Below are 57,671 nucleotides of genomic sequence, written 5' to 3' on the forward strand. Positions count from 1 at the left end.
ACCCAGTAGTGCCAAGCGGGGCTTAGTGGCACACCGGCAGCGGGGTCGGCCCCTTCGGGGTACACCACCAGCACGGGCTGCTTTTCCTTGACCCCAATCAGCCCGCCCTTATCGAAGTAGTTAATAACCTGCACCGCCACTTCGTTGCGACCGGGGCGCAGCGCGGCGGCGGGCACCAGGTAGCGCCGCTTCTTGCTGATGCCTTCGTCGGTGCCGACCAGCTGGCCATTCACGTAAGTGACGTCCGCGTCGCGGATGCGGCCCAGGCTCAGCGTGAGGTCTTTGCCGGCCCAGGCCGCTGGCAGGTCGAAGGTGGTGCGAAACCACAAGGCTCCGTCCAGCCCTTCAAGGCCGGCACTTTCCCAGCCGTTCGGCGTAGGTAGGGCCAGCGGCTTCCATTCTTTAATGGCCATTGCCTGAGCTACGCTCACGGCGCGCACCTTTTGCAGCCAGATGGCTTTTTCGGCCTCGTAGGTTTCCTCGTGGTCCTTGAGGCCCATGAAGTGCTGCTCGGCTAGCTGCTCGGCTTCGGCCTGCTTGCCTTCGGCCAGCAACTGGCGGAGCTGGGGCAGGTACTGAGCGGCGCCGGAGCGGTTGTAGTTGCGCGGGCGCCCGGTCCAGAGGGTAGCTTCGTTGAACTGAATCCGCTCCTGGGTTACTCCGCCGAATACCATGGCGCCCAGCCGCCCGTTGCCGATGGGCAGCGCGTCGGTCCACTTCGCGGCGGGCTGCTGGTAGCGCAGCTGCAAGTCCGGCTGCTGGGCCGCGCCGGGCCCAGTGGCCAGCCAACTCCACAGGACTAGGAAAAAGGCGAAGCGCGGGTATGGCATGGCGGCTCTGGTTTCGGGACCGGGTTAGTTGACAGCCACTCGCTCTTTCACGGTGTCGTCTTGGCTTACCGGGGCTTTCACGGCTTTGAAGTGATTGTTCTGTAGCACGATGTTGCGCGTTTTGGCGCCCGTGAGCTTGAGGAAGGTTTCGGTGCCGGCCACTGGGAAGGAATTCGACACAAAGGCGTCTACCACATTGGTCAGCTCTACCAGAGGCGTGGCCGCCAGCGGCATGGCGCTGCGCAGGCCGTCGAGGCGCAGCTGCTGCACGTTTTCGGCGCGCACGGCCGGGCCCGCGGCCGGGTTTATCTGCACGTTGAGGAAGGCAATGTTGCGTGCCTCGCGCACCGTAAAGCCTTGTTTGGCGTCGAGGTTCATGTTGCTGAACGTGACGTTTTCGATGGGCATTTCCGGCAGGCCATTGAGCAGGCCGGCTTGGTTGCCCTCGGCGGTGATGTTGCTGAAGTGAATGTTGCGGAAGCGCGGCGTGCGCTCGCTCACGGGCTCAGCGGGCACGTTGGCGTACTGCATGTCCAGCACTATCATCTGGTCCCGGATGTTCTTCATTACCACGTTGTCTACCCGAATGTCTTCTACCACGCCACCCCGGCCCCGGGCCGTTTTGATGCGGATGCCGCGGTCGGTGCCGTCGAAGATGCAATTCGAGATGGTTATTTTCTTCACCCCGCCCGACATCTCGCTGCCGATGACCACGCCACCGTGACCCGAGAGCATGGTGCAGTTGGTAATGGTGTAGTTTTCGGCCGGCACATTCATCTTGCGGCCCGCCTGGTCCTTGCCCGACTTGATGGTGATGCAGTCGTCGCCCACGCTGATGTGGCAGTTGGAAATGTGCACGTTGCGGCACGACTCCGGGTTGATGCCGTCCGTATTTGGCGAAGGTGGGTTGGTGATGGTCACCCCCGTAATGGTCACGTTCTCGCAGAATTCCGGATTCACGGTCCAGAAAGGCGAGTTGCGGATGGTAATGCCTTCAATCAGCACATTTTTGCAGTGCATGGGCTGAATGAACGGCGGGCGCAGAAAGGCGCGCTCAATCACGCCGGGCAGGTCCGGTTTTAGGATGTTGGCGTTCAGGCGCTGAAACTCCTTTTGCCACTTCGAGTCCTGGCTTTTGCGTGACTGCCCTTCGGCGTAGTCCCACCACTTCTTGCCCTGCCCATCGATGATGCCCCGGCCCCGAATGGTGATGTTCTCGGCCTTGTACGCGTAGAACAGCGGGGAAAAGCTGGTCACGTCGATGCCCTCGTAGCGCGAAGGCACCATGGGCAGGTAGTCGTCAAAATTATCGCTGAAGTAAAGGATGGCCCCCGCTCCTATCTCAATGGTGATGTTGCTTTTGAGATGAATGGGGCCAGTGCGGTAGCGCCCTGCCGGGAAATACACCGTGCCGCCACCCGCCTTCGAGGCCGCCGCAATGGCCTTGGCAATGGCCGCCGTAGCCAGCTTCGTGCTGTCGTTGCGGGCGCCGTACTTGAGTACGTTGTAGTAGTCCTGCGCCTGGGCGGCTGGGGCGCAAAGTAAAAACAGAAGAAAGACGAGAAGATTATATTTCATACCAATTAGGTTCCTAAAAAGAACGTCATGCAGAGCGCAGCGAAGCATCTTACCCGCTTCGTTGGGTTGCATGAATTACTTGCGCAGTAGGGATGCTTCGCTGCGCTCTGCATGACCGACTACAATGGCCAAATAATCAACCGGGCAGCTTGGCCGTCAGCCGTTTCAACTCATTGGCGCGGCCTATTTCCTTGCCATCAGCCAGAATTCTCAGTCCTTGGCCCTTGCCGTATTTGGTGCCGGTTTTGTCCCAAATCACGGAAATCATGCGGCCGTGATAGCGCACCTGGTCAAGGCAGAAGTAATCCCACTGCCCGGCGGGCACCAGCGGAAACACCTCCACTACGTTGTCAGCACGCGGCTTCAGGCCAACCAAGCCAGTTATTATCAAATCGGCGAAGCCGGAGTGGTTGTAGTAGCTGCTGCGCGGATTGTCGCCCTTTAACCACTCGCCGTTCTTTTCGTCCTGGTACTCGCCCAAGTAGGGCACGCCGTTTTTCTGGTGCGAGAGGGCATACTTACGCAGTTCGGAGTAGTACACCTGCGGGCTCATGCCGTCGTGGTGCTTGTACTGAGTAAGCAGGTTGGCCAGGCCTTTCAGGGTTTGGGTGGTGGCGTAGGGCCACACCGCGCCGTCCCACTCGCAGCCGTGGCCCGAGCCATGGGTTCGGAAGCCGGGCGCGCGCCGCTCGGCCGTGGTGATGCCCCACGGCGCCTGAAAGCCGGCTGGGTCGGTGAGTTGCTCCCACTGCTTGGCGTATTTCGGTTTGTCGGCCGGCAATGAGAAGTACCACGGGATGTAACCCAACTCCTCGCGTGCTTCGCAGAGCCCACCCTTCTCGTACTGCACCTTAAAAAAGGAGGCCTTGTCGTCCCACAAAGTGCGCTGCACGTCGGCCCGCAGTTGCTTGGCTTTCCGGGAGAACTTGCGCTCCAGCGTGTCGTTTTTCGTCAGCCGGGCCATGGCCGCCATCGCAGTAGCGTTGCCGTACATGTAGCTGTTGATGGTGGGCCGCACGTTCTTCACTTTGCGCCCGCCGCTGATGGATTCCTCCATGGCGTCGCGCACGTCGTACTGCCAGAACATGCCGCTGGGCAGCATTCTTTCGGCTTCCCACTGGCGGTAGTCGGCGCTGAGCACGGGCAGCAGCTCCTGCACCAGGGCTTGGTTCTGGTTCACCAGGTACATGCCGTACACGGCGTCCTGCAGCCAGCTACTAAAGGCGTGCAGCTTCTTGGTTTTTTTGGCATCGGCGTACAGCCAGAAGCGCGTGTACTGCTCGGTGAACTGAGGGTCGTGCAGCCAGCGGCCCTCGTTGAGGTGGTGACCCAAAGCGCTGCTGATGGTGTTGTGCAGCCCGGCGTGCTTCATCGGCGTAATGAATTCCGTGAACACGAAGCCGTCAGGCGTCTGCTTAAGGTGTTTGCGGTAGGTCCACCAGCGGTAGTAGTACGTTTCCTGCAGCGCCGAATCGGGGCACTCGAACCGCGGTACCTGTTGGGTAAGCCAGTCGGCCGCCTGGGCATTGGGCACGAAGTTGATGACGTCCTCCTGGTCCAGGGCGTTAAAGCGGGCCACGCTGGCGCGCAGGTGCTCGGCCGTCAGCACCGGCGCGGGCGCTTGCTGCGCGGCCACCCCAACCGGGACGGTCCAGCCCAGCAGGCTCAGAAAGAATAAAAACGGTTTGGTTCGCAGCTGCATGGGTGGCTTGGGGCTTTGGGCCGTCTATTCGAATAACCAATCGATTTCTTTGGCCTGCTCGCCCCCGCCCCCCAGGCCCGCGTTGTAGGTGCGCAACGGCTGGCTGGCATCCATAAAACCGAGGACGAGGCAGGCGCCTCGGCCTAGGTTCAGGGTGTGCGTACCGGCCTTGAAAGAGTAAACATGCACATTCACGGCCGGCTGGCCGGCGACCAGGGCCGCATTGGCAATTCTGATGTCGGCCTGGCCGTAGTCGTTGGCGCTGGCGTCAGTTTCGAGCTGCGGCGCGGGCAGGTAGCCGGGTTTTTTCTGCGTAAAGTAACCCACCAGCAGCTTCACCGGCTTGGCCGTTTTGAAGCTCACCTCAGTGCCCTGGCTGGCTTGCTGTGCCTTGTTCAGCCGCAGGCCCTTCAACCCCAACAGTTCCGGTGCCAAGGCGGTAATCTGTGCGCTGGTGTCAGCGAAGGCTAATTGACCGGGAGCCAACTTGTAGTTGCTGCCCGCCTTGCTCAGCACGGTGACATTGGCGTTGCTGGCCGCAACCAGCTTCTTAGCTGCCGGCGCGGTTTTCACGGCCTTGAGCGAGTCGATGTTGTGGCGCAGGTTCACCAGCTCCTTTTGATAGACTGGCAGCATCTCCACCCAAGTTTTGTAGGTGCCGTCCACGCCGCGCATGGGGATTTTACGCTGCGCTGTCTGCATGCTGTTGGCGTACAAGTACGTGTCCTGGGTCAGGCCCACCAGCTTTTGCCAGTGGCTTAGGCTGCGCTCCAGGTAAGGCACAGCCTGCTCCAGGTCGGCCACGTTGTGCGAGTACTTGTAGCGTAGCACGCGCAAGGCGGCCTGCACCTTTTCGGCGTAGAAGTTTGCCAGGGCGTCCTGGCAATACATGTCATTTTTCACGCGGCCAAATTCAGCTTGGTTCCTGGTCACGGCGGGCGCGGCACGCTCGATGGCGGCAATGGCGGCCTGGCCGTGGGCCACCACTTCGGTGGCCACTTGCGGCGGCGTTTCGCCCACGTGCGGATGCCCCTTGGCCTCCTTTTCGGCGTACTCAATTATCATTTCGCCCTCCGGTGCTTCCGACTCATAGAGTAGCGTGAAGAGGCCGTAGCGCTTGGGGTTGATGAGTTGGCCCATGAGCATGCCCAGCGTCAGGGTCTGGCGGTTGCCGTCGGTGATGCCGTAGCGGCGCAGCAGCTTGGGTTCAATTTCGCCGGCCTGCTCGTAGGCTTCCATTATCTGCTTGCCGGCGGTGGCGTCGCAGCCGAACATCGTACCCAATTCCAGGCCCCAGTAGTTCTGCTCGGCCGGGCGCGGGCGGTCGGCGCGCCAAGCGTAGCGCGACCACGCCTTATACCAGAGCCAGTCGCGGTCAATCTGTAGCAGGCGCTCGGGGGCTTTGTCGGCGGTGTAGGGCCAGTCCCAGTACGAAGCCTGCGGGTAGAGGTGCAGGCCGTTGGCGCCATACGTGCTATGCATGGCCTGCACGCTTTTCTGAATAAAATCGGCCGAACCGTAGCGGAACGGCTCCAGGTTGGCCAGGATGTGCACGTTCTCGATGTGCACCGAGTTCATGCTGCTCAGCTGCCGGTGCAGCTCAGCCCAGGAGCCGCGCGGCGTGTAGGTAGTGAGCGCCTCGCCGTTGAATTTGGCTTCGGTGTAGAGGTTTTTATAGTACGGCAGCGCGGCGGTTATCACGCGGGGCGCGTCGGTGTCGTGGGCCCGCAGCACGATGGGCGGCAAGTCGGTTTGGCCGGAGGCTTTGAGGCCGTCAAGCACACCCGGGATGATGGTCTTCGTGAACCAGTCCACGTCGTCCTGGCCAGCGCCTTCCATGGCTTCGCCCAAGGCTACCATCAGGCCCACGTTGGGGTATTTCTCCACGAAAGCGGCGATGGACTTGCGCGTGTAATCGGCAATGAGCGGCACAATGGGCCGGGCGCGGTCCTGGGTTTTAATGTTGTGGTGCTCGGCGAAGGGCTTCGAGACAATGATGTTATAGAACATCTGAATCACCCAGATGCCGCGCTTGTCGGCCTCCGCCGTCAGGAAGCGGTACATCTCCTCGTTCTTTTTGAAGGTGGCGTCGTCCACTTCAACGGCGTAGGGGTAGTCCTTCAGCCGTACCAGCGAGGCAAACGGGTGCCCGTTCCAGAGGTAGAGCGAGTTCATGCGGTTGTCGGCCAGCATGTCGAGGTAGCGCACCCACAGCTCCTTATCGTAGAGCCACGGAAACACTTCGGGCGTGTACGGGTACTCGTACACGGTTCGGCCCGGCAGATAATACGGCTTCTGAATGCCGATGCAGGCACCGCGCAGAACCATTTCGGGCTGGTCGGTCAAGCTCAGGCTTTCGCTGAGCTTGCCTTGGGTGCGTACTTGCTCAGCTAGTTCCAAGCAGCCATAGAGCGCGCCAGAGTTGTCGGTGCCGGCAATAACGAGGGCACTTTTCTCGCCTGATGCGATAGAAAAACCTTCTTTGCCGGGCGTTTTGCCCGCACTCAGGTGGTACGTAGTGGCGGCTTGCCGCAGGAGTTCGTCGGTGGCCCGGCCCACTACAATCAGGCCCTGGCCCTTGGGCAGCTTACCCTGCTCCTGCACCTTCACCTGGTAGCCGGCGGCCCGCAGGGCGGTGGCCAGCCGGGCGGCGCCGTAGTGCAAGCGGGCGTGGGCGCCCTTGGGCAGCAAAATGGTGCGGTTGGGCCTGGCGGGCACCGGCGCGGCGCGGGCATCGGTGGGCGCCAGCAGCCAGCAGCTTAAGCAGAAATAGCTGGTTGCAAGAAGCTTCCACAGATTTCGAGGCATCGGCACGGCGTGTTAAAGGTGGTCGGTATGCAGCAGCGGCAGCTATCGGGCCGCGGGGAGCTTGGACGTTATCAAAATTACTGGGCTGCCGGGCCGACACTGTATACCATCTTCTCCGCCTGTTGTAGCATGTTGCCATCGCAAAACGGCCGGTTTTGCCAAGCCCACCTCCGGGAGAAGGCGGCCACCCGCTGGGCGCACTGGCCCCGGCGCACGGGGACTATGGTGGTGCTTTGCCGCTGGGGCAGCGGCACCATGCCTAGCAGCAGAAACCGTTACGCTCATAAATAAGGAAACTTCCCAGGCTGTTGGCGGGCCCGGCCAGACTAGTGGCTGGTGCATACGCCTACTTAACAGGAGTCGGGCACCCTAGCTAATTTGCCGGTTCCAGGCCTTCGGCAGCACGCCGTCAAGTGGTATGATAACATCCTACATAGGGTCGAGAAAATGATATAGGTGCCCGGCGCTTTCGCCTTGTTATTTCGCTTCGGTCAAACTCCTTCAATCCACCTATGAAAAAATCGGTTGCTTCCCTCTGCGCTTTAGGCCTCTTTTTCTCGTCGCAACACGAAGCGCGGGCCCAGTACCCTTCTATTCCGGCGGATGTGGCGAAGGCCAGCGCGGACATGATGGCCGCGGCAAGTCGCCAGTCGGACATTGCCTGGAACAAGGCCTACCCCATCATTCAGAAGGAGCAGCGCGAAGGCAAGCCCTACATTCCGTGGGCGGCCCGCCCCATTGACTTGCCACAGGCCAGCATCCCCGCGTTTCCGGGCGCCGAAGGCGGCGGGGCCTACACCTTCGGGGGGCGCGGCGGCAAGGTGTACGTGGTGACGAGCCTGGCCGACAGCGGCCCCGGCTCTTTGCGCGAAGCCTGCGAGCAGGGCGGCGCCCGCACCGTGGTGTTCAACGTGGCCGGCATCATTCAACTCAAAAGCCCGCTCATCATCCGGGCGCCTTACATCACCATTGCGGGCCAGAGCGCGCCCGGCGACGGCATCTGTGTGGCCGGCGAGTCGGTCTGGATTAACACCCACGACGTGGTGGTGCGGTACATGCGCTTCCGCCGCGGCGAAACCAACGTGGGCCGGCGCGACGACGCTATCGGCGGCAACCCCATTGGCAACATCATGATTGACCACGTGTCGGCCTCCTGGGGCCTCGACGAGAACATGTCGATGTACCGCCACATGTACAACGACAGCACCGGCATTGCCGAGCAGAAGCTGGGAACGGTGAACATCACCATTCAGAACTCCATCTTCTCCGAGGCGCTTGACACCTGGAACCACGCCTTCGGCAGCACGCTCGGCGGCGAGAACTGCACGTTCATGCGCAACCTGTGGGCCGACAACGCCGGCCGCAACCCCTCCATAGGCTGGAACGGGGTATTTAACTTCGTCAACAACGTGATGTTCAACTGGGTGCATCGCTCCACCGACGGCGGCGACTACCGCGCCCTCTACAACATCATCAATAATTACTACAAGCCCGGCCCCTCCACGCCGAAGGATTCCAACATTGGCCACCGCATTTTGAAACCCGAGTCGGGCCGCAGTAAGCTCAAGTACCAGGTGTACGGCCGCGCCTACGTAGCCGGCAACATCGTGGAGGGCCACCCCAACGTGACCAAGGACAACTGGGACGGTGGCGTGCAGGTAGAAGAGCTGCCCAACGCCGGCAAGTACATGGCCGACATGAAGGTAAACAAGCCCCTGCCTATGGCGGAAATCACCATCATTCCCGCCGAGAAAGCCTTTTCCTACGTGCTGGAAAACGCCGGCGCCACTCTGCCCCGGCGCGACGCCGTGGACGCCCGCGTCATCGAGCAGGTGCGCACCGGCAAAATCACCTACAAAGAAGGCATCAAGCTGCCCGACACCCAGTTCAAGCACCGCCGCCTACCGGTTGACTCCTACAAGAACGGCATCATCACGGACCCCGTCCAGGTGGGCGGCTACCCCACCTACGCCGGCAAGCCCTACGCCGACGCCGACAAGGACGGCATGCCCGACGACTACGAAAAGAAGAAAGGCCTCGACCCCAAAAACCCAGCTGACGCTGCCCAGGTCAAAAGCAAAGACGGCTACACCAATATCGAAAACTACCTCAACAGCTTGGTAGCAGTGAAAAACGTCAAGCCCTAACCTTATCTCCAGCCACTGTCATTGCGGAGTGCAGTGAAGCATCTTTACCTCATTATTAGCTCAAATCCTTTGCGCGGTAAAGATGCTTCACTGCGCTCCGCATGACGTTCTTTTAGGCTGCTGCTCGAAAACAAACTCCCCGTGTCCCACCCCACCCGCTCCTTCTACTTCCTGCTGCTGGCCGGCCTGATTTCGGCTGGGCCGGCCGTTGGGCAGGGCAAACCCAAGCCCATCCCCAAGCCAGCGCCCGTGGCCGTGGGCCCAGAGGGCAAGCTGGTGTACACTCCGGACTCTTTAGGCAACCGCATCCCGGACTTTTCCTATTGCGGTTACCGGGCTGGCGAGCAGGCCATTCCCATGGCCGAAATCAGGGTGGTGGTACCGGTGCGCGCTGGCGACGCCACGGCCCGCGTGCAGGCCGCCCTCGACTACGTGGCCGCACGCCCCCTGGGTAAGGACGGCTTGCGCGGCGCCGTGCTGCTGGAAAAAGGAACCTATGAAATCGCCGGCCGGCTGATAATCCGCGCCTCGGGCGTGGTGCTGCGCGGCAGTGGTATGGGCGAGGGGGGCACCACCATCCTCGGCAGCGGCACTAGCCGCGAGCACCTTATCACCATTGCTGGCCGACCCGACCGCAAGCTGGAAACGGCGCTGGCCATCTCGGACCGGTACGTGCCCGTGAATGCCCGCACCGTGCACGTGGCCAATGCAGCAACCTTCAAAGTAGGAGACCGAGTGCTGGTGCAGCGCCCTTCCACGGCGGCCTGGATTGAAAAACTAGGTATGCAAACCTTCGGCGGCGGCCTCTCCTCCCTCGGCTGGAAACCCGGCCAGCACAACCTGGCCTGGGACCGGCAGGTGGTAGCCGTCGATGCCGCAGGCATCACCCTTGACGCCCCCCTCACCACCGCCCTCGACCAAACCTACGGCGGCGGCACCGTGGCCCGCTACACCTGGCCGGGGCTGATAACCCAGGCGGGCATCGAGAACCTGCGCCTGGAGTCAACCGTCGACCTGGCCAACCCCAAGGACGAAGACCACCGCTGGATGGCCGTGGTGCTGGACGACGTGCAGGACGCCTGGGTGCGCCAGGTGGCGTTCCGGCGCTTTGCCGGCTCGGCGGTGCTGGCGCACGAAACCGCCCGCCGCGTCACGGTGGAAGACTGCATATCCACTGAGCCGGTATCGGAAATAGGCGGTGAGCGGCGCAACACGTTCTACACGCTGGGCCAGCAGACGCTGTTTCAGCGCCTATATGCCGAGAACGGCTACCACGATTTTGCCCTGGGCTACTGCGCCGCTGGCCCCAATGCCTTCGTGCAGTGTGAAGCAGAAGAGGCCCTGAGCTTCAGCGGCGGTATCGATAGCTGGGCTTCGGGCGTGCTGTTTGACATCGTCAAAGAATATGGCCAAGCCCTGCGCTTCGGCAACCGCGAACAGGACGGGCAGGGCGCCGGCTGGGCCGTGGCCAACAGCGTGCTCTGGCAGTGCACAGCCGCCCGTGTGGACTGCTACCAGCCACCCACGGCCCAGAACTGGGCATTTGGCACTTGGGCGCAGTTCGGCGGCAATGGCTACTGGGACATGTCGAACGAGTCCATTCAGCCCCGCAGCCTGTACTACGCTCAACTGAAAGACCGGCTTGGCGATGCCGTAGCCAGCCGCGCTATTTTGCTGCCGGTGAGTACTGAGGCTTCGAGCAGCCCCAAAGTAGCCGTGGCCATGGAGCTGACCCGCCTCTCGGCCACCCCGGCCCCTACCCTGCTGGCGTTCATTCAGGCTGCGCCCACTCGCCAGCCCTTGGCCACGCAGCATTCCGCGCCCAGCATCGACAAGCTGAAAGTGAAAACGCCTGCGGCCCCCGCCTACGCTGCTCCATTGCGGGTGACGCAGGGCGTGGTCGTGCGCGGCAACGCCTTGGTAACCGGCCGCCGCCAGGACGTGCCTTGGTGGAATGGAAGCGCCCGCCCTCACGGCCTGCTAAACCCCAAGCCACACGTCACGCGCTTCGTGCCGGGCCAAACGGGGCGCGGCCTAACCGATGACCTGCCGGAAATGACTGACTCCATGCGGACGCAAAACATTGTGGCCCTGGCCCACAACTACGGCCTGTGGTACGAGCGCCGCCGCGACGACCACGAGCGCATCCGCCGCATGGACGGCGACGTGTGGGCCCCGTTCTACGAGCTGCCCTTTGCCCGCAGCGGCACCGGTACGGCCTGGGACGGCCTGAGCCGCTACGACCTGACCAAGTACAACCAATGGTACTGGAACCGGCTGGCGCAATTTGCTGACCTGGCCGACCAGAAAGGACTGGTGCTGCTCAACCAGCACTATTTTCAGCACAACATCATCGAAGCCGGTGCCCACTACGCCGACTTCCCCTGGCGCCCGGTCAACAACGTGAACAACACTGGCTTTCCGGAGCCACCGCCCTACGCTGGCGACAAGCGCATCTTCATGGCCGAGCAGTTTTACGACGTGAACGATGCGGCCCGGCGCCCCCTGCACCGGGCCTACATCCGACAGTGTCTCAACAACTTTGTGGGCAAAACGGGCGTCATTCACCTCATCGGGGCCGAATTTACCGGGCCGCTGCCCTTCGTGCAGTTCTGGCTGGACACCATCAAGGAGTGGGAAACCGAAACTGGCCAGCAGGCCACCATCGCCCTGAGCACCACCAAGGACGTACAGGACGCCATTCTGGCCGACCCGGCTCGGGCCGCGGTGGTCGACCTCATCGACATTAACTACTGGCATTACCAGGCCGACGGCAAAACCTACGCGCCGGCCGGCGGCCAAAACCTGGCCCCCCGCCAGCACGCGCGCCTGCTAAGCCCCAAGCGCAGCTCCTTTGAGCAGGTGTACCGCGCCGTGCGCGAATACCGCCAGCAGTTCCCCGACAAAGCCGTGCTTTACTCCGCCGACGGCTACGACGGCTTCGGGTGGGCGGTGCTACTGGCGGGCGGCTCGCTGGCCCACGTGCCCCGCGTGGCCGAGGCTGGTTTTGCCACATCAGTAGCTGGCATGAAGCCGGTGGTGCTACCCGGGCAACCCGCCGGCCAATGGGCCTTGAGCGACGGCAAAACTGGCCTGCTCGTGTACCGCGACGGCACAACGCCCGCGCATCTCGACCTTTCCGGCCTGAGCGGTACGTTCGCCGTGCGGCGCCTAAACCCGAAAACCGGACAACTGACTGGTAAAACGGAGTCGGTGAAAGGCGGAAAAATAGTGACGCTGACCGCCCCGGGTACCGGCGCAGAGGTCCTTTGGCTATCAAAGAAATAATGGGAAAGCGCGGACTGATCGGATGGGCACTGCTGCTGGGGGCCGCGATGCCCGCACACGCCACCGTGGTGCTGCCCCGCGTGCTGGGGCACAACATGGTGCTGCAACGTGCCAAGCCCGTGCCCATTTGGGGTACCGCGGCGCCTGGCGAGGCAGTGACTGTGCAGTTTGACGGGCAGCACGCCCGTACCACAGCCGATGCCGCGGGCCGCTGGCAGGTAACGTTGCAGCCGCTCACGGCTTCGGCTACGCCGGCCGAGCTGGTGGTGAGCGGCCGCAATACCATCCGACTGCAAAACGTGCTGGTGGGCGAGGTGTGGCTGTGCTCGGGGCAGTCGAACATGGAGTACACCATGCGCAAAAACAGCAAGGTGCCGCCCCCGCCAGGCCTCAACCCGAGCCCGGTGGATGAGTTGAAGTACGCCCACAACCCCGCCATTCGCATTTTCCTGGTCAACCGCAAGGAGCTGGCCCGGCCCGACTCCCTGCACGGCGGCTGGAGCATCGCGCAAGATTCTGCCCTGCGGTCGTTTTCCGCCGCCGCTTACTTCTTTGCCAAAGAGCTGCAACAGCGCCTCAACGTGCCGGTGGGCATGATTTCCTCGGCCGTGCCGGGCAGCCGCATCGAACCCTGGATTTCAGAAGCGGCATTTGCGCAGGACAAACACTTCGCCGGCCAGAAAGTAGAAGGCGAACCAGGCAAATTCTACGAGCCGATGATACGGCCGCTGGTACCGTTTGCCGTGCAGGGCTTCCTATGGTACCAGGGCGAAACGAACTGCTTCCTGGCCGAAACCGACAGCTACGCCCACAAGATGAAAACGCTGATTGAGAGCTGGCGGGCGGCCTGGGGCGGCGGGCCCCTGCCCTTCTACTACGTGCAGCTGGCCCCGTTCAAGTACTCCGACGCCTCGGGCAAAGTGGTGATTACGCCCGAAACCCTGCCCCGCTTCCGCGAAGCGCAGGAGCTTGCCCTGCAGTTGCCTCGCACCGGCATGATAGTGACCACCGATTTGGCCGACAGCTTGGGTGGCATACACCCCGGCTACAAGTGGGAGGTAGGCCGGCGCCTGGCCTTGCTGGCCCTGGCCGGCACCTACGAACAGCCCCACGTGGCGGCTACCGGCCCGGTATTCCGCCGCCTGAAGGTGAAGGGTGATGTAGCCATGCTCACCTTCGCTCCTGCTGGGGGCCGCTTGGTGAGCAAGGACGGACAGCCGCTCACGGGCTTCACCATGGCCGGGGCCGACGGCGTGTTTGTGCCGGCGCAGGCGCGCATTGCGGGCGCGCAGGTGCTGGTTTCGGCCCCGGGCGTGTCGCGGCCGGTAGCCGTGCGCTTTGGCTGGCACGAGTTGCTGCAGCCCAATCTGTTTTCTGACCAGGGCCTGCCCGCGCGGCCCTTCCGCACCGACAAGTCGGAGGCGCGCGTGAGCGTTCGCTAGCTGCACCTCCGTTTTTTTCAGTTCCGTTTTACCCCTTACTTTTTAGCTATGAGCCAGCACGCCCTTACCCGTCGCGATTTTCTCAAGGCCAGTTCGTTGCTGACGGCTGGGCTGCTGTTGCCCTGGTCGGGCTGGGCGGGCAGCCGCGCCAAAAAGCTTACTTATAAGATTGCTGTCGTGGACTTGATGATACTCAAGCGGCAGAAGCTGGGCGCGCTGCAGCTCACCAAAGACATCGGGGCCGACGGCGTGGAAGTGGACATGGGCGGCTTGGGCCAGCGCGAAACCTTCGACAACCAACTGGCCAAGCCTGAAATCCGTCAGCAGTTCATCGACAAGGCCAAGGAGCTCAACTTGGAAATTTGCTCGCTGGCCATGACGGGCTTCTACGCCCAATCATTTGCTACGCGCCCTACTTACCAGCGCATGATTCAGGACTGCCTCGACACGATGAAGGCCATGAACGTGAAGGTGGCCTTCCTGCCCCTGGGCACGCAGGGCGATTTGATAAAGAATCCCGAGCTGCGCCCCGCCATTGTAGAGCGCCTAAAGGTGGTGGGCAAAATGGCCAAAAAGGCCGGCGTGGTGGTCGGTATCGAAACCTCACTCGATGCCGCGGGTGAGGTGCAGCTGCTGCGCGAAATCGGCTCGAAGCACGTGCAGATTTACTTCAACTTCTCGAACCCCCTGAAGGAAGGGCGCGACCTGCACCAAGAGCTGAAAATCCTGGGGCGCAAGCGCATTTGCCAGATGCACGCCACCGACGAAGACGGCGTGTGGCTGCAAAACAACACGCGCCTCGACATGAACAAGGTGAAGCAGACCCTGGCCGACATGGGCTGGGACGGCTGGCTGGTTATCGAGCGCTCGCGCGACGCCAACGACGGACGCAACGTGAGGAAGAACTTCAGCGCGAATACGGCCTACCTTAAGTCGATTTTTCAAGCGGGCTGAGAACCGCTCGGCGCCTTTTTCCAGCGGCAATATTCGCCTATGAAATTGCGCTTAGCCGGGTTGAACCAGATGAGTGGCTTCGGCAACGTTTGGGCCGTCTTATACCAGTTAATAAGCTGCGCCAATTGCTTATAATCAGTTGAAAATCTACATTTTGTAGGTACCTATCTTCTTTATCAGCAAGATGACAGCTGATATGATAATATCGTACAATAAGTTAGTTAAAACAGACATATTTTCCTTTTGAGAGACGTGTAACTTGCTCTTATTCTTTAGTTACGCGCACATTATGAATACCCTACTGCGAAGCCTGTTTTTGAGTGGCGCCCTGGCCGCAACTGCCCTTCCACAGGCGATGGCCCAGACGCCAGCCGCGACCGAAACCAAGGAAGCCGCTTATAAGCGGACCGTCACTGAGCGGTCCGCCAAGATTGTGGGCAAGCTGGACGGACTGAAGGCCAAAGATTCGGTGCACGTCCGCGACGTGATTGCCGAGCAGTACGGCCAACTCAACAAAGTACACGAAGTTCGCAAGAGCCGCCTGGCCGCCATCAAGGCGCAGCCCCAGACCGATGCTACCAAAGCCGAAGCCGCCAAGGTCGAAACCGAAACCACCGCTTCGTTAGATAAGCTGCACGCCCAGTACCTTAAAAAGCTGAGCCGCCGCCTCACCCCTTCTCAAGTTGACCAAGTGAAAGACGGCATGACTTACGGCGTGCTGCCCATCACAATGCGCGCCTACAACGAGATGCTGCCCAACCTCACAGCCGAGCAGAAAGCTCAGATGCTGGCTTGGCTCACCGAGGCCCGCGAGAGGGCCATGGACGCTGGCACCTCGGAGCAGAAGCACGCCTGGTTTGGCAAGTACAAAGGCAAAATCAACAACTACCTCTCGGCCGCAGGCATCGACATGAACCAGGCCGGTAAGGACTGGCAGGCGCGCATCGCTGCCCGCAAGGCCGCCGAAGGCTCTCACTAGCTCTTTCACCTCATTCCCAGTTTAACCCACCAAACGGTTATGGCTCATTTTTTACCCCTGCAGCTGCCCCTGGCAGCTGGTACCCCTACCCGGCTGGCCTGCGCGCTCCTTGTGGGCGGAGCCCTACTCGGGACCATCCCAGCCGAAGCTACTTTGGCTCCAGCCCCTGCCTCGGCTAAGGATATCACAGTGGCCTTCAAGGGCCTGGTGAAGGACGCGAAAGGCAACCCGCTGCCTGGAGTAACCGTGCTCATCAAAGGCACGAAGACGGGCACCAGCTCGGGCAACGACGGCGTGTTTCATTTCAACCTGCCCACTGGCAATGAAACGCTGATTTTCAGCTTCGTGGGCTTCAAAAGCCAAGAGATAGCTGTGAACGGCCGCACGACGCTGGAAATTCGGCTCGAAGAAGACAAAGCTTCTCTCGACGAGGTGGTGGTGGTGGGCTACGGCACCCAGACCAGGGCCACCATGACGGGCGCCGTGGGGGTGGTCGACATGAAGCAGATTGAGGACTTGCCGGTGGGCAGCTTGTCCACGGCGCTCGTGGGCCAGCTGCCCGGTGTGAGCGTGAGCGGGGGCACGGGCCGCCCCGGCGACGCGGGCTCCATTACCGTGCGCAACCCCGTCATTAAGTCGAAGGACGGCGGCACGCTGCAACCCTTGTTCGTTATCGACGGCGTGGTGCGGACGGAGGATGACTTCAACGTGCTGGACCAGTCGGAAGTAGAGTCCATCTCCATCCTCAAAGACGCCGCGGCGGCCATATACGGAGCCCGCGGCGCGCAGGGCGTGGTGCTAGTGGCTACTCGCCGCGGCCAGGTGGGCGCGCCCAAATTCAGCTACAGCGGCTCGGTGGGCGTGACGGACGCCGCCATGCTGCCCAAGATGATGACCGGGGTGCAGCACGCCACCTACATGAACGAGCTCTACCGGGGAAACCGCCGGGCTGCCAACGACCCGTTGTATTACACACCGGACGAGCTGGAACACTTCGCTAACAACAACACCGACTGGCTGCGGGAAGCTTGGAAGCCGGCCACCGTCACGCGCCACGCCCTGAACATGAGCGGCGGCACCGAGCGGGCGACCTACTTCGCCGGCATTAGCTACAACTACCAGAACGCCAACTTCGACAACATCAACTCCAATAAGTGGACTTACCGGGCCAGCACCGACGTGAAGGTGACCCGCGGCCTGAAAGTGGCCCTCTCAGTGAGCGGGGACTTGTCGCAGAAGCGCATGTACTACCTCAAGCAGGGCGGGGAAAATGCTGAAAACGACATGCGCAGCCTGCTCTTCACACCGCAGTGGGCGCCGATGTATGTGAACGGGCTGCCGGTGCTGCTCTCGAACGGCAACGCCAACTCCGTGGACGCCTTCCACTTCTTTGAAGTACAGAAGTCCAACAACTACACGTCCAACCGCAATACTGGCCTAAACGTCACGGCCAGCGCCGAATACGAGCTACCCTTCCTCAAGGGCCTCAAGGCCCGGGTGCTGTTCAACAAAACCATGGATAACAGCTTTGGCAAGCAGTACGGTACGAAGTACAACGTGTACCGCCTGACCATGCTGGGCACCAACAAACACATTTACGGCGGTAACGTGCAAGGCAACCCCGTGGTGCTGAACAACGGAGACCGGGTTCGCCTGAACCCAACCACGTTCGATAGCTACCAGCTGAACGCCTATCTCAGTTATGACCAGCAGTTCGGCAAGCACCACGTATCCGCTATCGGCGTGGTTGAGCAGTCGGAAACCGAGATGGATGGCGTAGCTGCCATGGCCGAAGGCGCCATCATTGGCGAGGGGCTCGATTACATGAACTTTGCCACCGGCATTCAAACCACCACGGAATCCGCCAGCGAGTCCGGCACACTGTCCTACGTTGGCCGCTTCAACTACGACTTCGCTGGTAAGTACCTGCTCGAAACCACGTTCCGCTACGACGCCTCCACCAGGTTTGCGCCGGAATACCGCTGGGGCCTCTTCCCATCGGTGTCGGTGGGCTGGGTGATGTCGGAAGAGCCGTTCTTCAAGAACACCGTGCCCTTCGTCGGCTTTCTGAAGCTGCGGGGCTCGGTGGGCTTCCTCGGCGGCGACGCCACCAGGGCTTACAACTGGCAAACGAGCTACGGCCTGAAAACTGGCCAAGGCGCTGTGTTCGGTGGCAACAGCGACCGGTCGCTGATATTCTCCGCCAACAATGCCTTGGCCAACCGCGCCGCCCGCTGGGACGACAACACCAAGTACAACGCCGGTATCGACGCACGGTTTTTCGGCAACCGCCTTTCGCTGGGCGTTGATGGCTTCTACGACCGCCGCTACAACATGCTCACGGCCCTGTCGGGCTCGGCCCCGCTGCTGATTGGTGCGGCCCTGCCCTCCGAGAACTTCGCGTCGGTGGATGGCTTCGGTTATGAAATCTCGCTGGGTTACAACGACAAAATCACCAACGACTTGTCGTACCGCCTCAACACGTTCTTCTCCTGGAACGACAACAAGCAGCTCATCGTGGACGTCCCCCGCGGCCAAATTGGCAACTACGACGACCCCACCGGCCGCTCGAGCGACATGGGCGTGCAAGGCTATGAGTACCTGGGCATGTTCCGCACCCAAGGCGACGTCGACAAGCACCTGCAGGCCAACCCCGGCTACACCCTTTTTGGTGCAGCGCCGATGCCCGGTATGCTGTACTACCAGGACATCCGCGGGCCCAAAGATGCCTCGGGCCAGTACACGGGTCCCGACGGCAAAATCACGGACGTGGACCAGACCTTCCTGACCCCGAAGGCCGACAACCACTACGGCATTGGCTTCAACCCCAGCATCTCCTACAAGTCGCTGACCATCTCGGCCACAATGGGCATTTCTTGGGGCGGGCAGGCTCTGGTAGAGTCGGCCGCCCGCAAGCAGGCCACTCTCACTTCCAACCGACCCGCGTTCTGGGCTGACCACTGGACGCCCGAAAACACGCAGGCCGAGTTTCCCGCTCCCTCTTATGCTGCTACCTACGACGTGGCCTCGTCGTTCTGGTTCCGGAGCTCCTTCTCGGCGGGCATGCGCAACGCCAACATCTCCTATACCTTGCCCGCAGCCCTCACCAGCCGCGTGGGTGTGGGTTCGGCGCGCATGTTTCTCACCGCCCTCAACCCCTTCAACTTCTACAACCCTTACACCTACAAAAACTACGGCGGCGCATACGATGCTTACCCAACACTGCGCTCGGTGTCCCTTGGCCTGAACGTTGGCTTCTAATCTCTCCTCCCTCCGCAATATGAAACCATTTCATCTCATCGCCATCGCCACTATAGGCTCCGCTTTTGCGTTGAGCAGCTGCGAGAAAGTGCTGGATAAGGATAACCTGGGAGCAGCCGACGCTGAACTCATTTTCAAGGACTCCACGCTGACCAACCTCAACCTTAGTTACCTCTACGCGCAGAATACCCCGGATTGGGGCAGCCCCCTCACCAACACCATCCATGGCAACGTCAACGTAGCCGGCTTGTCCGACGAAGCCTTTGCCGATACCAAATTTCTGGAGGGTACGCTGCAGCAGTCCGACGTGGGCAACTTTGGCACCACCCTGAGTGCGACCAACAACTACGGAAAAATCCGGGCCATCAACATGTTCCTGCAGGACGTGAAAAACGGCCCGCTCCCGGCCGCTACGAAAGGGCGTCTGCGTGGCCAGGCCCAATTTCTCCGGGCGTGGCGGTACTTCGAGCTCGTGCGCGAGTACGGCGGCGTGCCCCTGGTGATGACCCCCTTGAACGCCGTGGGCATAGAAGCCCGCGACCTAACGTACCTGCCGCGCAACACGACGACCGAAACCTTCACCGCCATCACCGCCGACCTGGATTCAGCCATTCAGACCTTGCCCGGTAAGTGGCTGGCTAACTCCGACTGGGGCCGCATTACCAAGGGTGCCGCGGCCGCCTTCAAGGCGCGGGTGCTGTTGTACGCCGCCAGCCCCCAGTTCACGCCCGACAACGCCGCTAAGTGGCAGGCAGCCTACAATGCCAGCGTGCAGGCCCGCGACGTGCTGACGGCCAACGGCTCGCGCCTGCACGCCTCCTTCGACCAGCTTTGGTTTCAGGAAGTCGGCAACCCCGAAGCGGTATTTGTGACCGGGTATAACACCGCGACGGGCGACCAGGTAAAGCGCAACAACCAGTACGACAACTCTACCCGCCCATCCTACACCGGCACAGGCGGCAACGCCAACCAACCCACCTGGGAGATGGTGAAAGCCTTCCCCATGCGCGACGGCAAAAAGACCGGCCAATCCACAAAGTATCGCTACTCAGACACGCTTTTCTACAAAAACCGCGACCCCCGTTTCGACAAAACTATCGGCTACAACGGAGCTACCTGGCCCCTGAACGGCAATACGGCCTACAAGCTCTGGACCTACTTCCGGGGCACTACCTCGGTGGAGAACCGGGCCAGCAACACTGGTTTCTACACCCGTAAAGCCATCAATCCCACGGTCAACGTAAGCGAGGCCCAGTTCGTGGGTACCGACTGGATTGAGATTCGCTACGCCGAAGTGTTGCTGAACCTGGCCGAAAGTGCCTGCGGCGTTAACAATCTAACCGAAGCTTACACCCAGTTGAAAGCTATCCGCGCCCGGGCGGGCATCGAAGCCGGCACCGATGGCATGTACGGCCTGCAGTCGGGCATGAGCCGGACGCAAATGTTTGACGCCATCTTGTACGAGCGGCAGTTGGAGCTGGCCTTCGAAGGCAAGCGCTTCTGGGATTTGCGCCGGTGGCGCAAGATGGAGAGCACCCTTAACGGCAAGCGCCGCACGGGTGTCACCATCACCCTGAAGGCCACCGGGGTACCCGCCGACTTCGCCACTAACCGCGACAACGTGAACCTCGACCTGGCCTACACCAACTACTTTACCATCGCTTTCAAGAACCTAGACACACGCTATACCATCAATTGGAAGCCGCAGTACTACTTCTTTGGGATTCCCCAGGCTGCAATTGACAACAACCCCCAGTTGGTGCAGAACAACACCTGGGGCGGTTCCTTCGACCCCATACGCTAACCCTCCGGTCTTCCCAAATACCGCCATGTAAACCAATGCGCCGCCATTCAGGCTGAATGGCGGCGCATTTGCATATGCGGGCCTTCTATCCTCATCAATTCCTTCTGCTGAGTGAGCACGCGCAACCGCAATAAGCGGTACAACTGAATTATTAATCAAACAAAAAACCCCCTCTAAAATTAATAGAAGGGGTTTGTAGTGTTGCAGTGGGCCCAACTGGAATCGAACCAGTGACCTGCTGATTATGAGTCAGCTGCTCTAACCGATTGAGCTATAGGCCCAGTGCTGGAGGAAGTCATCTTTCACCTCAACCCTTGCCGTTACCGGCCCTCCAACGGGTACAAAAGTACGACCTTTGGGGCTGGAAAAACAAACCAGCTCATGTTGCCTCACCTGTTATTTGACTTTGGCGGCGTAATCATAGATATTGATTACGATGCCACTCCAGCCGCAATGCGGCGAATCAGCCGCGCTGGCAGCACCATTGCGTATTCGCAAGCTCAGCAGAGCGAGCTTTTTGACCAGTTTGAAACCGGGCACCTCTCCCCTACCGAGTTTCGGGCAGGGTTGCGTGCAGCCTACGATTTAGACGCTACAGATGCGGAGATTGACGCTGCGTGGCATGCAATGTTGCTGGATGTCCCAGCCGAACGACTGGCTCTTATTGGTGAGCTGCGCAGACAAGGACACCAAACGGCTTTGCTGAGCAATACAAACACTTTGCACATTGCCGAAATCAATCGGCGTTTGGCCACACAGTACGGTTTCACGAATGGAATAGCGGATGTGCTGGACCGAGTATTTTACTCGCAAGAAGTGGGTTTCCGTAAGCCAGGAGAGGAAATCTTCCGCTATGCGCTAAATCAAATGAACTGGGAGGCTGCGGATACGTTGTTCATTGAAGACAGTCCGCAACACGTGGCCACGGCCCGACGTCTGGGACTGCGGGTGCTACACCTGGCCCCGCCCCTTACCCTTACATCTGCCCTGCCCGAAGCCATCCGTGCCTTTCCCCGAGAATACCCCCCAGCCCATTCCTGACCCAGAAACTGAGCGCATACCCTCGCCCCTTGCTTCCCGCCCAGCTTGGATGCAAGGTGAACGCGCGCGGGCCCGTCAGCTTTTCCGACGATTTGAACGTCCCGAGCCATCAGCGGGCTATACGTATTCGGTTCATATCCTCTTGTTCCTGATAACGCTTGTTACTACCACACTGGCGGGGGTGCAATTAACACGGGGAGACATTGGCTTTCTGCCGCTCGACGTGTTTGAGCTGCGGGGGGCCGCACTCAGCGAGGAAGTGAAGAGAGGTTTGTGGTTTGCCCTGCCTTTTTTGGGTGTGTTGACAGTCCATGAATTTGGGCACTACTTTACGGCCCGGCGAAATAAAGTCCGCACGTCATTGCCGTATTACATTCCTTTTCCCATGGGGTGGGGCACGTTCGGGGCAATAATCCGAATCAAGGAGCGGATTTTTTCGCGACGTGAGTTTTTTGACATTGGGCTGGCGGGCCCGTTGGCTGGGTTTCTGGCTGCGGTGCCGTTGCTGCTTTATGGCTTCACGCATTTGCCTCCTCTAGAAGATTATTTATTTAAGATTCACCCAGAATACGCACAGTACGGAGCAGACTACACTCATTATGTTTATCCTCCCGGAGAACAGGGCATCACCCTGGTAAAACCGTTGTTGTACCAGTTTCTTGAAGCTACTGTGGCCGACCCGGCCCTGCTGCCACATGCTAATGAGCTGCTGCATTACCCCGTGTTGTTGGCTGGTGCGCTTAGCTTGTTCTTCACGGCGCTTAATCTGCTGCCAATGGGGCAGCTTGATGGTGGGCACATTCTGTATGGATTATTAGGCCGCCGACGCTTCAATCGAATGGCACTGGCGCTATTCGTAGGGTTTATTTTCTATGCTGGGCTGGGCATGTTCACTTTTGAGAGCGGCTGGCAGCAATGGCTGTATGGAGGGCCGGTTTATGCGTTGTATCTGGGAATAATATTTTGGCGGGTGCTGCCAACGCCGCGACAGGGGCTATTGCTGGGGGCAAGCATTTGGGCCGCGCAACTGGCCTTTACGATAGCGGCGCCAACCGTCATGGGTAATCCGGGGTGGCTGTTTTTTGGTCTATTACTGGGACGGCTTACCGGAATTTATCATCCGCCGGCACCGGATGAACGGCCACTGAGCGCGGGCCGCAAAGTACTAGGCTGGGTAATGGTGGTTATTTTTGTGGTGTGCTTTACCCCAAGTCCGTTTAAATGAGTTGTGGAGCATGCTCCTGCCTGCGCGGCCATTTGTCTGTGAGGCGTGAGGCTAGGGACCATGTATCTGCACTTCTTGGCGTTGGTTGAACCATGCGCCACCTTTTAATTTTCTGCCGCAGCGTCGGCTTTTGCCGCTCTTTCTGGAATGATATTTACCCAAAAGCAGCTTTTTCTGGGCACTACGCACATTGCTTTACGCGCAGAAAGCCTTTATATATGTAAACGCAACCCACAAGGAGTTGCGACGCTCGAAACTGAAGTTCCGTACGAAGAAATTCTGCCTGTGAAGGCGAGCGAACACCGCCATATCCCTACAAATCAGCTTATTCTTACGGGGCTACTGCTAGGTTTCCTGGGCTATAGCCCTTGGCAGGAGTGGCTGACTACTGGCCAGACGGGGTTTCAGATGTATTCCTGGTGGCTGATAGTTGGCATTAATATGCTGGCCATCTGGATACGCTTTGAGCAACAGTGGTGCACCTTCCGGCTGCAGACTGCTCACCTGGCCGTGACCCTAGCTGGCCGCCCCTGGCAGCGCAAGCAGTTCCGGACGCTGGTAATGGAGCTGGAACGTCGTACCAAAACCTACTTGCGCAAAGAGTATGGCCAAGTGAACCCGCTAGGTTTTATTGAGCCGCAACTGCGACGGCTGGCCTGGCTACACGAACTGGAGGTGCTGAGCGCCCGCGAAGCGCAAGCGCTTAGCACACGCCTAACGGGCCGGCGTACTTCTGACACGCTTAAGAGTATGGGGCAGGAGTTGGAGTCGCCGTATTTAAATTAGTGGGTCACCTGCCGATTTAGAAGTCGTTGTTCCCGCATTATTTCAATGGCCGGGCAAGGTTTGTTTATGACTGGCTGGGCGGTATGCGCTCGCATTTTTCCAACGCATATTGGCATCTATTCTTTCTTGATGAAACACTCGCCCCTCTCCGATTTCTTCAAAGTGATGATGCTGGTTTTGCTTGGCCTTAGCAGTTGTAAAAAGAACCCGGCGCGCCCTGATTCTGAAACGGGCGAATTGGCCGTGAGCATGGACCATGGGGTGAGCACGACCAGCGGTGCTAACAGCACCACTTTTAGCCCTTTGGTGCTTAATGTAAACACTTACAAGAATGCTAACGGCGATGATTTCACCGTGAGCACGTTTAAGTATTACATCTCGAATGTGAAGCTGCTCAAAGCCGATAACTCCACTTACTCGGTACCTGATAGTTACTTTTTGGTGGACCATTCAACGCCTGCTTCGCAAAAGCTGAAGCTCTTGGGAATTCCTGCGGGTGACTATACGGGCATTGCATTTACGATGGGCGTAGACAGTGTCCGGACAAAAGCAGGCGGTTTTACGGGCGTACTCAATGCCAACAACGGCATGTTCTGGGACATGAATGGGCCAGAGTTCATCAACATGAAGCTGGAGGGGCGTTCGCCACAGTCACCTACTACGGGTCTGGTTTTTCACATTGCCGGCCACAAGGGAGCAGCAAACAACACCATTCGCACCGTGGCGCTCCCCTTTGGCGCTGCCCAGTTGCCTGTGCGGGCAAATCACTGGCCTGAAGTTTACCTGCAAGTGGATGTTGCCAAACTGTTTACGGGGCCGAACACGACTATGCCGAGTCAGCCGTTTCTGAATCCGGTGGACTTTAGCACTGTGTATAATAAAATGAGTGGTCCGGCGGTAGCAAAACTTGCCGATAACGTGGCAGCGGGCATGTTCTCGGTTGCGCGCATTGACTCCAATTAGGGCTTGGTTGGGCTAGGCCACTGGCAGTGGGAAAGCTGCGCTTTGGGAACCCAAGTACGTTGGCGTCGTACCTATCCGGACACCAACCCCTTTGACAATGAGCATTTCCCTGAACCCGCAGGCCGTTATTTATGCCAAGCGCCTCATTCGCGACGGTAACATAAAGAATGATGAAGGCCACTGGGGCGAGCACAACCCTAATACGGCAGAAGAAAATGCTTTCTTAGAGGAGCATGAAATCCAGGAATACGGTAACTGGCACCTTGGCATTGATACGAGCAAAGGCGAAGACACCAAGGGCCGCTACAAATTCCCCTACGGTGACTTCAAGTCGGTGCACCGCGATGGGCTTATTGCAGCCAAGGAGCGCGCCGCGCAGCAAGGCTACACCGACATTGAAAAGGCTGCCGACCAACTGCTAAAGACGCTGGAAGAAAATGTGTAGCCGAAACTTCGGCGCAAGCAAAAGCCCCACCTGCACGCAGGTGGGGCTTTTGCTTGGCAGGAAATGCGCCGTTTAATGATGAGCCTGAGCGGGGCCCTGCCCTGCCAGGCCCAGCCGCTCCACCAGTTTGCCAATGGTGAGGCCCTGCACCAGAATGGAGAACACTACCACCACGTAGGTGACGGCCACCAGCAAATCGCGCGAGGCCAGGGTAGTGGGCAACGACAGAGCCAGTGCCACTGAAATGCCCCCGCGCAGCCCGCCCCAGGTGAGGATGGCCAAGCCGCTGCGACCGTAGCGCACGCGTGGAGGTAGTAAGGCCAGCGGCACTGCCACCGACAGTGCCCGCGCCGCCAGCACTACCAGCACGGCCGCCATGCCAACGGCCAGATACATTTTCTCGAAGCGCAGCACCAGCATTTCCAGCCCTATCAGCACAAACAGGAGGGCGTTCAATACCTCGTCGATGAGCTCCCAGAACTTGTCGAGGTATTCCCGGGTCACGTCGGACATGCCCAAGCGGCGGCCTTGGGTGCCAACCACCAGCCCGGCGGCCACCATGGCCAGGGGGCCCGAGGTGTGCAGGGCTTCGGCCAGAGCAGTACCACCCATAACGAGGGCCAGGGTGATGAGCACTTCCACCTGGTATTGGTCGATGGACTTTAGCAAACGGTAGCCTACATAGCCCAAAATGGCGCCCAGGGCAATGCCCCCAACGGCTTCGCGGGCAAATAATCCTATTAACTCAGGGCCGCTCATGCTTTCCATGCCCTGACGGGCTACCTGCAGCAGGCTGATGAACACGACTACACCCACGCCGTCGTTGAACAGCGATTCGCCCACAACGCGAATTTCGAGTTGTGGCGGGATGCGGGCTTTGCGAAGAATACCGAGAACGGCGATAGGGTCGGTGGGCGAAATCAAGGCGCCGAACAGCAGGCAATCGATGATTGGCAAGCCCAGCCCTACCAGTGGCAGCAGCACGTACATGGCACCAGCCACCAGCATCGTCGAGAGCACAGTGCCGGCCGTGGCGAGCGTGGCCACGGCGCCCTTTTCTTGGCCCAGGGCCTGAATGTCGGTGTGCAAGGCGCCGGCGAATAGCAGGAAACTCAGCATTACCTGCATGAGCAGGGCACTGAAATCGACGCTGCGCACCAACTCGCCCACGTTCATTACCCACCCCACCCCTAACTGGCCTAGGAATACGACTACCAACGAGGAAGCCAGCCCCAGCACCATCAGACCGATGGTACTGGGCAACTTTAAGAATTTGAAATTGACATAGGCAAAGGCCGCAGCAACGACCATAAGCAAAGAAAGGACACTGTATAGATGCATAGGCGGAAAAGAAGAAGTTTGGGGGCGCAAGGTACATTTCAAGCCCAACTGCTGGGCTGAACTTCCTTTGCTTCGACCCTCATACGTAGCAGCACACGTTTCGCACGAAAAAGCCGGCTCAGGCCCACTACAGGGCTGAACTTGAGTGACGAGTGACGACCAGCCAACGGCGTATTTCTATCACAGGCATTCAATGCATCATCGCATATAGAAAGGCCCCGGCTAGCAACTAGTCGGGGCCTTCTTAGCAGTCAACTACAAAGCAAGGGCTTAGCCCAGCGCTACCACGCCGGGCAGTTCTTTGCCTTCCATGTACTCTAGCAGGGCGCCGCCGCCGGTGCTGATGTAGCTCACCTGCTCGCCGAAGCCGAGCTGCTGCACGGCCGCCGCCGAGTCGCCGCCGCCGATGAGCGAATAGGCGCCCTTGGCCGTGGCTTCGGCAATGGCATGCGCCACCTGCTCGGTGCCTTTGGCAAAGTTGCTCATTTCGAACACGCCCATTGGGCCGTTCCACAGAATGGTTTTGCTGTCCCGGATGATGGCCGTGAAGGCTTCGCGGCTCTCGGGACCGAGGTCGAGGCCCATCCACCCTTCGGGAATGTCGGTATTGGGGGCTTCCTTCGTTTCGGCGTCGTTGGCAAACTTATTGGCAATGAGCGAGTCGGTGGGGAGCACCAGGTTTACGCCTTTTTCCTTGGCTTTCTGGATGAGCTCGCGGGCCAGGTCCACCTTGTCGGCTTCGAGGAGCGAGCTGCCAACTTTGCCGCCCTGGGCCACGGCGAAGGTATAGGCCATGCCGCCGCCAATGAGCAGGTTGTCAACCTTATCCAACAGCTTTTCGATGATGAGAATCTTGTCGGAAATCTTGGCGCCGCCCATAATGGCGGTGAAGGGCCGTTCGGCTTCTTCCAGCACTTTCTTGGCGTTGTCGAGCTCCGACTGGAGCAGGTAGCCGCCTACCCGGTCCTGGGCAGCAAACGAGTTGGCCATGACAGCCGTGGAGGCGTGGGCCCGGTGCGCGGTGCCGAAGGCATCGTTCACGTACACGGTGCCCAGCTTGGCCAGCTTGGCGGCAAATTCCTGGTCGCCGCCTTCTTCTTCCTTATAAAAGCGAACGTTATCGAGGAGGAGTACCTGACCGGGCTGTAGGGCCTCGGCTTTCTGCGCGGCCTCGTCGCCCAGCACATCGCCGCCCCATTGCACTTCGCGGCCGTACTCTTGAGTGAGGCGGGCCACCAGGCTTTCGAGGGAAAATTTCTTCTCATAGCCGCCCTTGGGCCGGCCCAGGTGCGAAAGCAATACCACCGAGCCGCCATCGTTGAGGATTTTCATCACCGAACGGGTGGCCATGCGAATGCGCGTGTCGTCGGTAATGTTTAGGTCTTTATCGAGCGGCACGTTGAAATCGACGCGCATTACGGCCCGCTTGTCGGCAAAATTATAGGTATCGAGGGTGTTCATGAGAGGATTGGGAGGAAGTTTGAGGCTGCAAAGTAGCACGACAACTCCCCTCCTTGGCAAGGAGGGGATGCTGGCGCGACGCGCCAGCTGGGGTGGTTGAAGTCGTTGAACGATGGCCGAACGATTCCTATGCAAGTTGTTCTGGTGTCGTTCAATGACTTCAACCACCCCAGCTAAGCCTTGCGGCTTAGCAGCCCCTCCTCATCTGAGGAGGGGAGTTTTCGCTCAACTCCCCCATTACCTCCCTTACCTTTGCACTACTTATGAAAATTGGCATTTTTTTCGGAGGCACTTCGCGCGAGCGGGAAATTTCCTTTGCTGGCGGCCGCACCGTATTCGATAATTTAGACAAGGCTCTGTTTCAGCCAGTGCCCATCTTCGTGGATAGCCTCGGGCAGTTCATTTTGCTTGACTGGCAGTATATCTACAAGGGCACCATTCGGGACTTCTACCCGCCGGTGTCGGCGCAGGCGCCCTCGCTGCATCACTTGCAGGTCTACATTGAAAGCCTGGGCGAGCTGAGCGACGAGCAGAAGCAGGAGGCCATTGGGAAAGTAGGCCGGCAAGTGCCCCTGGAGGAATTGCCGCGGCTTATGGACTTCGCCTTTCTGGCCCTGCACGGGCCGGGTGGCGAAGACGGCGCCATTCAGGGCGTGCTGGAGTGGCTGGGCATCCCCTACTCGGGGTCGGGCATATTGCCCTCCGCATTCGGCATCGACAAGGTAGCCCAGAAGAACCTGCTGCACGCGCTGGGACGGCCCACGCCCGCCTTCCGCGTTATCAAGGCCGAGGAGTGGGACACGACCGACCATGCCGCCACGCTGAGCTACCTGGTGCGCGAGTTGGGCTTGCCGCTGGTGCTGAAGGCGCCGCGCCAAGGGTCCAGCATTGGGGTAAGCATCCTGAAAACGGACGACCTGCCCAAGTTTGAGGCGGCTATTGAGCGCAGCCTGTTTCGTAAAATCGTAACCCGCGAGTTGTGGCAGCGCTTGGGCGAGCAGGACAAGCTGGCCTGGGTGCAGCACCTCACCGATATCCGCGAAGGCATTGGCTTGCCAGTGGTAATTGAAAGTTATCCATTGTCAGGTGATGGCAGCGCCCTGACCGCCGACGACGAACAGCAAGTAACCATTTACCACCCCGAAGCCCTGCTCTCGGCACTAACTGAGCGCCTGGAGACCGCGGAGCAAGTGCGCCTGACCAACGTGGACGGCGAAACCCAGGTGCTGATAGAAAGCTTTGTGGCGGGCCGCGAGTTCAGCTGCATTGTGGTGGAGGACCCTAACGGCCTGCCCTTGGCGCTGCCCCCCACCGAGATTGTGAAGGGCGACGAGCTGTTCGACTACCGCTCGAAGTACCTGCCCGGCCTGGCCCGCAAAATCACTCCTATTGATTTGCCCGAAACTAAAATCCAGGAGATTCGGGAGGCTTGCGAGGAGATGTTCCGCACGTTTGGCTTCCAAGTGTACGCGCGCCTGGATGGCTTTGTGGGCCACGATGGGCGCTTATTTCTGAATGACCCGAACACGACTTCGGGCATGCTGCCGGCGTCGTTCTTTTTCCATCAGGCGGCAGAAATCGGGCTCAACCCCTCGCAGTTTCTGACTTACCTGATTCGTACTTCGCTAGCGGCGCGGCGGCGGGCCGGCCTGCGTCCGGTGAAGCTGGCGCAACTGCTCGCCAAGCTCGATGAAGCCGTGGCCGGCCGGCAGCACGAGGCTACTGAGCGCATCCGTGTGGCCGTTATTATGGGCGGCTACTCGTCGGAGCGCCACATTTCGGTAGAAAGCGGGCGCAATATTTACGAGAAGCTCAGCTCCTCGGCGAAGTATGCCCCGGTGCCGGTGTTTCTCACTGGCTCGGCCGAGGAGCACCGCCTCTACGTGCTGCCCGTGAACGTGATGCTGAAGGACAACGCCGACGACATTCGCGAGAAGATTGAGCACGCCGAAGCCGGCGAGGCTGCGCACCCCATTCTGGAGCGTATTCGCCGCGAGGCCAGCGTAATTACCAGCACCTACGCCGGACAGGCGCTGGCGCTGCCGCGGCGTATTTCGTTTGAAGAGCTGGCCCACCTGGCCGACGAAGTGTTTATTGCTCTGCACGGCCGGCCCGGCGAGGACGGTGCCTTGCAGCAGCAGCTGGAGAAATACAACCTGCCCTACAACGGCTCGGGCGTGGCCAGCAGCAGCATCACCATCAACAAGTTCGAAACCAACAAGCGCCTGCGTGAAGCAGGTCTGCGGGTGGCCGAACACCGCATGGCCAACAAGCTGGAGTGGCAGGCCGATGCCGAAAGCTTCTATCGCTCACTCGAAACCCAGTTCCCCTACCCCTTCATTGCCAAGCCTGCCGACGACGGCTGCTCTTCGGCGGTGAAGAAAATCAAGAACCGTGCGGAGCTGGAAGCTTTCAGCCAGCTCATTTTCCGCACCGAAGAAGACCTGACGCCGGCCCCGGCCGAGGTGTTGCAGCTGGGCTTTAAGGAAGAATTTCCGCGCAAGGATGCCTTCCTGGTCGAAACGCTGATTAGCCGCGATGGCGCGGCGCACTTCCTGGAAATTACGGGTGGTCTGCTCACGTCGTACGATACGGAAGGACAGCTTGACATCGAAGTTTTCGAAGCCAGCGAAGCCCTAGCCACGGGCGAGGTGCTAAGCTTGGAGGAGAAGTTTCTCGCCGGCGAAGGCCAGAACATCACCCCGGCCCGCTACGACGTGGACCCTGCCGAGCGCCAGCGCATCTCCAACGAGGTGAAAGCTGTGCTGCGCCGCGTGGCCGAGGTACTCGACATTCAGGGCTACGCCCGCATCGATGCTTTTGTGCGGGTGCGCGCCGGGGGCGGTGTGGAAGTGCTGATTATTGAGGTGAATTCGCTGCCTGGCATGACGCCGGCCACCTGCATTTTCCACCAAACGGCCCTGGCCGGCTACACGCCCTACCAGTTTATCGACCGGATTCTGGAGTTTGGCAAGGCGCGGGTAAAACGGTCAACTCAAACCCCAACTCCCCTCCTTGGATAAGGAGGGGATGTTTGAGCCACAGGCTCGGACGGGGGTGGTTGGATTCGTTGCACGACACCCGAACGATGCTGCTAAGAGTTGTTATGGCATCGTGCAACGACTTCAACCACCCCAATTTCCGCTTCGCGAAAATGTCCCCTCCTTATCAAGGAGGGGAGTTTTTTGTTCTTAACATCATAAAATCGTTTCCTTCCACATGTCATTCTTTTCTGCTAACAGCGCGCTCGACGTTATCAAGCACCTGCTTCTCATTGCGCTGGCGGGGGCGGTGTTGGTGCTGGGTTTTTTCTACGTGTACCTGCCCATGAGCACCCACCACGGCGAGACCATTACGGTGCCCAAAGTGACGGGCATGAACGTAGCCGACCTGGAGAACTACCTGGAAGAGCGGAAGCTGGCCTACTTCGTGGACGACTCCAGCTACAGCGCCAACATCCGGCCGTTTACGGTGCTGGTGCAGGACCCCGCGCCGGGCGAAAAAGTGAAAGAAGGCCGCAAGATTTACTTGCAGGTGAGCATGAAAAACCCGCCTGTGATTAAAATGCCTAAGCTCACCGATGGCTCCGCAAAAAATGCCATGCTCATTCTCAAGAGCTACGACCTGGTGGTGGGCCAGATTCAGCTGGTGCCCGACCTGGCCCAGAATGCCGTGCTCAAGCAGCTGGTGAATGGCAAGGAAATAGCGCCCGGTGCCCCCATTGCCAAAGGCACCAAGGTAGACCTGGTAGTTGGCGACGGCCAGGGCAACCAGACCTTTGCCGTGCCCAACCTCGTGAACATGCCCGAAGACGAGGCCATCACCCTGCTCGTGGGCCAGGGCCTGCAAAAAGGCGAAGTGTTTGAGCAAGCCGCCGAAGACGGCCAGGTGCCCGGCACGGTGGTGCGCCAGCGCCCAGTGGCCGGCCCCGACGCCACCATCCGGATGGGCCAGCTGGTGGACATCTGGGTAGCCAAATAATTTCGTACCCCAAACGCACCAAGCGGTGCTTTGCGTCCAGATGCCGGCCAGAAATGGTTGTTGCGGCCCTGGGCACAAAGCACCGCTTGGTGCTTCTGCACTTTTTTCATCACTGCCGCCGTTAGGTTCACAAAGCCTGTTTCTATGATGACACCCTTCCGCTCGTATTGCCACTGGCTGCTGCCTTCCCTGCTGCTGACCGGTGGCGCGGCTTCGGCCCAGGTAGCCCTGCCCCTTGCCGCTGACCCAGCCCGTGCCGCTTTTGCCCCTACCAGGGCCGACCTGCAGCTGGCCCGCCGGGGCACGGCCGCACTTGCGCTGCCGTTCTTCGATGATTTTACCTCGCCCCTTGAAGGCACTCCGAGGGCGCAAAACTGGCTGCCCTCCGGTGGCGCGTTGGTAAGCAACCGGCTGGCTGTGGCGCCCCTTACCCGTGGTGCCGCCACCCTCGACGGCCTGCGGGCCAATGGCCAGAGCTACAGCGGGCTAGTTACGGGTTCCTATGGGAGCATCGACTCGCTGACATCGCAGCCCATCAACCTGAGAGGCCTGACCGTGAACGACCAGGTATACCTGAGCTTTGGCTGGCAGGCCGGCAGCATTGTGGGCGCGCCCAACCGCGACATCAATAACAACCGGGTGCGCCTGGAGCTATTCGCCAAAACGGCTACGGGCACTTGGGAGTTAGTGTGGTCTTATCGAAGTCTGGGCCAGCGCACGGCTTTTCGGCAGCAAGTCGTCGACTTGAACCAGACCAGGTTCCTGCACAGCGACTTTCAGTTTCGGTTTGTGGCCAGCGGCAACCGCTCGGACAACAGCGATGCGTGGAGCGTGGACTACGTGGTGCTCGACCGCGGCCGTACCCGCGGACTGGCTGACACCACCTTTGTGGACATTGCTACCAGTGCCGGCTTGCGCGGCGGTATCCCGTCAGGTGGCTTGCGCAGCCCCTTGCGCCGCTACACGGCCATGCCGGTGTGGCAATTCAATGCTGCTTCGCCCCCCGCCAGCGAGCTGAACCCCCGTCTGGGGGTGAACCTCAGCAACCTCAATGCCGGCCTGCTGCCCATTCCCATCGATGTGACCGGTACCGTGCGCGAACTCCCCTCGGGAGCTTCCCTTGGCACCTGGCTACAAATCAGCCGCCCCCTGCCGGTAAATCCGCGGCAGGACAGCGTGACCGGAGCGGCCAGCCGTGTAGCCGTGCCCATTACGCCCAACCCCAAAACGCTCCGCTACACCCTCGCCCTCAACACCCAGGAGTCCAACCCGCGCACGTTGGCCAACGACACCATTTTCCGCGACGTGGAGCTCAACAACTACTTCGCCTACGACGACGGCACCGCAGAAAATATTACCCAGCTCGTGCCCTACTCCACGGGCCAGGCTTCGGCCTTTGCGTACCGAATCGACCTGAACCAGCCCGACCATGTGCGGGCGTTGCGCATGTACCCCGTGTTCACGGCCTCGGACGCGGGCAGTCGGTCGGTCACCATCACGGTTTGGGGCAATAACGGGGGCCTGCCCGCCAGCACTCCCCTTGCCACCAAAACGGCCACCATCCCCAACCCCCTGCCCGCGGGCTTCCAGTATTTTGAAATCACGTTTGACTTGCCGGTGCCCGTGACCGGGACGTTTTTCGTGGGCTACTCCCAGCCCTCGCAAGGCCGCGACCTGCACTACGGCCTCGACCTGAACAACACGTTTCCGGACGGCTACCTGGTGCGGCGTGATAACACCGGCAACTGGAGCTCGGTAAACTTCTTTCCGGCCGACCCCATCCGCCGTGGCGCCCTCATGATGCGGCCGGTGATGAGCAACACCGTTGTCACGGCTACGGCGGCCGGCCGCAACGCCGGTGCCTACAGCCTATACCCCAACCCGGCGCGGGGCACCGTCAGCATAGCCGGGCCTGCCTTTGCCCGCGCCACCGTGCTCGATGCCGTGGGGCGCCGCGTGTGGGAGCAGCCCGCCGCGCAAGCAGGCCAGGCCACCCTCGTGCTGCCTTCGTTGCCAGCTGGCGTTTATACCGTGCAGCTTTCGCTAGCCAACGGCCGCACCATTGGCCGACGGCTACTGCTGGAGTAGCTTGGAGAAACCTCAGGCGATACAATTACGGCTCACAAAAAAGACCCGCCAGTATCCTGTCGGGTCTTTTTTTGGAAATAGATTCACGAAGTGAGCAGCTAGATAACTCCGAAAATGCCACGTGCAACGAGGCGCCCGGGATTTCTATCAATGCTTTGCCAATTACTTAGCAGGCATGAGCACGGTGTCGATAACGTGGGTTACACCGTTGCTGGAAACTACGTCGGCAATGGTCACGCGGGCCGTACCACCTTTAGCATCACGAATCATCACGTCGTTGCCATTTTTCGTCACGGTCAGCTGCTCGCCCTGCACGGTGGTGAGCACCTGGCCCGAGGTGAGGTTGGCGGCCGTGAGGCGGCCGGGCACCACGTGGTAGGTCAGCACTTTGGTGAGGGTCGGCTTCATTTCGGGAGTCACCAGGGAGTTCACTGTGCCGGCGGGGAGCTTGTCAAACGCTGAGTTGGAGGGGGCGAATACGGTGAAGGGACCGGCGCCTTTCAACGTTTCTACCAAGCCAGCAGCTTTCACGGCGGTTACCAGGGTGGTGTGGTCGGAACTGCCGGCGGCGTTGTCGACGATGTCCTTGTTGGGAGTCATCATGGCACCGCCCACCATTACGCCACCGCTCGTGGAGGCACCCGAGGTGGCGTTGTTCATGCCATTGGCGTTCATGCCGCCACTGGTGCTGCCGCTGCTGTTCATGCTGCCGCTGGTGGCCGCATCGGCATTATTATTCTTGTTGCCTTTGCGGGGCTTGGTTTTGGCCTTCATTTTATCGCCCGCGTCCGACTTGCCTTTGAGCTTCATCTTGCCATCGTCGGCCATCTTGGTCTTGGTCATCATACCATCGGCCTTGGTCTTGGTCTTTTCATCGTCACTCTTGGTCTTCACATCTTGAGCGAAGGCGGGCGCGGAGAAAGCGGCGGTCAGGGCGAGGGTAGCGAGGAATGGCTTAATATTCATGGTTGTGGGAGTGGGTGAGAAAAATAGTTAGGAGCCTTTATACGGTTGAAGGTGCTTAAGGATTAAAAACCAACTATTCACATCAATTACTGGGGTGCTGTGAGGGGCAAAAAAGGCTGCTCGGCCCATTGTTCAGCCTGCACTTTTTCCCTCAGCCTTGTCTCACAAATCGTTGATATTAATCCCGGCGCTGCCCGCTTTCGGCAGCAAACTTGGTTTATCTTGGCAGGCTCTCCTTCTTGTTTATGTCGAAAGAAATTAGGCCCTGGAAAACGCTGCACTCTGAACTTGTCTTTGAGCACCGGTGGTACCGGCTGCGGCGCGACACGGTGGAACTCCCTACTGGGCAGGTCCTCGACGACTACTTTGTGAGCGTGCGCCCCAACGTGGTCCTGACCTTTCCCCTTACCGCTGACAACCAAGTCGTCTTCGTGCGGCAATACAAACACGGCTTGGGGCAGGTGTTGCTGGAGCTTCCGGGTGGCGTCATCGACGAGGGAGAAATCGTACCGGCCGATGCTGCCCGGCGCGAGCTGCTGGAAGAAACCGGCTATACCGCCGACGCATTAGAGCCCCTATTACAGGTCAGCGACAACCCAACCAAGGACACCAATCTTATTCATTATTTCCTGGCCCGCAACGTGCGGCAGGTAGCCGCGCAGGCACTGGACGAAACCGAAGCCATAGAAGTCGTGACCATTCCGCTGGACCGGGTGGAAGAGATGGTTTTGCGCGGCGACATTCGGGTGGCCGGCTCGGTGGCGCTGTGCTTGCTGGCTTTGCGCCACTTGCGGCCATAAGGTTGCTCTTAACGCCGCTGCGCTTCTAGGCAGCGGCATTGACTAGGCGTTGATTGCATGCACGGTTGGACCCTGGCCGTTCGGTATCTTGTTGCTGTACATCCCACGGCCTATTCATCGAGCAACATCCTTTGCCAGCTGCTTATTATGCCCTACCGCCACGTCATCCGCCACCATACCTACACGTTTGCCGACCTGAAGTCGCTGCTGGCGCGGGCCTCGCCGCTGCGCTCCGGCGATGTGTTGGCCGGTGTGCGCTACCTACGGCCGGGCCCAGAACCGCCAGGAGTATTTGCAGCGCCCGGACTGGGGCCGCCAGTTGGATGAGGCCTCTCGGGCCCACTTGGCCAACCAAGTATGGACCGCATGCGACATTGTCATCATCCTGGCCGATGGCTTGTCGGCCACCGCCATCAACGAGCACGCCCTGCCCCTGCTGCGCTTGCTGCTGCCTCAGTTGCAGGAGGCGGGCTTCCGCCTGGGCCCCATTGTTCTGGCTGAGCAGGCGCGGGTAGCGCTGGGCGACGCCATCGGCCAGCTGCTTCAGGCGCGCCTTACGCTGGTGCTTATTGGCGAGCGGCCGGGGCTTAGCGCGCCCAACAGCCTGGGCGCTTACTTCACCTACGGCCCCCTGCCCGGCCTCACCGATGAAGCCCGCAATTGCGTCTCCAACATTCGCCCGGAAGGCTTGGCTTATTCCGCAGCTGCGACTAAGCTTTTCTTTCTGCTGCGGGAAGCACTGCGCCGCCAACTATCGGGAGTGAAGCTGAAAGACGACTCGGATTTGCTGACAGGCTAACCCCACTCTCCTCGCTGCCTGGGAGGCTTTCGGGCAGGGCCGTGCCCCTTGGGCTTGCTACCAAACTGCCTGGGCTACGTAAAACCAAGAGCAAGCTTTCTTCTATAACCAACTGCCATGAAGCTATCTTCCTGTCTCCGACTGACCGCCGGGCTGGTGCTGCTGGTTCCGGCCGCATGCAGCTACGACCTGGCCGAGCGCCCCACAGGTAGGCCCGTAGTGGCGGCCGTCGATAACACGGCGCCTACCGCCGCGCCCTTGCGCAACGTGCGCTGGGAACTCCGCGAACTGGCTGGCCAAACGGCTCCCCAAATAGAGCAAACGCCTTATTTATTGCTGCAAGAAGGCCGCGCCCGGGTGGAGGGCCGCGCGGGCTGCAATAAGTTTTCGGGTCCCTACACTGCGCCCGCCGTAGGCCAGCTGCGGCTGGGCCCGTTGGCTACCACCCGCAGCGCCTGCCCCGACCTGACCGTGGAAGGCAACTTCCTGCAGGCACTCAATCAAGCCCAGCATTATCGCATCAGCGGCAACATTCTCAGCCTCTACTCCGCCGACACTCTGGGGGCACCATTGGCTCGGTTTCGGGCCGTGACAGCCAAAAAATAGTCAATCCCCTACTCTTGAAGTTTGGCTGGTGTCCATATTATTATGGCATTTTAAAGGCAACACACCACATTAGCAGCCCTAGCTTGTCTTTTTTTGACCGGAGGAAAAGCCTACGGAAACCACATAATGAATAAAAATTTAATTTTTCTATTATCAAGTAAGAAATATTTTACTGGAATTTCAGATATATCATAATTATCCAGTAAGTCCAAAAACAAATTAGCTAGAAAAGGTGCCAACGTCCCTGGAATTTTGTACGTACCTTACTTGGGAATTAGCCACCCAGCCTTGTCTAGGGTCAGGTTTTCCGGTCATTATAGCGCCCTATTTTGCTACGTCTAGCCCACGTCCTGTTCATTACTCCCCCATGAGTGGGGCCATCGACAATTCCTGACCAAGTGCTATTTGCGCTTGGCTGCTGTGCCTGCCTTGTGTTGTATGGGCTATCTAGCAGCCTGCTAAATAGCTTCAGCGAAATAATTGGCCGCAACCTTGGATTTTCCTACGACTAGCGCTGCTCATGGCTGAGCGTGTGGTCCGCGTGTTGCACCAGCCTCTGCTTTAGTGGTCGCGTTGCCCAAGCACATATCCTGCATGGGAATTGCTGCTCACAGAGGAAAGGCCAGGAATATCGTCCTCAAGTCACTCTTTGACAGGCGATTGGCGCCAACTCAGAATGGGCAATGCTGATGCCCTCCGGCAGCTACAGGCAAATGTGTGCTGGCAGCGGTTGGCCCCAAGTGCCTTAGTCTCCCGCCTCTCCATTCAATTTTTGATGGCAACCGCTCTTGCCATCGGAAAAAATCCCACCGCTTTAAGTCCGAGTATGGAACAGGAAGCCAAGCTCCCCTCCCGTCAGTACGAAATCGATTTATTCCGATTCCTGGCCGCCTTAGCCGTTGTGTTGTATCACTACACCCACCGGGCCTACGGTGCCGATAACCTCAGTCCCGTTGCTTACCCTGAACTAAGCCCCGTCACCCGATATGGCTACCTGGGCGTTCAGCTTTTTTTCATCATCAGTGGCTACGTAGTGCTGCTTAGTGCGCAGGGCAAAACCGTGCGCCAGTTTTTCGTTTCGCGCGTTCAGCGGTTGTACCCGGCTTTTTGGGTTGCCTGCACCCTCACGTTTCTTGTTGTTCGTTTCTGGGGCACGGGCCCACTCAACGAGTTGTCGGCCCCGCTTCTCAACGTCGGTACTATTCAATACCTGCAGAACCTCACCATGCTCCAGGAGTTCTGGGGGCAGGTCAACGTCGACCAGGCTTACTGGTCGCTCACGGTGGAAATCAGCTTTTACTTTCTTATCTCTCTGCTGATTTCCTACAAACTCATGTCCCATATCAACTTTGCCATTGGGTTGTTGCTGGGGTACTCGATTGTAGCGCCCTATCTAAACGAGGCCAATACGGCTTTTCACTACCTGTTTTTCCCTCAGCACGCGCCTTATTTCATAGCGGGCATGCTCTTCTACCTGATGCAGCAGCCAGCCGGGCGCACCCGGGTGCGCTATGCGCTAATGCTGGTTGCGTACTTGCTAGCCATGCGCTACAGCCGCTACGGCATAGCCGAACACGGCGTTCAGGAAGCCATAGTACTGAGCGTAGTTACCTCGTTCTTCTTTCTGGTGGGCCTAGTCGCCTTTGGCTCACTCAACTTTGGACGGCAGGAATGGTTAGCCAAGCTGGGCGCGGTCACTTATCCACTCTATTTGCTGCACGGCTACATTGGCTACGTGGTGTTTCACCGATTCAGCCATTTGCTTGACCGGTACGTGCTGCTGGCCGGCTTGCTCGCCCTGATGCTACTCGCCGCTTACCTGATTTCAGTCTGGGTTGAAAAGCCGCTTGGCAAGCTGTTGGGCAGGCAGTTAAACAGGTTGTTGAACTACCTGGATGGCCCCAGTAAGTCGTCTGACAGCGGGATGGCTGCGGAGCACTCCCGTGGGCAGGCCAACCGTGCAACCAACCGGTTGGCAACTGCCGATGAGAAGCGGGAAACACAGCGAGCAGTAGCCCACTAAAGTGTGTGAACAGTGGCGATTAAGCGGTTATGTTGCTCCTTGAACAGCCATATAGAGTTCAACGAAGCAACTGTTGCCTTTTGAGGAATCCCGTGCGGCCTTGTTGCGTAGCCATCTGAAATGTACAGTTTTATCAACAGCAAAGGGCCCGGAAATCAGCTGATTTCCGGGCCTTTTGCTGTTGGGTGACTTCTGTTCGCGGTTACCTAAAGCTTGATAAAGCGTGCCCGCTGCAGGCCAGCCCGCACGAAATACAATCCGCCGGGGAGGCGAGAAACATCCAATTCTACTGGGGCCACGGCTGCAGGCTGGCGCTGCACAACCTGGCCGCTGGCATTCCAAATAGTAATTTCATCATTTGCCAATAAGCCGCTCACGACTAGAAGATTCTCAGCAGGCACTGGGCTTAGCACCAGCGCAGCGTTGGTTAGAGGGACCACGCTCACCACACCCGAGAAAGTAGCGGTGCCATCGAGGTCGGTTTGGCGGAGGCGGTAGTAGAGCAGTGGTTCGGCCGGCGCCTGGGCGTCGAGCATGGAATAGAAACGCGGACTGCTGCTCGTGCCGTGGCCGGCTACCTGCCCCACGTCCGTAAAGACCGTTCCGGTGGCACTGCGCTCCACAGTAAAGCTGGCATTGTTGCGCTCGGTTGCCGTTGCCCAATCAAGCTGAACTCCCGTCCGCACCGCCCGGGCAGTGAACTTCACCAACTCCACCGGCAATGGATTGGGTGGCGGCAAGAGTTGCTGCAGCGCATCGTACCAGCGCACCGCCATTTTCTCCTCACCTACTTGGTTTGGATGAATGCCGTCGTACATGTCAGTGACGATGCTCATGCCGGTGTATTGGTCGACAATGACTACCGGCGACTGAGCCGTGTTCTTCTGTTTGGCCAAATCAGGCAGCAAGGCATTCAGTTGCCGAATGCCGTCATTTTCGTAGGGCGCTACCGAAACGGTGGGAATAATTTTGGCGAGCAGCACCTTAACACTGGGGTTCGCTTGCCGCACTTTGTCGATAATATCACCCAGTTCGCTGCGGGTGCTCGCCGGCGACTGCCCCATTCGGATGTCGTTGGTGCCGGCGTGGAGCAGCAGCACATCGGGGCGGTAAGATGCCGCCCAACCGCCAATTTTCTGCAATAACTCATCGGCCTTCCAGCCGGCGTGTCCTTCGTGGTCGGGGTCAAAGTCTGGGTTGGGTGCGGGAAAGCCATCCTTGTTGGTGGATTGGGAACCCACAAAATCTACCCTATAACCTCCCGCTCGCAGCTTATGCCACAGGGCCCGTCGGTAGCTATTGTAGTCCTTGGTGCCATGGGTGATGGAGTTGCCAATAGGCATAATCCGCACCTGCGCGTGCGATAGGGCCGGGAAAAATTCGAAGAGCATCAGCAGCAAGCAGCTTACTAAAAGTAAGCTGGAACTCCGAGTGCTTGGAGCGATAATAGAGGTAGCGTGTTTTCGCATAAATAAGTTACCCGTCAATGATTCACAACGAGCTACCTAAGCCGGCCGTTCCTCTTTCAGGACCAAGTGTACTTATTATGCCCTACAATAGTTGCTTTGCTATAATTTATATAAGTAAACTTGGTCAAGCAGAGTCATTACCTCGCTGCTTTCAGCGTTGCTTCACCCATTACCACAGCTATTTCATGGGCTGTAGCCTAATGATAACCAGCCAACAATAGCATTGGATTATATTCTTTAATAAAAGTATCTCAGAACCCATTTCTCCTGCATGTTTAGTGGCAAAGACTGGCCTTTCTCATAGGCATCGATGAGCTTTGCTTCCTGTTCGTATCGACAGAAGAAACGACCAGAGAAGAAGCATCCGGCCAACGACGACCAAGGCAGAGCCAGCGACAAGCCTCTTCAGGGTTCATTTGGAAGCTGGGCCTGCATTTTTGGTGCGCGCCAAGCTCATGCATTGACCTTGGTCCTTGCTTGTCAGTTGGTACGTCATACCGCGAATGGCGTTCCGTCCGCAGTGAGTGAGCAGAAGCAACCTACAATCCGTTCTATGCATAAAGAAAAACCCCCTCTACAAGCTGCAGAAGGGTTTTTCAGTGGCCACGTTAGGAATCATACCTACCTACGCTGCCAGATTCAGCACACCCCAAAAAGTGGGCTTATGACCCCCTGGAGGCATCTTGTCCGAGACGTCTGTCTAAATCAATCTAGCTAGTATCGGGATTAATCGGGAGTTTCGTCCCCTCGTTGTCCCCTGACTGGGGACAATGCGTAGTTTTGGAAACTGCTTCACCCTTACTTCATGGCTTCCATCTCGTTTCTGCTGAAAGAACCCAATGCCACTAAGGCAACGCCTATTTTCGCGTTTCTGAGTTTCGATGGCCAGCGGTCCAAGATTTACACTGGCCTACGTATCTTACCCAAACAATGGCTCAAGGCCGACCAACTTGCCTAGGTGCGTGGCTATCCTGACAACGGAGCTCTTAACGATGCGCTTGAACTGACCCAGGAACAGTTGCTCACCTGCTACCGATAGCACCGTGCATTGGGACAACTCCCTTCGGTTGGGGCATTGAGGGAAGCAATTGTTCCCGCACCACTCGTGGTCACGCCTCCGCCCGCGCTCAGCTTCTGGCAGCACATAAGCGAATGGGAGGGCCAGAAGCGCGCCGCTAAGCGTAAGGGCGGACTCATTTTAGGGTTTTTCTTCCAAAAGGGCGGATTTATGCGCTAAGCCGTTCGTCAAAGTCTTATCAAAAAGGGAGCCCTTAAAACGCCTATAAAAAGGGCGATTCTAAGCATTCCAGCGGGTGTGTCAGACTTATGAAAAAGGGTTTCCTTTTCGACTGAACAGGTTCAAATAGCTTCCATGCTGCTAATAATTAATGATTTGACAGCTTAGTGAGTAAATTCTTCTTTTTGCAGGAAGAACTCCATGCTCAAAGGTCGACCCTAACTGAAAGCACCCAATAGACCAAGGCTGCCATAATTAATCATATTATCCCACTAGATAAAGGCAGTTTTATTCGAAATGTTGTAAACTCATCCTGTTTCGACTCGACAGAAATATTTCCTTTATGTATATTGATAATATCCTGGCTAATAAATAATCCTAAGCCTGTTCCTTGTGAAGTAGGCTTAGTGGTGAAAAAAGGGGAAAATAATTGCTTTAAATCAGAAGCAGATATACCCTTGCCGTTATCCTTTATTCTTACCTCTACGAATCCATCATAAGTAGAAATCTTAACCGTGAGCTTTGGTTCAAAGGTGTTATCTTTTTGATATTTTTCATTTAAAGAATAGACGGCATTGTTGAGCAAACTAAAAAGTACTGAAGCCATCTCTGCAGGCAATATCATTACAGATGAGTTGTTTACATTTTCATTCTTAATTAATTGAATTGACACAGGCATGCTATTACCTCCAAGTTCTTTCTTATAATTTAAAAGTTGACTTTCTACGAAGGAATTGATGTGCGTTTCTATAAAAACAGTTGACTTAGCTTTTAATAATTTGTCCATGCTTCTTACTATCCTGGTCAGACTAAATCCATGTTCTTTAATCTTTTCTGTGTTTACTTCCATCATTGCCAGTAAAGGCAAAAGTTCTGTCTGAACATATGCATCCGATGCATATTGATCTATTGCTAAAACTTCTTTGCTCTCCTGCACTAATTCAATTATTAGAGAAGCAAAATTGCTGACGTAATTCAAAGGATTAAGAAGTCTATCAACGAGTCCTTTAGCGAGTTCGCCTATAGAAGCCAGCTTTTCTTGGCGGATTAAATGTTCCTGTGCCTCTTTAAGGTCAATAAGCGTTTTTCTAAGGTCTTCCAACAAATCATCTGACTTTTTCTTTTCTATAATTAGCTCACTGGTACGGGCATCGAGTTCCTGGCGCGTCGTCGACAGGTCGGTCACCATCTTGTTGAACGCCGTGCCCAACTCCCCAATCTCATCGCGCGAATTGCTTTGCACGCGCTGGGTCAGGTCGCCCCGCCCCACCTTGGTGGCAGCATCCCGGAGCTTCAGCACCGGCACGGATATGTTTCTGGCAAGGCCAAAGCCAATTCCGATGCCGATGCTGAACACCAGGAAGCTAAAAAACAGCGAGGTGATGCGAATCTGCCGTTTGTCCTGCACAATTTCCCGGGTGGAGAACGCCAGCATAATTTCACCGGTCATCATGGGTGTGCTAAAACTGGCCCGCTTGACCACCGAAGAGTCACTGGAAGTGGCGTCAACGTTTATCTTCTTTTGTTCGGGGTAGTTCTTGAAGACGGTCCGGTTGATGCGGTAATGGGTACGGTTCGCGTTCCAAGTGGTATCAATCTGAAGCAAGCTTACAAACTGCAGAAGGGAGTCTTGCTTCACGAAGTCCATGGCCGTTTGCACGCCCTGGAAGTTCTGTTCGGTCATGGCAATTTTTACCCCCAATGCCACCGTGTTGGCTTGATTTTGTACGTCTTTGTTGAAGTTGTTGAGCAGGCTGCGCTCTTGAATGACGGGCAGGTAGAAGAAGACAAAGAAGGAAAACAACAGGACAATGCTCGTCACCGCCAGCCAGATTTTGGTCTTGACAGTGAGGCGCATGTGACGGACCACATCCAAGAGGGCCGAATGACGTAGGTTGTTTACCATAACCGGCGGAATTTTGAGGAGAAGGACATGTAAATACTATCCTTATAAAAATTTCTTCCCGTCGATGGTGATGGTCTTGCTGCTCGGGGCGGGTTGGTTGATGACGCCAATGGCCCCGGTGGTTTGGGCAACGAACTCCGCTAGCTCGGCTTCGGAGTTGAAGAAGTTGGGCGCATCGGCTTTGCCTTGGAACACCAGCGCCAACCAGTACTTATTCAACTCGTTGGCGCTCATGTTGTAGATTTTCTTGCTGGTGCTCTGGCCGATGGGCGTGGTGGTTTTCAGCAAGGCGATGACCACTTTGCTGCCGTCGGGCCAGCGCAGCTTTTCGCCCTTCAGGGTCGACTTCAACTGCGCCAGCTTCATCTCGGGCGGCACCCCTTTGCCATTGCCAATAATCACGAGGTTCAGGTCCTGCGCGCGCGCCGGTGCGCGGCAATACACGAGGAGGAGCAGCACACAGAACGTAAATCGATACACCCAAGCCATAGAGAACGAATTAAAAGCCAACGGCCACCTGGAAGGTGACCTTGTCGGGGGTGGCGTGCACGGGGCCGTTGGCGTGCAAAGGGCTCGTGGTGTGTTGGTACTCAAGCTTCAAAACGGCCAAATAGCTTAGCTCGTAGCGCAGGCCGGCTACGATGGACTGGGTGTTGGTGGAAACAAAGTACACTTCCCGGTTACTGGTAAATCGAATGTCGTCGAAGCGGACGTAGGGAATGAATTTTTCGGTCAGGCGCAGGCCCGCATACACATAGGAGGCCACGGCGCGCTGCATGCCCAGGCTGTCGGACTGGCTGGAAACCATGCTGCTTTCGGCCAGCAGTTCGAATTTCTTGGAGGAAATCGAATCATTGTAGGAAATGGAGCCCGTCACGATGTCCTGGTTTATCCGGGTGAGGGCCACCGGCATGACCCCACCGCCTGCGTGGTGGTGCATGGTGCTGCCTTTCGAGATGGCATCGTGGTACAGGGAGGCGCCCAGCCGCATGCCGTCGGTGGGCTTGATGTGCACGGCCAGCGTCACGGACTTTACCGGGTTGTTATCCGCCACATCGCCCGACCCGATGCCGTTGCCCACCATGGCATCGTAGCCGAAGCGGATGCCGCCCAGGTTTTGCCCCTGCAAGCTCGCCCCTGTGGTGTGGAGCGGAATAATGCCTTTAGCAAACAGCAAGGGCCGGTCGATGGTGGGAAAAAATACCCGGCCATGGTGGTACGTGTCGTTCCAGTAGTTGACGGGCGTGTGGTGCTTGCCGAGCAAGACGCTGTGGTTGCCTGCGTAATTGTATTTCAGGATAATGCGCTCGACACTGATGTCAAAATTGGTAGGGGAGGCGAGGGAAAACTTAAACACGGTTTCCCCCAAAAAAGACAGGCGCTCCGTTATCTCGGAAGTAATGAACAAGTCTTGCTCGCCCAGGCCAAAGTTGACCTTGCCGTTTTGGTAGTAGGTCAGGGCGTCGACAAACCCGCGGATTTGGATTCGTTGAGCTGCAACTTTTTGAAGCCCCCCCAGCAACAGCACAGTAACTAATACAATAACATAAATGTATCTTGAAGTGTTCATACAAATCAGCTTCACATTATTAAGGGTAAGGAGCAACTACCAATTAGTTTGACTAAACCAGCAGATTCTTTTACAAGCGAACAGGAAATAAGGCACCTGATTCTAGGACTATACTTCGGCTAAGTACCGGTGCACGAAACTGATAGCTGTAGCGCCCTCGCCCGTAGCTGAGGCTACCCGAGCCATGGCTCCGGCCCTGACGTCGCCCGCCGCAAAGATGCCAGGCACCGACGTTTCCAACAGTTGAGGCTCGCGGGAATGCTGCCAGGATTGGCTATAATCGGAATGAAGCTGTACCTCCCGGCCCGTGAGAACAAAGCCCTGGGGATTTTTAAGAACTTCAACTGGCAACCAGTCCGTGAATGGACGGGCTCCAATAAAAATAAATAGGGTGTCGGCAGGTACAGTTTGAACGATGTCAGTGCGTTTGTTACACAGGTCCAAGTGTGTAAGATGGTCGGTACCGGTGGCCTTTACTACTTCTGTAAAGTTGCGCACAGTAATATTCTTGATAACTCGAATTTGTTCAATCAAATACGCAGACATGGTAGCGGCCAAGCTCTCGCCCCGAATGAGAATGGTGACCTGGGCCGCAAATTGCGATAAGTATACCGCTCCTTGCCCGGCCGAATTGCCCCCACCGCTCACATACACTTGCCGGTTGCGGCAGCTATTGGCTTCTGTAGTAGCCGCACCGTAGTATACCCCCGCCCCAGTAAAATCATGCACCCCAGGCGCTTCTAACTTTCGGTAGTCTACGCCCGTGGTGATAATGACACTGCGCGCCTGCAAGCTGCTGCCGTCACGCAAGTGCAGGATTTTGTAGCCGTCGCGCAGCTCGATGCGAGTCACTTCCTGCGGCATCAAAAACTGAGCGCCCAGGCGTGAAGCTTGGGTGGAAGCCCGCTGGGCCAACTCAGCTCCGCTCAGACCAGCTGGAAAGCCGAGATAGTTTTCGATTCGGGAGCTAGTGCCCGCCTGCCCGCCGGGAGCTCGTTTATCAATGAGCAGCGTTTTTAATCCTTCCGACGCCCCGTATACCGCTGCTGCCAAACCAGCCGGCCCGGCTCCAATGATGACTACATCGTACAAGTCAGCCGATGCCTCAGCGTGGAGTCCGATGCTGGTTCCCACCTCCGCAATAGTAGGACTCAGCAAATAATAACCGTTTTCCAAAAACAAGGCCGGCAGCTGTAGCGGGTCGATATGATTGAGCTCTATCAGTTCGCGGGCCTGTTCGGTGGCGGGGTATTCGAGCCAGCGGTATGGAATGAGATTGCCTGCCAGGAAGTCCTTAATATCGTGCGATTTGGGAGAGAAAGCGTGGCCAATGAGCTTGAGCCCCACAAGCTCGGCATTGTGGCCAAATTGCCAGGCTGCCAACTGGTCGTTTAGTACAGGGTAAAGCTTCTCAGCGGGTGGGTCCCAGGGCTTGAGTAAGTAGTAGTGTAGCTGCACATCGTTAATAGCTTTAATGGCAGCCTCTGTATCGGCATAGCCAGTAAGTAGTACCCGCCGTGCATCTGGAAATAGTGCCCTTGCCTGGTCAAGAAATTGCACTCCGTTCAGGTCGGGCATTCGATGGTCGGATACCAGTAGGGCCACAGGGCTACCGGCTTTTTTTAGCTCGCTTAATAACTCCAAGGCCTCTTGCCCCGATGCGACGCTGTGCACCCGGTAGTCAGCACGGTATTTGTCTTTCAAATCGCGCGCAATGGCTCGTAGCACGTGCGGGTCATCATCAACACAGAGAATGATAGGCTTAACCATAACAAACAAGTAAAAAAAAGTAAAGCTGTTATATGCAGCTCATCAAATCATACTACATGCCGACCGGTTGATGCCGGGGGAGACACACCTCAAATTCGGTATGGCCCGGCCTCGAATCCACCCGCACGGCACCGCCGTGTTGGCGCACGATGCGCTGCACCAAGTCAAGGCCCAGACCGGTGCCCTGCCCAGGTGCCTTCGTAGTGAAGAAGGGCACAAAAATCTGGCTCTGTACCTCGGTCGGGATACCCGGGCCATTATCTGTCACGGTTACCTGCACGAAGTTTGGGTCGTGGCGAGTAGCCACTCGTACCTGGGCACCAGGCTGGCTGCGTAGCGCGTCCAATGCATTATCAAGCAGGTTTGTCCACACTTGATTTAACTCGCCAGCCAGCGCCTTTACTAAGGGTAGCCCTGAGTCTAGTTCTTGTTGAAACTCTACCCCGGCCTCGCGAAACTTGTGAGAAAGCAGTCGACACGTATTCCGCAGACCTTCATTCAAATTCACATCCTGAGGGTCAGGGCTTTGGTCCATGTGTGTGTAAGTCTTTATAGAACTCACGAGCTCGGCTACCCGACTGGCTGCCTCACGCGCATCGGCAGCCAGTTGCTGAAGCTGCTGGCTGTGGTAGGCCCAGTGCAAAGCAAGGGATAATTGCACTCCCGGTAGCTGCCTAGCCACCGAAGCTAGTGCAACTTCCGTGCAGCCCGCTTCGGCTAGCTGCTCGGCTAGTGAGTCGGCTAGAGGTACCTCGCGGTCGGCCAGCCATTCGGCTAGGTCGTCTTCGAGGCTGGCCCGGCTCAGGCGCGAGAGGGAAGGCAGCGGCACTGTTGGTTTAAACAGGGCTAGGGATGCTGTGAGGGCTTCGGGCGCGGCGTGGACAGCTAGCAGTTGGATAGTCAGGTCGGGCAGGAACTGAGCGTGGCGGTTGAGGTAATCTACAGTGCTAGCCACGGCACCAATGGGGTTATTTAACTCGTGGGCCAAGCCAGCCGAGAGCTTGCCAAGCGCCACCATTCGCTCATTCTGCTGGTGTACCGCAGTGGTTTCGCGCACGCGCGTAGTCATTACACCTACCAGCGCTTGGGTCAGCTCGAAGTAGTGAGCAGCCATGTGCTGCGTAAGGTGGCGCGGAATTGCGAGGATGGTGGTGGCCTGGGTGGCCTGCGCAACTCCTTTCGCCGTAGTCATGCGTGAAAATGGCAGGTATCCCGATACCATCCCTGGCTCATACCGAATGATGCCATGGCCAGGGTGTTGCGGGTCGAATAAGCGAAGCTCGCCCTTTAGCACCACATGGGTATGCGTTACTACGTCGCCTAGACCGTGCAACTGCTGACCAGATGTAAGCTCCTGCCGCTCGGCATTCCCAAGCAACCAAGCTAATTGCGGTCGGGGCACCTGCGCAAACAGGGGGTAAGCTGCTAATGTATCTAAGTCGTCAATTGTCATGCGGGTGGCTAGGTTTAACTTCTGAGTGATGCTGGCCTTACAGTAGAATATCGTTCACCGGCTGCATGCGGGGCGGCATATTGGTTTCATCAAGCATCTCTCGCAAGTCGATTTCAATGTTGCGGCACAGTGATGTCATAGGCACGTCGTTAATGTAGTTTTCAAACGGGTCCTCGCTATTGTCGCCCACAATTTCAATGGTGAGAAAAATCCAGGAAATCAGCACGGAAAAGGGGATGGTCAGCCATACGAAGCCCACGCCTTTGAGCATGCTGAACTCGCTCACCAGACCCAAAGGCAACAATGCGACGAAAATCCAGACGAAAAGTGTACTGAAGTAGGCATACTGGCGTGGGAAGGGCGTGTTCTTGATGCGCTCGCACGCGCCCTGCAGGTTGTAGCACTCCTTGAGGGTTGCCATCAAGTCCACGTGACGAAAGTCATCGAGCAGGCCCTCTTCCTGCAGCTCTTGCAGCCGTATGCTTTGCCGGTGCAGAAGTTGCGTAGCAGGGTTCGCAAGGAGAGCCACGCGGGCGTACTCATCGGGCGAAAGAAAATCTTGCACTTGGGGGTCGCCGGGCGCCCCCACGGGCAGGCGCAGGTCGGGCACATGGCTCAGGTTGCGTCGGTCATAGATGGTGGTGCGTCGCAGTTGCAGACGCAGCGCGTTGAGCCACGCCAGTTGGCGGTATATCAGTTCCTGCTGGGTAGCGTGCAGTTCCGCGGCCGGCAGGGGCAGCAGTGCCAGACGGTTGGATACGTAGCCGCGAACCTGAGTGGCCCAAACACGACTCTGGTTGACGATTCCACCCCAAACTTTGCGGGCCTCCCAAAACCGGTCGTACGACTGGTTGTTTTTAAAGCTCAGGTAAAAGGCGACGGCAATGCCGATGGTACTTAGCGGCAGAAAGGGCAGGCGGATATCCAGGCCCTGGTGTCGGCGCAGGTACTCGTAGCCTAGTGTTACCACCGTGGCCCAGACCGTGAAGCCCAGCACATTTTTCCAGGCAAACTGCCAAATCAGACTGAATCGAATAGAACGGCGAACGTACATAACGAGTTAAAGATTATGAAAATTTTAATCTGTTACTATCTAAAACAATAGCTCTTCCAGCACTTCCTTGGTGTTGATATCTAATCGCTGAAATCGGCGCAGCTCTTGGAATGAAGGAAATTCACGGTCGGTATTGACGATGATTGCGCTTATCACGAATAAGTATTTACCCATGAAGGACGTGTGCTGAATGAGGTGGTCGATTTGCTTGTCCGACGCCTCCAGAATAACTTCAGTTGCTTCACGCAGTGGCTGTTTGGCAGCCAATACCCGCTCGCGCTGAGCGTACAGCAACTTGGTGAGAGTATGCTGCTGATAGTTATCAGACGGGGAAGTAGCAGGCAGCGGCACCTCGTCGCGTATCTTCTGCAAAGCCAGCGCTGCGGCGCCACAGCAGGCAGATACTCCTTGTTGGCCTACGCGCAAAATTTTGCCCAACTCACCCTGCGCCGAGAGGCCGATGTGTGGGGCATAAAAAATCAGAGCTGCCCCGTCGTCAGGCACGTGGTGGGCGAAGGCAAGTAGACCTGTCAGCCCTACAAAGGGGTAGCCGTCTAGGCCGCCCAGGTTAAAGGGCCCTAGCATTTGGCGGCCTTCTTCGGGGTAGGCTATGGCGTTCACATCATCGGAGCAGATGGAGTGCGCCAGCAATATCTGGTTGGGCTCCAGCTGATATTTTTCTTTTAAAACGTCCAGGGTGCGACGTATAAACGTGCCTGAGTCAACGGCATTGGGGTAGTGCTGTCGCACCAGGTCAAGCATCATAAATAAGAACCGGAAATGAGAAGAGAAGAAGAAAGCAGCCGTAGCTTAGGCACCTTGGTAGCGCAGCGTCAGAATCGTGATATCGTCGAACTGCGCATTGGTCCCAATGAATTCTTTGACCGACTCGTAGGCAAACTCCGTTATGGCCTTTGGGGAAACAGCCGAAGTTTGCGCTGCCAGCAGCGCCTTTACGCGGGCCATTCCGAAGCGCTCACCAGCACGGTTGTTGGCATCGGGCACCCCGTCGGTGTAGGTGAAGAGTGTATCACCGGGGTTGAGTTGCAGCGTCTGCACCTGGTAGGGGAAGTCCTCGAGAATGCACAGGGCCATGCCCCCGCGCTTGGGCACTGACTCTATTGTATTGTCGCGACGCAAAATCAACGGCGACTCGTGGCCAGCGTCGATGTAACTGACTTCGCCTGTCTTGGTGTTTAAAATACCAAGGAAGGCTGTCACAAACATCATAGAGTAGTTTTCTTCACTCAAAAAGCCATTGATGCGCATCACTTCGTCTTGAATAGAGCCGCAGTCTTTATTAGAGAAATGACTTTTGAAGATGGCCTTCGTAATGGCCATAAATAGCGAAGCAGGCACGCCTTTATCCGACACGTCGCCAATTAGAAAAAATAACCGCTCCTCATCCATTAGGAAGTAATCAAACAAGTCGCCACCCACCATTTTAGCCGCTTTGAGCATGGCGTGCAAGTCGAAATCAGTGCGATTGGGGAACGGTGGAAACACCTTTGGCAGCATGGCCTGCTGGATTTCCTGCGCGATATCAAGGTCGTTCTGAATAGCCAAGAGCTGGTCGTGCTCGCGCTGAGCCAGCACTAGCATCGACACATGGTCAATGGTCCTGTTAAGTGTTACCTCCAGGTCTTCGAAGCTGATGGGCTTGGTCACGAAATCGAACGCACCACGATTCATGGCTGTCCGGATATTATCCATGTCGTTGAAGGCAGACACCATTACGGCCTTCACAAACGGTTTTTTGCGGTCATTTAAATGGGTCAAAAACGTTAGCCCGTCCATCTCCGGCATGTTGATGTCGGATAAAATCAGGCTGATGTCGTCGTGGGCATCTAATTTGTCGAGGGCTTCTTGGCCGTTTGAAGCAAAGATGAATTCAAAGCTTTTATCGCGAATTTGCCTACGGAAACGCTGCGTTATCAGCATTTCCATATCGGGCTCATCGTCGACGCTCAAAATTTTGATGACCATAATATCAGGTTGTTATTAAAGTGAGTGAGGTGGCAAGCAACCAGCACTTAGCTAAGAGGCAGCTGAATAGTAAATTCCGTGTAGACACCGGGCACCGATTCCACTGTTAGAGTGCCGTGGTGTATCTCATTTACAATGCGTTGGCTTAGGGACAAGCCAAGCCCAGTGCCCTTGCCCATGGGCTTTGTGGTGAAAAAAGGCGTGAAGAGTTTTTCCTTCACGGCTGCTGGAATTCCATCACCATTGTCTCGAATTTTTACTTCCAGGTGGTCGCTCAGTCGCTGCGACGACACGGTGATGGTGGGCTTATAAGCTTGATCAAGCCGGCTTTTGCGGCGCTCGTTTACTGCATAGCAGGCATTAAGCACCAGGTTGAGCACCACCCGATTGAATTCGTAAGGAGCAAGCGCCACTTCGCCCATGGCGGGGTCGAGTTGAAACACAAGCGACACAACAAAGTCTTGGTCACCTGCCCGAATACCCTGATATGCCAGCTTGGTAAACTCCTCGAGCAGCACATTGAGGGCAGTGGGCGCAAAATGTGGCCCTTCATCTCGATTTTGGGCCAACATGCTTTGAATGAGACGCTCGGCGCGTTGCGCGTTCTCACGAATGCGGCCGATATTATCATTAAGCATGGTTAACAAGTCGCCCAGTTCTCCTGCTTCAGGCGTGGCAGTCCACTTGGCGCTCAATTCTACAAGGTCGGTTAAGAGGTCCGCCGACAGTGTAGCGTAGTTGCTTACGAAATTGAGTGGATTTTTTATCTCGTGCAAAATGCCCGCTGTAAGCTGGCCAACGGAAGCCAAACGGTCAAGCTGCGCCACCTGGGCGTGCAAGACGGCTATGTCGGCGGGAGAGGCACTAAGGTCAGTGGCTGACTCAGTTCCTTCTATTCTGGGGTTCATAGGATGGCCTAAGTAGATGTTGTTAAAATCATTTTCTCTTTGGCAGCCAATAATTTAACTTGTCGTTCAATGCTGTTTTACTTGCTTCTGCTTCCTTCAGTAGCGGGTCGGTAACGTCAGAATCTTTACAATGTCATTGCCTATCCATAGCCTCGGAATCGTTCCTTTGGAGGTAGACGTGATTGTAGAAACGAAAGAAACAGCTTAGCATACGCACCCCATGCTCTGCCTTTAGCCTAGTCGTGCGGGGGCAGTTAGGCCGTGCTGTTTGGTAGTCGCACTATTAATGAAAGGGGTATCCATGGTTGTGTAGCTTTTGCCTTGTGTAGGGAGCAGGCATAACTTACTATTTTTAAATGCGTCCCTAACCTGAACGGTAGCATTCCATTAAGCAACAATTTGCCAACTAGCGGCACAATTAGGTGCTCGCCAAAACCTCTGCGGGCAAACCCCCACTCCTACTTAGCTGTGCGTAAGCGCCACTCGATAGCTAGATGGAAGAAGGTCTCAAGAAATTCCCGTGACTTCTAGAGCAGCAATTACTTCTTATTGTTTTGATTGCTGCTTCGTGTAAATTACTCAGGACGTGCGTGTGGTATTGCCTTGAGATTAGCACTTTGGAAGCGAATCTGGATGTACACTAAAAGCTTCATTATGGCCCCATTGTTTCCCGCAGCAACTTGACGCTGCACGACGACAAAGCAATGACCTGAAATTACGCATGCGCTAAGCTAGCCTGTAAGTTTAGGACTCGACGTTTGCGCCTATAGAAATACGGCGCAGCTTCTACATCTAAACTTCTAAGCTCAGGGAGCCTAGGGTCTGCACAGTTTTGAATTATTTTGTTCTTTCCCTCACTTTAACCGATGACGAAATTGAATTAAATAAGTTCGCTATCTACAGCAGAACATAATTAGTTAACCGATGGTAGCTCGGCAACATGCATGCTGAAAATGTTACGGTTGCGTCCGCCCACGTACTCATAGCTGAATTTATCTACCCCATTTATGGTCAAGTGAATACCCATACCGCCAATTGGCCGCTCTTCAAGCGGCTTAGCAAAGAATTCAGGTGTGGGCATTTTGTGGGCCATCGGATCAAAGGCGGGAGCTTCATCTTCTAGCACCACTGTAAAGCACTCCCCCGAATAATCGGTGAGTAGATCCACGCAGCCCTCCAAGCCGTTTTCCCCGTAGCCATGGGTAATAATGTTTGTTGCGATTTCATCTACGGCCAATAGTAAGCTGTAGGTAGGCTTACGGGCTAAGCCTGCTTGCTGGGCCTGTGCTTTCACTACTTGTCGGATGCCGTCGAGAGCATCAAGTGTACCTGCAAAGGTTATCCGTTGCATAAATTAGTGATTAGCAAGTTTTTGTTGGAGAAGACGGTGGCCTAGTTCAGGTGCGTTGATCAATACAACCGCGGCGGTATTTATCTCACGCACCTGCTAGACAACCTACAGGTAATGGTCTACAATGTGCAGACTGTTTTGTAGGCCAGTTTTTTCCAAGGTGTCTACCACCGATTCAGGAGCTTTCACAATGTACACGACCAAGTGAGTACCCATTTTTTGCTTAGCAAAAATGAGTACCCGCAGGCCTGCCGACGAAATAAACTGCAGGTGCTCGGCCTGTATCACTAGCACGTCGGGCTGCTCAGCTGCGAGTTTCTCAATTTCTTTTTGGAAATCTCGGGCCGACAGGGAGTCGACCTCTCCAACGAGAGAAATAGTGGATACCTTTTTAGTTTCCGATTTGATAGTCAGGCTCATGAGATGAGGGGGAGAAAGAGGTGAAGAAGGTAAATTGACATGCGAAGTACTCCGCATTAAAGCGGGTCGCATCGAATCGGAAGGGGTTAAAACTGCTGCGAAAAGCGATTCCCACCGAAGTAGGCTCAGGCGCCCTGGCCTTCTGGGAGGCAGGTTGTGTTCGTCTTCCATAGGGTGGGAATAGTATGGGGAAGAGTAGAAATAGAGAGCCTACCAATGCTGCGCACCGTAAGCCTTAGCAACCCTATTTGCTTAATAGGATGACCACACTGCGTGGGCCTACCAAGAAGTTGTGCTGGTTATCGAGGAGCAACTCGGAGCCGGGGGCATGGACGTCGTCAGGAGCAGCTAAGGCAGTGTTGGCAAACACGTACCAAGCTTGGTTTTCGGGTAAGCCCGGTAACTCAAAGTCGAGGGCATCCCAATACATGTTGAAGGCTACGTATAGCGTATTGTCCTGTACAATTCCCTGCTTGGCGTGGTGGCCGTCGAGCATAAAAGCAAAGGCCCGAGCTGCCGTGCTTTTGTCTGGCTGCCAGGCTTGTGTGCCGTGGAAACTAATATCGGGGCGGCCACTGCCCACGTAGTCTTCGTGGCGGAAGTGCTCGTGGTTGCGCAACACGGGGTGCTGCCGCCGAAAGTGTACTAAGCTTTTAGCAAAGTTGAGTAAATCGGCATTCGCATGTAAGTCGTCCCAGTTCAGCCAGTTTAATTCATTGTCCTGGCAGTAGGTGTTGTTGTTGCCGTTTTGGGTACGACCCACCTCATCCCCCATCAGCAGCATGGGCACGCCCTGGCTTACTAATAACATGGCTAGAGCATTCTTTACCTGTTTTTTACGCAAGAACTTAATGCCTTCATCATCAGTGGGTCCTTCACAACCGCAGTTCCATGAGTCGTTGTCGTTGCCACCGTCTTGGTTATCCTCACCGTTGGCATCGTTGTGCTTCTCATTGTATGCCGTTAGGTCATACATAGTGAAGCCGTCGTGGCAGGTGATGAAGTTTATGCTGGCCGTGGGGCCACGCTGGCTGTAGAGGTCTGGTGAACCCATGACACGTTCCATCATTGGACCTACTTTGCCCTCGTCGCCCTTCAAAAATTGACGGGCGTCGTCGCGAAACTTACCGTTCCACTCAGCCCACCGTCCATAAGCCGGAAATGAACCAACTTGGTATAGACCACCAGCATCCCAAGCCTCGGCAATGAGCTTGCACTTGGCCAGGATGGGGTCGAATGCCAACGACTCCAGCAGTGGCGGGTTGGAGAGTGGGCTGCCGTCCTGCGCCCGGCCTAAGATGGCAGCCAAATCGAAGCGGAAGCCGTCGATGTGGTACTCTGAAGCCCAGTAACGCAAACAATCGAGCACCATGTTCCGCACCACCGGGTGGTTACAGTTAAGGGTGTTGCCTGTGCCGGAAAAATTAAAGTAGTAGCCTTCGGGCGTGAGCATATAGTACGTCTTGTTGTCGACGCCCCGAAACGAAATGGTGTGCCCCCGGTGGTCGCCCTCAGCCGTGTGGTTAAACACTACATCGAGCAGCACTTCAATGCCGTTTTTGTGCAGTTCCTTAATGAGCGTTTTCAACTCATCGACTTGCATTCCAAACCGACCGGTAGCGGCGTAACCCGCCTTAGGCGAGAAGAAATTGACGGTGTTGTAACCCCAGTAGTTTACCAGAGGCTCGCCTGTGATTGGACTCGTGCGATTGCCCTCCCACTCATCAAACTCGTAGATGGGCAGCAACTCTACGCAGTTCACGCCTAGCTCTTTGAGATAGGGGATTTTAGCTCGCATAGCGCTAAAAGTGCCCCTATTCCGCACCCCCGAGGAGGGGTGCTGCGTGAAGCCCCGCACGTGCATCTCATACACAATGAGGTCTTCGGTAGGCGTTTCGAGGGGGTGGTCGTGCTCCCAGTCGAAGTCCTCAAAAGCCAACCGCGAGCGGTAAGGATATACGTTGTCCCAGTTTGGTGGGGCCATCCAGGTGTCGCGGCCTCCAATCACCTTGGCGTAAGGGTCGCTCAGGATGATGTCAGAGTTAAAGCGGTGACCAGCGTCGGGGTTCCACGGACCACTCATTCGGTAACCGTATTCCAGACGCTCGTAGTCCAGCTCAAACACAATCATGCTGTACACGTTGCCTACCCGAAACTCATCTGGAAAGGGAATCTCAGTGAATGGCGCCTCGGCTCCGCGCTCAAACAGCACCAAGGTGCAGTCGGTAGCCGACGCCGAGTAAATGCTGAAATTGATACCCCCCGCAACCATTGTGGCCCCAAAAGGCAATACGTGACCGCGGCGGAACTTGTACCCGGCATGCTCATGGGTAGGGTAGTAATCGATGCGGGTTTCGGCAGCGCTTGTCGCGGGGGCAGCCTTCGTAGCTACTTGCGTTTCATCGGTAGCCAAAGCCGCAGCCTCTACCACAGCCACCGTGCCAGTAACATCGGGCACTTCCAGCACCGCGGGCTCAGCCGAGCCCACCGTTTTCGGCTTTGTCTTCTTGACTCGGGGCTTAGCTACTGGCGTGGTCTCGGCGGAGAGCTGCGCAGGAAGGGTGGGTTGCTTGTCCATGCGGGTCTTTATACAATGGCCAGCCCTTCGGCCAGCGTATCGACAGTGATAAAAAAGGACAGGAACCCAGTGTCGCTCATTACATCTCGGATTTCCTCTGATGTGCCTACTAGCACCACTTTGCCATTTTTAGCTTTGAGCTGGCGGTACACCACCAGCAGCACTCGGAGGCCGGCGCTCGACAGAAAATCTACCTTTGTCAAGTCAATAATCACTTCGCGCTGACCCTGAATGGCCGTCAGCGCCGTGCGTTCGAACTCACCGGCCGTTTTACTGTCAATGCTGCCTTCGGCCGTCACGACTGTTGTGTTCTCGACCGTGCTTGTGGTTGCAGTCATAAATGCTTGGTTGTTAAAAATGGTTGGAAAATCCTGGCAGCCTTACCACTGGTTGTGCCTTAGCTTTTAGAGGCACCGCTTCATTGCCGATGCCTCTAAAAGAAGGATTGAAAAAGGAGGCACAACGTCTGTACCTTCCTTTACCCGACGGGCGTCAGCAGCACCTTCACGCGCACTTGCTTGTCGGTGTCGGGCAGCGTCACGCTCAGTGCGTCGGCGTCAAAGTTGGTATAGGGCTGGTCGTCGATGAAGCACTCGGTGATGCGCACACAGCCCTTGGGGAGGATGTCGGGCGACACCAGCAGCAGGTTGT

At 57.3% G+C, this 57,671-nt stretch carries 44 protein-coding genes and 1 tRNA gene (2 of these 45 cut by a window edge); 21 read left to right on the top strand and 24 right to left on the bottom strand.

The features are described from left to right. The 5 genes from ACP7AJ_RS19065 to ACP7AJ_RS19085 form a co-directional block, all read right to left on the bottom strand. On the bottom strand, positions 1-830 hold the beginning of the coding sequence (locus tag ACP7AJ_RS19065) for a glycosyl hydrolase family 95 catalytic domain-containing protein (protein WP_426061794.1). The gene continues 1,999 nt to the left of window position 1, outside the view; the window shows 830 of its 2,829 coding nt (coding positions 1-830); its start codon is at positions 828-830; the stop codon falls past the left edge of the window. 24 nt (positions 831-854) lie between these two features. Then, the gene (locus ACP7AJ_RS19070) at positions 855-2,408 is read right to left on the bottom strand and encodes a glycoside hydrolase family 28 protein (protein WP_426061795.1); all 1,554 of its coding nucleotides are present in this window, start codon (positions 2,406-2,408) and stop codon (positions 855-857) included. Between the two features lie 136 nt (positions 2,409-2,544). Continuing rightward, positions 2,545-4,110, bottom strand: a complete 1,566-nt coding sequence (locus tag ACP7AJ_RS19075) for an MGH1-like glycoside hydrolase domain-containing protein (RefSeq protein ID WP_426061796.1) — start codon at positions 4,108-4,110, stop codon at positions 2,545-2,547. A gap of 24 nt (positions 4,111-4,134) precedes the next feature. Further along, positions 4,135-6,918: an alpha-d-galacturonidase gene (locus ACP7AJ_RS19080; protein WP_426061797.1), complete on the bottom strand. Its 2,784-nt coding sequence runs from the start codon at positions 6,916-6,918 to the stop codon at positions 4,135-4,137. Between the two features lie 77 nt (positions 6,919-6,995). Next, a complete protein-coding gene (locus ACP7AJ_RS19085; protein ID WP_426061798.1) occupies positions 6,996-7,175 on the bottom strand; it encodes a hypothetical protein in 180 nt (59 codons plus the stop codon). Positions 7,176-7,430: 255 nt separating this feature from the next. Here ACP7AJ_RS19085 and ACP7AJ_RS19090 point away from each other — a divergent pair, with 255 nt between their 5' ends. From ACP7AJ_RS19090 to ACP7AJ_RS19120, 7 genes are all read left to right on the top strand, one after another. Beyond that, entirely contained in the window at positions 7,431-9,065 is a 1,635-nt protein-coding gene (locus ACP7AJ_RS19090) for a pectate lyase family protein (RefSeq protein WP_426061799.1), read from the top strand. A gap of 141 nt (positions 9,066-9,206) precedes the next feature. After that, on the top strand, positions 9,207-12,353 hold the full coding sequence (locus ACP7AJ_RS19095) for a DUF6298 domain-containing protein (protein ID WP_426061800.1): 3,147 nt from the start codon (positions 9,207-9,209) through the stop codon (positions 12,351-12,353). 47 nt (positions 12,354-12,400) lie between these two features. Beyond that, positions 12,401-13,795 (top strand): sialate O-acetylesterase, encoded by a 1,395-nt coding sequence (locus ACP7AJ_RS19100; RefSeq protein WP_426061801.1) that lies wholly within the window; start codon positions 12,401-12,403, stop codon positions 13,793-13,795. A 48-nt stretch (positions 13,796-13,843) separates the two neighbouring features. After that, positions 13,844-14,749 (top strand): TIM barrel protein, encoded by a 906-nt coding sequence (locus ACP7AJ_RS19105; protein WP_426061802.1) that lies wholly within the window; start codon positions 13,844-13,846, stop codon positions 14,747-14,749. Between the two features lie 289 nt (positions 14,750-15,038). Beyond that, complete coding sequence (locus ACP7AJ_RS19110; RefSeq protein WP_426061803.1) at positions 15,039-15,728, top strand: DUF3826 domain-containing protein; 690 nt, start codon at positions 15,039-15,041, stop codon at positions 15,726-15,728. A gap of 39 nt (positions 15,729-15,767) precedes the next feature. After that, positions 15,768-18,989, top strand: a complete 3,222-nt coding sequence (locus ACP7AJ_RS19115; protein WP_426061804.1) for a SusC/RagA family TonB-linked outer membrane protein — start codon at positions 15,768-15,770, stop codon at positions 18,987-18,989. Between the two features lie 19 nt (positions 18,990-19,008). Then, positions 19,009-20,793 (top strand): RagB/SusD family nutrient uptake outer membrane protein, encoded by a 1,785-nt coding sequence (locus ACP7AJ_RS19120; protein WP_426061805.1) that lies wholly within the window; start codon positions 19,009-19,011, stop codon positions 20,791-20,793. Positions 20,794-21,000: 207 nt separating this feature from the next. Here ACP7AJ_RS19120 and ACP7AJ_RS19125 read toward each other — a convergent pair. Further along, a tRNA-Ile gene (locus ACP7AJ_RS19125) sits at positions 21,001-21,074 on the bottom strand. Positions 21,075-21,174: 100 nt separating this feature from the next. On the opposite strand from ACP7AJ_RS19125, the gene ACP7AJ_RS19130 reads away from it, so the two are divergent. From ACP7AJ_RS19130 to ACP7AJ_RS19150, 5 genes are all read left to right on the top strand, one after another. After that, positions 21,175-21,834: an HAD family hydrolase gene (locus ACP7AJ_RS19130; RefSeq protein ID WP_426061806.1), complete on the top strand. Its 660-nt coding sequence runs from the start codon at positions 21,175-21,177 to the stop codon at positions 21,832-21,834. A gap of 49 nt (positions 21,835-21,883) precedes the next feature. Beyond that, the gene (locus ACP7AJ_RS19135; protein ID WP_426061807.1) at positions 21,884-23,059 is read left to right on the top strand and encodes a site-2 protease family protein; all 1,176 of its coding nucleotides are present in this window, start codon (positions 21,884-21,886) and stop codon (positions 23,057-23,059) included. Positions 23,060-23,344: 285 nt separating this feature from the next. Beyond that, a complete protein-coding gene (locus ACP7AJ_RS19140) occupies positions 23,345-23,845 on the top strand; it encodes a hypothetical protein (protein WP_426061808.1) in 501 nt (166 codons plus the stop codon). A 45-nt stretch (positions 23,846-23,890) separates the two neighbouring features. Further along, positions 23,891-24,808, top strand: coding sequence for an MbnP family protein (locus ACP7AJ_RS19145; protein ID WP_426061809.1), 918 nt, complete (start codon positions 23,891-23,893; stop codon positions 24,806-24,808). A gap of 97 nt (positions 24,809-24,905) precedes the next feature. Next, positions 24,906-25,253 carry a hypothetical protein gene (locus tag ACP7AJ_RS19150; protein WP_426061810.1) on the top strand — a complete coding sequence of 116 codons (348 nt, stop codon included), beginning with the start codon at positions 24,906-24,908 and terminating at the stop codon, positions 25,251-25,253. 72 nt (positions 25,254-25,325) lie between these two features. On the opposite strand, the gene ACP7AJ_RS19155 is transcribed toward ACP7AJ_RS19150, so the two are convergent. Together ACP7AJ_RS19155 and ACP7AJ_RS19160 are read right to left on the bottom strand one after the other, a co-directional pair. Continuing rightward, positions 25,326-26,594, bottom strand: a complete 1,269-nt coding sequence (locus ACP7AJ_RS19155) for a cation:proton antiporter (RefSeq protein ID WP_426061811.1) — start codon at positions 26,592-26,594, stop codon at positions 25,326-25,328. Positions 26,595-26,864: 270 nt separating this feature from the next. After that, entirely contained in the window at positions 26,865-28,055 is a 1,191-nt protein-coding gene (locus ACP7AJ_RS19160) for a phosphoglycerate kinase (RefSeq protein ID WP_426061812.1), read from the bottom strand. A gap of 263 nt (positions 28,056-28,318) precedes the next feature. Here ACP7AJ_RS19160 and ACP7AJ_RS19165 point away from each other — a divergent pair, with 263 nt between their 5' ends. From ACP7AJ_RS19165 to ACP7AJ_RS19175, 3 genes are all read left to right on the top strand, one after another. Next, the gene (locus ACP7AJ_RS19165; RefSeq protein ID WP_426061813.1) at positions 28,319-31,078 is read left to right on the top strand and encodes a D-alanine--D-alanine ligase family protein; all 2,760 of its coding nucleotides are present in this window, start codon (positions 28,319-28,321) and stop codon (positions 31,076-31,078) included. Positions 31,079-31,274: 196 nt separating this feature from the next. Then, positions 31,275-32,036, top strand: coding sequence for a PASTA domain-containing protein (locus tag ACP7AJ_RS19170; protein ID WP_426061814.1), 762 nt, complete (start codon positions 31,275-31,277; stop codon positions 32,034-32,036). A 144-nt stretch (positions 32,037-32,180) separates the two neighbouring features. After that, positions 32,181-34,124, top strand: a complete 1,944-nt coding sequence (locus ACP7AJ_RS19175; protein ID WP_426061815.1) for a T9SS type A sorting domain-containing protein — start codon at positions 32,181-32,183, stop codon at positions 34,122-34,124. Between the two features lie 162 nt (positions 34,125-34,286). Here the strand turns inward: ACP7AJ_RS19175 and ACP7AJ_RS19180 are convergent, their stop codons facing one another. Then, entirely contained in the window at positions 34,287-34,799 is a 513-nt protein-coding gene (locus ACP7AJ_RS19180) for a fasciclin domain-containing protein (RefSeq protein WP_426061855.1), read from the bottom strand. Between the two features lie 536 nt (positions 34,800-35,335). Between ACP7AJ_RS19180 and ACP7AJ_RS19185 the strand changes: the two genes are divergently transcribed. The 5 genes from ACP7AJ_RS19185 (at position 35,336) to ACP7AJ_RS19205 (ending at position 39,318) form a co-directional block, all read left to right on the top strand. Then, the gene (locus tag ACP7AJ_RS19185; protein ID WP_426061816.1) at positions 35,336-35,890 is read left to right on the top strand and encodes an NUDIX hydrolase; all 555 of its coding nucleotides are present in this window, start codon (positions 35,336-35,338) and stop codon (positions 35,888-35,890) included. 57 nt (positions 35,891-35,947) lie between these two features. After that, a complete protein-coding gene (locus ACP7AJ_RS19190) occupies positions 35,948-36,217 on the top strand; it encodes a hypothetical protein (RefSeq protein ID WP_426061817.1) in 270 nt (89 codons plus the stop codon). After that, positions 36,129-36,689 carry an ethanolamine ammonia-lyase subunit EutC gene (gene eutC / locus ACP7AJ_RS19195; RefSeq protein WP_426061818.1) on the top strand — a complete coding sequence of 187 codons (561 nt, stop codon included), beginning with the start codon at positions 36,129-36,131 and terminating at the stop codon, positions 36,687-36,689. The genes ACP7AJ_RS19190 and eutC overlap by 89 nt, the downstream gene beginning before the upstream one ends. A 117-nt stretch (positions 36,690-36,806) precedes the next feature. Then, on the top strand, positions 36,807-37,295 hold the full coding sequence (locus ACP7AJ_RS19200; protein WP_426061819.1) for an META domain-containing protein: 489 nt from the start codon (positions 36,807-36,809) through the stop codon (positions 37,293-37,295). A gap of 826 nt (positions 37,296-38,121) precedes the next feature. After that, a complete protein-coding gene (locus tag ACP7AJ_RS19205; RefSeq protein WP_426061820.1) occupies positions 38,122-39,318 on the top strand; it encodes an acyltransferase family protein in 1,197 nt (398 codons plus the stop codon). Between the two features lie 206 nt (positions 39,319-39,524). On the opposite strand, the gene ACP7AJ_RS19210 is transcribed toward ACP7AJ_RS19205, so the two are convergent. Then, complete coding sequence (locus ACP7AJ_RS19210) at positions 39,525-40,709, bottom strand: GDSL-type esterase/lipase family protein (RefSeq protein ID WP_426061821.1); 1,185 nt, start codon at positions 40,707-40,709, stop codon at positions 39,525-39,527. 883 nt (positions 40,710-41,592) lie between these two features. Between ACP7AJ_RS19210 and ACP7AJ_RS19215 the strand changes: the two genes are divergently transcribed. Beyond that, positions 41,593-41,745, top strand: coding sequence for a hypothetical protein (locus tag ACP7AJ_RS19215; protein WP_426061822.1), 153 nt, complete (start codon positions 41,593-41,595; stop codon positions 41,743-41,745). Between the two features lie 538 nt (positions 41,746-42,283). Here ACP7AJ_RS19215 and ACP7AJ_RS19220 read toward each other — a convergent pair. The 14 genes from ACP7AJ_RS19220 to ACP7AJ_RS19285 all read right to left on the bottom strand — a co-directional run. Beyond that, entirely contained in the window at positions 42,284-43,930 is a 1,647-nt protein-coding gene (locus tag ACP7AJ_RS19220; protein ID WP_426061823.1) for an ATP-binding protein, read from the bottom strand. Between the two features lie 42 nt (positions 43,931-43,972). Then, positions 43,973-44,389: a hypothetical protein gene (locus ACP7AJ_RS19225; protein ID WP_426061824.1), complete on the bottom strand. Its 417-nt coding sequence runs from the start codon at positions 44,387-44,389 to the stop codon at positions 43,973-43,975. Between the two features lie 40 nt (positions 44,390-44,429). Next, positions 44,430-45,500, bottom strand: a complete 1,071-nt coding sequence (locus tag ACP7AJ_RS19230; protein ID WP_426061825.1) for a hypothetical protein — start codon at positions 45,498-45,500, stop codon at positions 44,430-44,432. A gap of 108 nt (positions 45,501-45,608) precedes the next feature. Then, complete coding sequence (locus ACP7AJ_RS19235; protein ID WP_426061826.1) at positions 45,609-47,270, bottom strand: FAD-dependent oxidoreductase; 1,662 nt, start codon at positions 47,268-47,270, stop codon at positions 45,609-45,611. Between the two features lie 52 nt (positions 47,271-47,322). After that, the gene (locus ACP7AJ_RS19240) at positions 47,323-48,723 is read right to left on the bottom strand and encodes a sensor histidine kinase (RefSeq protein ID WP_426061827.1); all 1,401 of its coding nucleotides are present in this window, start codon (positions 48,721-48,723) and stop codon (positions 47,323-47,325) included. A gap of 37 nt (positions 48,724-48,760) precedes the next feature. Continuing rightward, on the bottom strand, positions 48,761-49,777 hold the full coding sequence (locus ACP7AJ_RS19245) for a bestrophin family protein (protein ID WP_426061828.1): 1,017 nt from the start codon (positions 49,775-49,777) through the stop codon (positions 48,761-48,763). A 39-nt stretch (positions 49,778-49,816) separates the two neighbouring features. Then, positions 49,817-50,542: a hypothetical protein gene (locus ACP7AJ_RS19250; RefSeq protein ID WP_426061829.1), complete on the bottom strand. Its 726-nt coding sequence runs from the start codon at positions 50,540-50,542 to the stop codon at positions 49,817-49,819. A 45-nt stretch (positions 50,543-50,587) separates the two neighbouring features. Beyond that, entirely contained in the window at positions 50,588-51,763 is a 1,176-nt protein-coding gene (locus tag ACP7AJ_RS19255) for a PP2C family protein-serine/threonine phosphatase (RefSeq protein ID WP_426061830.1), read from the bottom strand. 47 nt (positions 51,764-51,810) lie between these two features. After that, positions 51,811-52,671, bottom strand: coding sequence for a sensor histidine kinase (locus tag ACP7AJ_RS19260; protein ID WP_426061831.1), 861 nt, complete (start codon positions 52,669-52,671; stop codon positions 51,811-51,813). Positions 52,672-53,584: 913 nt separating this feature from the next. Beyond that, entirely contained in the window at positions 53,585-54,022 is a 438-nt protein-coding gene (locus tag ACP7AJ_RS19265; RefSeq protein WP_426061832.1) for an ATP-binding protein, read from the bottom strand. Between the two features lie 105 nt (positions 54,023-54,127). Beyond that, positions 54,128-54,442: an STAS domain-containing protein gene (locus ACP7AJ_RS19270; protein WP_426061833.1), complete on the bottom strand. Its 315-nt coding sequence runs from the start codon at positions 54,440-54,442 to the stop codon at positions 54,128-54,130. A 244-nt stretch (positions 54,443-54,686) separates the two neighbouring features. Beyond that, on the bottom strand, positions 54,687-57,020 hold the full coding sequence (gene glgX / locus ACP7AJ_RS19275) for a glycogen debranching protein GlgX (protein ID WP_426061834.1): 2,334 nt from the start codon (positions 57,018-57,020) through the stop codon (positions 54,687-54,689). Positions 57,021-57,028: 8 nt separating this feature from the next. Continuing rightward, entirely contained in the window at positions 57,029-57,358 is a 330-nt protein-coding gene (locus tag ACP7AJ_RS19280; protein WP_426061835.1) for an STAS domain-containing protein, read from the bottom strand. Between the two features lie 140 nt (positions 57,359-57,498). Continuing rightward, positions 57,499-57,671, bottom strand: partial view of an AGE family epimerase/isomerase gene (locus tag ACP7AJ_RS19285; RefSeq protein ID WP_426061836.1) — the final stretch only. It continues 1,720 nt past the right edge of the window; only the last 173 of its 1,893 coding nucleotides appear in the window; its start codon lies off the right edge, out of view; the stop codon is at positions 57,499-57,501.

Origin of the sequence: Hymenobacter sp. B1770 (assembly GCF_049896385.1) — a bacterium.
Lineage (GTDB): Bacteria > Bacteroidota > Bacteroidia > Cytophagales > Hymenobacteraceae > Hymenobacter.

Excerpts from the sequence above, each read along its gene's own strand:
- ACP7AJ_RS19180 (WP_426061855.1), bottom strand. The coding sequence starts at position 34,799 with ATGAACGCCAATGGCATGAACAACGCCACCTCGGGTGCCTCCACGAGC.
- ACP7AJ_RS19070 (WP_426061795.1), bottom strand. The coding sequence starts at position 2,408 with ATGAAATATAATCTTCTCGTCTTTCTTCTGTTTTTACTTTGCGCCCCA.
- ACP7AJ_RS19235 (WP_426061826.1), bottom strand. The coding sequence starts at position 47,270 with ATGGTTAAGCCTATCATTCTCTGTGTTGATGATGACCCGCACGTGCTA.
- ACP7AJ_RS19165 (WP_426061813.1), top strand. The coding sequence starts at position 28,319 with ATGAAAATTGGCATTTTTTTCGGAGGCACTTCGCGCGAGCGGGAAATT.
- ACP7AJ_RS19190 (WP_426061817.1), top strand. The coding sequence starts at position 35,948 with ATGCACGGTTGGACCCTGGCCGTTCGGTATCTTGTTGCTGTACATCCC.
- ACP7AJ_RS19185 (WP_426061816.1), top strand. The coding sequence starts at position 35,336 with ATGTCGAAAGAAATTAGGCCCTGGAAAACGCTGCACTCTGAACTTGTC.
- ACP7AJ_RS19160 (WP_426061812.1), bottom strand. The coding sequence starts at position 28,055 with ATGAACACCCTCGATACCTATAATTTTGCCGACAAGCGGGCCGTAATG.
- ACP7AJ_RS19085 (WP_426061798.1), bottom strand. The coding sequence starts at position 7,175 with ATGGTGCCGCTGCCCCAGCGGCAAAGCACCACCATAGTCCCCGTGCGC.
- ACP7AJ_RS19260 (WP_426061831.1), bottom strand. The coding sequence starts at position 52,671 with ATGAACCCCAGAATAGAAGGAACTGAGTCAGCCACTGACCTTAGTGCC.
- glgX (WP_426061834.1), bottom strand. The coding sequence starts at position 57,020 with ATGGACAAGCAACCCACCCTTCCTGCGCAGCTCTCCGCCGAGACCACG.
- ACP7AJ_RS19145 (WP_426061809.1), top strand. The coding sequence starts at position 23,891 with ATGGCCGGGCAAGGTTTGTTTATGACTGGCTGGGCGGTATGCGCTCGC.
- ACP7AJ_RS19120 (WP_426061805.1), top strand. The coding sequence starts at position 19,009 with ATGAAACCATTTCATCTCATCGCCATCGCCACTATAGGCTCCGCTTTT.
- ACP7AJ_RS19130 (WP_426061806.1), top strand. The coding sequence starts at position 21,175 with ATGTTGCCTCACCTGTTATTTGACTTTGGCGGCGTAATCATAGATATT.
- ACP7AJ_RS19270 (WP_426061833.1), bottom strand. The coding sequence starts at position 54,442 with ATGAGCCTGACTATCAAATCGGAAACTAAAAAGGTATCCACTATTTCT.
- ACP7AJ_RS19220 (WP_426061823.1), bottom strand. The coding sequence starts at position 43,930 with ATGGTAAACAACCTACGTCATTCGGCCCTCTTGGATGTGGTCCGTCAC.
- ACP7AJ_RS19215 (WP_426061822.1), top strand. The coding sequence starts at position 41,593 with ATGGCTTCCATCTCGTTTCTGCTGAAAGAACCCAATGCCACTAAGGCA.
- ACP7AJ_RS19150 (WP_426061810.1), top strand. The coding sequence starts at position 24,906 with ATGAGCATTTCCCTGAACCCGCAGGCCGTTATTTATGCCAAGCGCCTC.
- ACP7AJ_RS19245 (WP_426061828.1), bottom strand. The coding sequence starts at position 49,777 with ATGTACGTTCGCCGTTCTATTCGATTCAGTCTGATTTGGCAGTTTGCC.
- ACP7AJ_RS19200 (WP_426061819.1), top strand. The coding sequence starts at position 36,807 with ATGAAGCTATCTTCCTGTCTCCGACTGACCGCCGGGCTGGTGCTGCTG.
- ACP7AJ_RS19205 (WP_426061820.1), top strand. The coding sequence starts at position 38,122 with ATGGAACAGGAAGCCAAGCTCCCCTCCCGTCAGTACGAAATCGATTTA.
- ACP7AJ_RS19175 (WP_426061815.1), top strand. The coding sequence starts at position 32,181 with ATGATGACACCCTTCCGCTCGTATTGCCACTGGCTGCTGCCTTCCCTG.
- ACP7AJ_RS19090 (WP_426061799.1), top strand. The coding sequence starts at position 7,431 with ATGAAAAAATCGGTTGCTTCCCTCTGCGCTTTAGGCCTCTTTTTCTCG.
- ACP7AJ_RS19075 (WP_426061796.1), bottom strand. The coding sequence starts at position 4,110 with ATGCAGCTGCGAACCAAACCGTTTTTATTCTTTCTGAGCCTGCTGGGC.
- ACP7AJ_RS19255 (WP_426061830.1), bottom strand. The coding sequence starts at position 51,763 with ATGGTCATCAAAATTTTGAGCGTCGACGATGAGCCCGATATGGAAATG.
- ACP7AJ_RS19250 (WP_426061829.1), bottom strand. The coding sequence starts at position 50,542 with ATGATGCTTGACCTGGTGCGACAGCACTACCCCAATGCCGTTGACTCA.
- ACP7AJ_RS19230 (WP_426061825.1), bottom strand. The coding sequence starts at position 45,500 with ATGAACACTTCAAGATACATTTATGTTATTGTATTAGTTACTGTGCTG.
- ACP7AJ_RS19280 (WP_426061835.1), bottom strand. The coding sequence starts at position 57,358 with ATGACTGCAACCACAAGCACGGTCGAGAACACAACAGTCGTGACGGCC.
- ACP7AJ_RS19135 (WP_426061807.1), top strand. The coding sequence starts at position 21,884 with ATGCAAGGTGAACGCGCGCGGGCCCGTCAGCTTTTCCGACGATTTGAA.
- ACP7AJ_RS19105 (WP_426061802.1), top strand. The coding sequence starts at position 13,844 with ATGAGCCAGCACGCCCTTACCCGTCGCGATTTTCTCAAGGCCAGTTCG.
- eutC (WP_426061818.1), top strand. The coding sequence starts at position 36,129 with ATGTGTTGGCCGGTGTGCGCTACCTACGGCCGGGCCCAGAACCGCCAG.
- ACP7AJ_RS19170 (WP_426061814.1), top strand. The coding sequence starts at position 31,275 with ATGTCATTCTTTTCTGCTAACAGCGCGCTCGACGTTATCAAGCACCTG.
- ACP7AJ_RS19115 (WP_426061804.1), top strand. The coding sequence starts at position 15,768 with ATGGCTCATTTTTTACCCCTGCAGCTGCCCCTGGCAGCTGGTACCCCT.
- ACP7AJ_RS19240 (WP_426061827.1), bottom strand. The coding sequence starts at position 48,723 with ATGACAATTGACGACTTAGATACATTAGCAGCTTACCCCCTGTTTGCG.
- ACP7AJ_RS19155 (WP_426061811.1), bottom strand. The coding sequence starts at position 26,594 with ATGCATCTATACAGTGTCCTTTCTTTGCTTATGGTCGTTGCTGCGGCC.
- ACP7AJ_RS19080 (WP_426061797.1), bottom strand. The coding sequence starts at position 6,918 with ATGCCTCGAAATCTGTGGAAGCTTCTTGCAACCAGCTATTTCTGCTTA.
- ACP7AJ_RS19265 (WP_426061832.1), bottom strand. The coding sequence starts at position 54,022 with ATGCAACGGATAACCTTTGCAGGTACACTTGATGCTCTCGACGGCATC.
- ACP7AJ_RS19110 (WP_426061803.1), top strand. The coding sequence starts at position 15,039 with ATGAATACCCTACTGCGAAGCCTGTTTTTGAGTGGCGCCCTGGCCGCA.
- ACP7AJ_RS19210 (WP_426061821.1), bottom strand. The coding sequence starts at position 40,709 with ATGCTCTTCGAATTTTTCCCGGCCCTATCGCACGCGCAGGTGCGGATT.
- ACP7AJ_RS19100 (WP_426061801.1), top strand. The coding sequence starts at position 12,401 with ATGCCCGCACACGCCACCGTGGTGCTGCCCCGCGTGCTGGGGCACAAC.